The organism is Agromyces binzhouensis (assembly GCF_042672355.1).
Lineage (GTDB): Bacteria > Actinomycetota > Actinomycetes > Actinomycetales > Microbacteriaceae > Agromyces > Agromyces binzhouensis.
In genome coordinates, this window is record NZ_JBHXVJ010000005.1 from 282,991 (window position 1) to 337,116 (window position 54,126).

General features: G+C 71.5%; 64 protein-coding genes and 1 tRNA gene (2 of these 65 cut by a window edge). 19 read left to right on the plus strand and 46 right to left on the minus strand.

Annotation, left to right across the window (positions count from 1 at the left end; translation table 11 throughout):
- The 6 genes in view from crtI to ACFVHK_RS10895 are tightly spaced (at most 40 nt apart) and all read left to right on the plus strand, a layout consistent with a single transcriptional unit that may run on beyond the window.
- Positions 1-263 carry the 3' portion of a phytoene desaturase family protein gene (gene crtI / locus ACFVHK_RS10870; RefSeq protein ID WP_376928818.1) on the plus strand. 1,354 nt of this gene lie to the left of the window's left edge, so only the last 263 of its 1,617 coding nucleotides appear in the window; its start codon lies off the left edge, out of view; the stop codon is at positions 261-263.
- Complete coding sequence (locus ACFVHK_RS10875) at positions 260-616, plus strand: lycopene cyclase domain-containing protein (RefSeq protein WP_376928819.1); 357 nt, start codon at positions 260-262, stop codon at positions 614-616. Before crtI ends, ACFVHK_RS10875 begins: the two co-directional genes overlap by 4 nt.
- Positions 613-945, plus strand: coding sequence for a lycopene cyclase domain-containing protein (locus ACFVHK_RS10880; RefSeq protein ID WP_376928820.1), 333 nt, complete (start codon positions 613-615; stop codon positions 943-945). Before ACFVHK_RS10875 ends, ACFVHK_RS10880 begins: the two co-directional genes overlap by 4 nt.
- Positions 942-1,844: a prenyltransferase gene (locus ACFVHK_RS10885; RefSeq protein WP_376928821.1), complete on the plus strand. Its 903-nt coding sequence runs from the start codon at positions 942-944 to the stop codon at positions 1,842-1,844. The genes ACFVHK_RS10880 and ACFVHK_RS10885 overlap by 4 nt, the downstream gene beginning before the upstream one ends.
- A gap of 40 nt (positions 1,845-1,884) precedes the next feature.
- Positions 1,885-2,256, plus strand: a complete 372-nt coding sequence (locus tag ACFVHK_RS10890; RefSeq protein WP_376928822.1) for an RNA-binding S4 domain-containing protein — start codon at positions 1,885-1,887, stop codon at positions 2,254-2,256.
- A gap of 36 nt (positions 2,257-2,292) precedes the next feature.
- Positions 2,293-2,583 (plus strand): GNAT family N-acetyltransferase, encoded by a 291-nt coding sequence (locus ACFVHK_RS10895; protein ID WP_129235051.1) that lies wholly within the window; start codon positions 2,293-2,295, stop codon positions 2,581-2,583.
- A 45-nt stretch (positions 2,584-2,628) separates the two neighbouring features.
- Here ACFVHK_RS10895 and ACFVHK_RS10900 read toward each other — a convergent pair whose 3' ends face one another.
- Entirely contained in the window at positions 2,629-3,468 is an 840-nt protein-coding gene (locus tag ACFVHK_RS10900) for an aggregation-promoting factor C-terminal-like domain-containing protein (RefSeq protein ID WP_376928823.1), read from the minus strand.
- 170 nt (positions 3,469-3,638) lie between these two features.
- Here ACFVHK_RS10900 and ACFVHK_RS10905 point away from each other — a divergent pair, with 170 nt between their 5' ends.
- Both ACFVHK_RS10905 and ACFVHK_RS10910 read left to right on the plus strand, forming a co-directional pair.
- Positions 3,639-4,043 (plus strand): YchJ family protein, encoded by a 405-nt coding sequence (locus tag ACFVHK_RS10905; RefSeq protein ID WP_376928824.1) that lies wholly within the window; start codon positions 3,639-3,641, stop codon positions 4,041-4,043.
- Positions 4,044-4,168: 125 nt separating this feature from the next.
- Complete coding sequence (locus tag ACFVHK_RS10910) at positions 4,169-4,873, plus strand: GTP pyrophosphokinase (protein ID WP_376928885.1); 705 nt, start codon at positions 4,169-4,171, stop codon at positions 4,871-4,873.
- 3 nt (positions 4,874-4,876) lie between these two features.
- On the opposite strand, the gene ligD is transcribed toward ACFVHK_RS10910, so the two are convergent.
- Genes ligD through ACFVHK_RS10925 form a run of 3 tightly spaced genes read right to left on the minus strand, consistent with a single transcriptional unit; the run spans position 4,877 to position 6,788 of the window.
- A complete protein-coding gene (gene ligD / locus ACFVHK_RS10915) occupies positions 4,877-5,905 on the minus strand; it encodes a non-homologous end-joining DNA ligase (RefSeq protein WP_376928825.1) in 1,029 nt (342 codons plus the stop codon).
- A 36-nt stretch (positions 5,906-5,941) separates the two neighbouring features.
- A complete protein-coding gene (locus ACFVHK_RS10920) occupies positions 5,942-6,220 on the minus strand; it encodes a DUF2277 domain-containing protein (RefSeq protein WP_376928826.1) in 279 nt (92 codons plus the stop codon).
- Between the two features lie 10 nt (positions 6,221-6,230).
- Complete coding sequence (locus ACFVHK_RS10925) at positions 6,231-6,788, minus strand: nitroreductase family deazaflavin-dependent oxidoreductase (RefSeq protein ID WP_376928827.1); 558 nt, start codon at positions 6,786-6,788, stop codon at positions 6,231-6,233.
- Positions 6,789-6,944: 156 nt separating this feature from the next.
- On the opposite strand from ACFVHK_RS10925, the gene ACFVHK_RS10930 reads away from it, so the two are divergent.
- Complete coding sequence (locus tag ACFVHK_RS10930; RefSeq protein WP_165307683.1) at positions 6,945-7,106, plus strand: hypothetical protein; 162 nt, start codon at positions 6,945-6,947, stop codon at positions 7,104-7,106.
- Positions 7,107-7,135: 29 nt separating this feature from the next.
- On the opposite strand, the gene ACFVHK_RS10935 is transcribed toward ACFVHK_RS10930, so the two are convergent.
- From ACFVHK_RS10935 to ACFVHK_RS10945, 3 genes are read right to left on the minus strand one after another with little or no spacing between them, the layout of a single operon-like run.
- Entirely contained in the window at positions 7,136-8,191 is a 1,056-nt protein-coding gene (locus ACFVHK_RS10935) for a YihY/virulence factor BrkB family protein (protein ID WP_376928828.1), read from the minus strand.
- 31 nt (positions 8,192-8,222) lie between these two features.
- Positions 8,223-9,449, minus strand: coding sequence for an AI-2E family transporter (locus ACFVHK_RS10940; RefSeq protein WP_376928829.1), 1,227 nt, complete (start codon positions 9,447-9,449; stop codon positions 8,223-8,225).
- 54 nt (positions 9,450-9,503) lie between these two features.
- Positions 9,504-10,469 carry a DMT family transporter gene (locus ACFVHK_RS10945; RefSeq protein WP_376928830.1) on the minus strand — a complete coding sequence of 322 codons (966 nt, stop codon included), beginning with the start codon at positions 10,467-10,469 and terminating at the stop codon, positions 9,504-9,506.
- A gap of 40 nt (positions 10,470-10,509) precedes the next feature.
- On the opposite strand from ACFVHK_RS10945, the gene ACFVHK_RS10950 reads away from it, so the two are divergent.
- Complete coding sequence (locus ACFVHK_RS10950) at positions 10,510-11,028, plus strand: MarR family winged helix-turn-helix transcriptional regulator (protein ID WP_376928831.1); 519 nt, start codon at positions 10,510-10,512, stop codon at positions 11,026-11,028.
- Between the two features lie 30 nt (positions 11,029-11,058).
- Here ACFVHK_RS10950 and ACFVHK_RS10955 read toward each other — a convergent pair whose 3' ends face one another.
- The 6 genes from ACFVHK_RS10955 to lepB form a co-directional block, all read right to left on the minus strand.
- Positions 11,059-11,982, minus strand: coding sequence for an aggregation-promoting factor C-terminal-like domain-containing protein (locus ACFVHK_RS10955; protein ID WP_376928832.1), 924 nt, complete (start codon positions 11,980-11,982; stop codon positions 11,059-11,061).
- Between the two features lie 185 nt (positions 11,983-12,167).
- Positions 12,168-12,335 carry a hypothetical protein gene (locus ACFVHK_RS10960; protein WP_376928833.1) on the minus strand — a complete coding sequence of 56 codons (168 nt, stop codon included), beginning with the start codon at positions 12,333-12,335 and terminating at the stop codon, positions 12,168-12,170.
- A 163-nt stretch (positions 12,336-12,498) separates the two neighbouring features.
- Positions 12,499-14,157 carry a SulP family inorganic anion transporter gene (locus ACFVHK_RS10965; protein ID WP_376928834.1) on the minus strand — a complete coding sequence of 553 codons (1,659 nt, stop codon included), beginning with the start codon at positions 14,155-14,157 and terminating at the stop codon, positions 12,499-12,501.
- Positions 14,154-14,558: an ArsR/SmtB family transcription factor gene (locus ACFVHK_RS10970; protein WP_376928835.1), complete on the minus strand. Its 405-nt coding sequence runs from the start codon at positions 14,556-14,558 to the stop codon at positions 14,154-14,156. The genes ACFVHK_RS10965 and ACFVHK_RS10970 overlap by 4 nt, the downstream gene beginning before the upstream one ends.
- A gap of 106 nt (positions 14,559-14,664) precedes the next feature.
- Positions 14,665-15,246, minus strand: coding sequence for a mismatch-specific DNA-glycosylase (locus ACFVHK_RS10975; RefSeq protein ID WP_376928836.1), 582 nt, complete (start codon positions 15,244-15,246; stop codon positions 14,665-14,667).
- A 47-nt stretch (positions 15,247-15,293) separates the two neighbouring features.
- The gene (lepB, locus tag ACFVHK_RS10980) at positions 15,294-15,809 is read right to left on the minus strand and encodes a signal peptidase I (protein WP_376928837.1); all 516 of its coding nucleotides are present in this window, start codon (positions 15,807-15,809) and stop codon (positions 15,294-15,296) included.
- Positions 15,810-16,137: 328 nt separating this feature from the next.
- On the opposite strand from lepB, the gene ACFVHK_RS10985 reads away from it, so the two are divergent.
- The 3 genes from ACFVHK_RS10985 (at position 16,138) to ACFVHK_RS10995 (ending at position 19,597) form a co-directional block, all read left to right on the plus strand.
- Positions 16,138-17,691: a carboxylesterase/lipase family protein gene (locus ACFVHK_RS10985; protein WP_376928838.1), complete on the plus strand. Its 1,554-nt coding sequence runs from the start codon at positions 16,138-16,140 to the stop codon at positions 17,689-17,691.
- 41 nt (positions 17,692-17,732) lie between these two features.
- Positions 17,733-18,467: a 2-oxo acid dehydrogenase subunit E2 gene (locus tag ACFVHK_RS10990; protein ID WP_376928839.1), complete on the plus strand. Its 735-nt coding sequence runs from the start codon at positions 17,733-17,735 to the stop codon at positions 18,465-18,467.
- A gap of 71 nt (positions 18,468-18,538) precedes the next feature.
- Positions 18,539-19,597, plus strand: a complete 1,059-nt coding sequence (locus ACFVHK_RS10995) for a saccharopine dehydrogenase family protein (RefSeq protein WP_376928840.1) — start codon at positions 18,539-18,541, stop codon at positions 19,595-19,597.
- Between the two features lie 27 nt (positions 19,598-19,624).
- On the opposite strand, the gene ACFVHK_RS11000 is transcribed toward ACFVHK_RS10995, so the two are convergent.
- Entirely contained in the window at positions 19,625-20,464 is an 840-nt protein-coding gene (locus ACFVHK_RS11000; RefSeq protein WP_376928841.1) for an NUDIX hydrolase, read from the minus strand.
- 304 nt (positions 20,465-20,768) lie between these two features.
- Here ACFVHK_RS11000 and ACFVHK_RS11005 point away from each other — a divergent pair, with 304 nt between their 5' ends.
- From ACFVHK_RS11005 to ACFVHK_RS11015, 3 genes are all read left to right on the plus strand, one after another.
- Positions 20,769-21,638, plus strand: a complete 870-nt coding sequence (locus ACFVHK_RS11005; RefSeq protein ID WP_376928842.1) for an alpha/beta hydrolase — start codon at positions 20,769-20,771, stop codon at positions 21,636-21,638.
- Positions 21,639-21,792: 154 nt separating this feature from the next.
- Complete coding sequence (locus ACFVHK_RS11010) at positions 21,793-23,115, plus strand: polysaccharide biosynthesis tyrosine autokinase (protein ID WP_376928843.1); 1,323 nt, start codon at positions 21,793-21,795, stop codon at positions 23,113-23,115.
- A 46-nt stretch (positions 23,116-23,161) separates the two neighbouring features.
- Positions 23,162-24,607 (plus strand): hypothetical protein, encoded by a 1,446-nt coding sequence (locus ACFVHK_RS11015; protein WP_376928844.1) that lies wholly within the window; start codon positions 23,162-23,164, stop codon positions 24,605-24,607.
- Here the strand turns inward: ACFVHK_RS11015 and ACFVHK_RS11020 are convergent.
- From ACFVHK_RS11020 to ACFVHK_RS11115, 20 genes are all read right to left on the minus strand, one after another.
- On the minus strand, positions 24,591-25,133 hold the full coding sequence (locus ACFVHK_RS11020) for an ElyC/SanA/YdcF family protein (RefSeq protein ID WP_376928845.1): 543 nt from the start codon (positions 25,131-25,133) through the stop codon (positions 24,591-24,593). The genes ACFVHK_RS11015 and ACFVHK_RS11020 overlap by 17 nt on opposite strands.
- Before the next feature lie 26 nt (positions 25,134-25,159).
- A complete protein-coding gene (locus tag ACFVHK_RS11025; RefSeq protein WP_376928846.1) occupies positions 25,160-26,125 on the minus strand; it encodes a glycosyltransferase family 4 protein in 966 nt (321 codons plus the stop codon).
- 83 nt (positions 26,126-26,208) lie between these two features.
- Positions 26,209-27,294, minus strand: a complete 1,086-nt coding sequence (locus ACFVHK_RS11030) for a polysaccharide pyruvyl transferase family protein (protein ID WP_376928847.1) — start codon at positions 27,292-27,294, stop codon at positions 26,209-26,211.
- Between the two features lie 38 nt (positions 27,295-27,332).
- On the minus strand, positions 27,333-28,310 hold the full coding sequence (locus ACFVHK_RS11035; RefSeq protein WP_376928848.1) for a glycosyltransferase: 978 nt from the start codon (positions 28,308-28,310) through the stop codon (positions 27,333-27,335).
- Positions 28,311-28,314: 4 nt separating this feature from the next.
- The gene (locus tag ACFVHK_RS11040) at positions 28,315-29,373 is read right to left on the minus strand and encodes an acyltransferase family protein (RefSeq protein ID WP_376928849.1); all 1,059 of its coding nucleotides are present in this window, start codon (positions 29,371-29,373) and stop codon (positions 28,315-28,317) included.
- 278 nt (positions 29,374-29,651) lie between these two features.
- The gene (locus ACFVHK_RS11045) at positions 29,652-30,671 is read right to left on the minus strand and encodes a glycosyltransferase family 2 protein (protein WP_376928850.1); all 1,020 of its coding nucleotides are present in this window, start codon (positions 30,669-30,671) and stop codon (positions 29,652-29,654) included.
- A gap of 11 nt (positions 30,672-30,682) precedes the next feature.
- Entirely contained in the window at positions 30,683-31,177 is a 495-nt protein-coding gene (locus tag ACFVHK_RS11050; protein ID WP_376928851.1) for an acyltransferase, read from the minus strand.
- Between the two features lies 1 nt (position 31,178).
- The gene (locus ACFVHK_RS11055) at positions 31,179-32,432 is read right to left on the minus strand and encodes a polysaccharide pyruvyl transferase family protein (protein WP_376928852.1); all 1,254 of its coding nucleotides are present in this window, start codon (positions 32,430-32,432) and stop codon (positions 31,179-31,181) included.
- Complete coding sequence (locus tag ACFVHK_RS11060; RefSeq protein ID WP_376928853.1) at positions 32,425-33,942, minus strand: lipopolysaccharide biosynthesis protein; 1,518 nt, start codon at positions 33,940-33,942, stop codon at positions 32,425-32,427. Before ACFVHK_RS11060 ends, ACFVHK_RS11055 begins: the two co-directional genes overlap by 8 nt.
- A complete protein-coding gene (locus tag ACFVHK_RS11065) occupies positions 33,939-35,003 on the minus strand; it encodes a glycosyltransferase (protein ID WP_376928854.1) in 1,065 nt (354 codons plus the stop codon). Before ACFVHK_RS11065 ends, ACFVHK_RS11060 begins: the two co-directional genes overlap by 4 nt.
- A 151-nt stretch (positions 35,004-35,154) precedes the next feature.
- Positions 35,155-35,697, minus strand: a complete 543-nt coding sequence (locus ACFVHK_RS11070; RefSeq protein WP_376928855.1) for a hypothetical protein — start codon at positions 35,695-35,697, stop codon at positions 35,155-35,157.
- A 58-nt stretch (positions 35,698-35,755) separates the two neighbouring features.
- Positions 35,756-35,947: an NUDIX hydrolase gene (locus tag ACFVHK_RS11075; protein ID WP_376928856.1), complete on the minus strand. Its 192-nt coding sequence runs from the start codon at positions 35,945-35,947 to the stop codon at positions 35,756-35,758.
- Positions 35,948-35,971: 24 nt separating this feature from the next.
- Entirely contained in the window at positions 35,972-36,490 is a 519-nt protein-coding gene (locus ACFVHK_RS11080; protein WP_376928886.1) for a RidA family protein, read from the minus strand.
- A 29-nt stretch (positions 36,491-36,519) separates the two neighbouring features.
- Entirely contained in the window at positions 36,520-37,362 is an 843-nt protein-coding gene (locus tag ACFVHK_RS11085; protein ID WP_376928857.1) for an alpha/beta fold hydrolase, read from the minus strand.
- Between the two features lie 108 nt (positions 37,363-37,470).
- Entirely contained in the window at positions 37,471-38,676 is a 1,206-nt protein-coding gene (locus ACFVHK_RS11090; RefSeq protein ID WP_376928858.1) for an MFS transporter, read from the minus strand.
- A 32-nt stretch (positions 38,677-38,708) separates the two neighbouring features.
- Positions 38,709-39,065, minus strand: a complete 357-nt coding sequence (locus ACFVHK_RS11095) for a DUF1330 domain-containing protein (protein WP_376928859.1) — start codon at positions 39,063-39,065, stop codon at positions 38,709-38,711.
- Positions 39,066-39,363: 298 nt separating this feature from the next.
- Positions 39,364-39,930 carry a TetR/AcrR family transcriptional regulator gene (locus ACFVHK_RS11100; RefSeq protein WP_376928860.1) on the minus strand — a complete coding sequence of 189 codons (567 nt, stop codon included), beginning with the start codon at positions 39,928-39,930 and terminating at the stop codon, positions 39,364-39,366.
- 225 nt (positions 39,931-40,155) lie between these two features.
- A tRNA-Pro gene (locus ACFVHK_RS11105) sits at positions 40,156-40,229 on the minus strand.
- A gap of 133 nt (positions 40,230-40,362) precedes the next feature.
- The gene (locus ACFVHK_RS11110) at positions 40,363-41,019 is read right to left on the minus strand and encodes a hypothetical protein (protein ID WP_376928861.1); all 657 of its coding nucleotides are present in this window, start codon (positions 41,017-41,019) and stop codon (positions 40,363-40,365) included.
- Positions 41,016-41,492, minus strand: coding sequence for a MarR family winged helix-turn-helix transcriptional regulator (locus ACFVHK_RS11115; RefSeq protein WP_376928862.1), 477 nt, complete (start codon positions 41,490-41,492; stop codon positions 41,016-41,018). Before ACFVHK_RS11115 ends, ACFVHK_RS11110 begins: the two co-directional genes overlap by 4 nt.
- Before the next feature lie 101 nt (positions 41,493-41,593).
- Between ACFVHK_RS11115 and ACFVHK_RS11120 the strand changes: the two genes are divergently transcribed.
- Together ACFVHK_RS11120 and ACFVHK_RS11125 are read left to right on the plus strand one after the other, a co-directional pair.
- Positions 41,594-42,106, plus strand: coding sequence for a nitroreductase family deazaflavin-dependent oxidoreductase (locus tag ACFVHK_RS11120; protein ID WP_129235927.1), 513 nt, complete (start codon positions 41,594-41,596; stop codon positions 42,104-42,106).
- Positions 42,107-42,116: 10 nt separating this feature from the next.
- Entirely contained in the window at positions 42,117-42,764 is a 648-nt protein-coding gene (locus tag ACFVHK_RS11125) for a GNAT family N-acetyltransferase (RefSeq protein WP_376928863.1), read from the plus strand.
- A gap of 60 nt (positions 42,765-42,824) precedes the next feature.
- On the opposite strand, the gene ACFVHK_RS11130 is transcribed toward ACFVHK_RS11125, so the two are convergent.
- Complete coding sequence (locus ACFVHK_RS11130; protein WP_376928864.1) at positions 42,825-43,805, minus strand: CHAD domain-containing protein; 981 nt, start codon at positions 43,803-43,805, stop codon at positions 42,825-42,827.
- An 85-nt stretch (positions 43,806-43,890) separates the two neighbouring features.
- On the opposite strand from ACFVHK_RS11130, the gene ACFVHK_RS11135 reads away from it, so the two are divergent.
- On the plus strand, positions 43,891-44,688 hold the full coding sequence (locus ACFVHK_RS11135; protein WP_376928865.1) for a YqjF family protein: 798 nt from the start codon (positions 43,891-43,893) through the stop codon (positions 44,686-44,688).
- Here ACFVHK_RS11135 and ACFVHK_RS11140 read toward each other — a convergent pair.
- The 11 genes in view from ACFVHK_RS11140 to ACFVHK_RS11190 are tightly spaced (at most 50 nt apart) and all read right to left on the minus strand, a layout consistent with a single transcriptional unit that may run on beyond the window.
- Positions 44,660-44,896: a DUF167 domain-containing protein gene (locus tag ACFVHK_RS11140; RefSeq protein WP_376928866.1), complete on the minus strand. Its 237-nt coding sequence runs from the start codon at positions 44,894-44,896 to the stop codon at positions 44,660-44,662. The two genes, ACFVHK_RS11135 and ACFVHK_RS11140, sit on opposite strands and share 29 nt — an antisense overlap.
- A gap of 46 nt (positions 44,897-44,942) precedes the next feature.
- On the minus strand, positions 44,943-46,454 hold the full coding sequence (gene der / locus ACFVHK_RS11145; protein WP_376928867.1) for a ribosome biogenesis GTPase Der: 1,512 nt from the start codon (positions 46,452-46,454) through the stop codon (positions 44,943-44,945).
- A gap of 50 nt (positions 46,455-46,504) precedes the next feature.
- Positions 46,505-47,200, minus strand: coding sequence for a (d)CMP kinase (gene cmk, locus ACFVHK_RS11150; RefSeq protein ID WP_376928868.1), 696 nt, complete (start codon positions 47,198-47,200; stop codon positions 46,505-46,507).
- Positions 47,197-48,279, minus strand: coding sequence for a prephenate dehydrogenase (locus ACFVHK_RS11155; RefSeq protein ID WP_376928869.1), 1,083 nt, complete (start codon positions 48,277-48,279; stop codon positions 47,197-47,199). The genes cmk and ACFVHK_RS11155 overlap by 4 nt, the downstream gene beginning before the upstream one ends.
- Entirely contained in the window at positions 48,280-49,077 is a 798-nt protein-coding gene (locus ACFVHK_RS11160) for a pseudouridine synthase (RefSeq protein WP_376928870.1), read from the minus strand.
- A complete protein-coding gene (scpB, locus tag ACFVHK_RS11165; protein ID WP_376928871.1) occupies positions 49,064-49,774 on the minus strand; it encodes an SMC-Scp complex subunit ScpB in 711 nt (236 codons plus the stop codon). Before scpB ends, ACFVHK_RS11160 begins: the two co-directional genes overlap by 14 nt.
- Positions 49,764-50,660: a segregation and condensation protein A gene (locus ACFVHK_RS11170; protein WP_376928872.1), complete on the minus strand. Its 897-nt coding sequence runs from the start codon at positions 50,658-50,660 to the stop codon at positions 49,764-49,766. Before ACFVHK_RS11170 ends, scpB begins: the two co-directional genes overlap by 11 nt.
- A complete protein-coding gene (locus ACFVHK_RS11175; RefSeq protein ID WP_376928873.1) occupies positions 50,644-51,531 on the minus strand; it encodes a ParA family protein in 888 nt (295 codons plus the stop codon). The genes ACFVHK_RS11170 and ACFVHK_RS11175 overlap by 17 nt, the downstream gene beginning before the upstream one ends.
- 45 nt (positions 51,532-51,576) lie before the next feature.
- Positions 51,577-52,482: a site-specific tyrosine recombinase XerD gene (xerD, locus tag ACFVHK_RS11180; RefSeq protein WP_376928874.1), complete on the minus strand. Its 906-nt coding sequence runs from the start codon at positions 52,480-52,482 to the stop codon at positions 51,577-51,579.
- Positions 52,479-53,153: an NUDIX domain-containing protein gene (locus ACFVHK_RS11185; RefSeq protein WP_376928875.1), complete on the minus strand. Its 675-nt coding sequence runs from the start codon at positions 53,151-53,153 to the stop codon at positions 52,479-52,481. Before ACFVHK_RS11185 ends, xerD begins: the two co-directional genes overlap by 4 nt.
- A 1-nt stretch (position 53,154) precedes the next feature.
- Positions 53,155-54,126 carry the 3' portion of a CTP synthase gene (locus ACFVHK_RS11190; protein WP_376928887.1) on the minus strand. The gene runs 723 nt beyond the window's last position, so only the last 972 of its 1,695 coding nucleotides appear in the window; the start codon falls outside the window, past its right edge — the gene reads right to left on this strand; it ends in the stop codon at positions 53,155-53,157.

The following is a 54,126-nucleotide window of genomic DNA, read 5'->3' on the forward strand; positions in this document are numbered from 1 at the left end:
ACTCGTGGCAGGGCGGCGCCCTCGGACCCGCGCACACGCTCCGGCAGTCGGCCTTCTTCCGGGGGACGAACCGGTCCCGGCGCGTGGACGGGCTGTACTACGCCGGCGGGTCGACCGTGCCGGGAATCGGCCTGCCGATGTGCCTGATCAGCGCAGAGAACGTGCTCAAGCGCGTGCGGGGCGATCGCTCCTCCGGGCCGATCGAGGAGCCCGCGGGGGCGAGCGCGCACGAGCCCGCCGACCCGAGCACGACCGTCGCATGACGGCGTTCGCCTACCTCGCCGGCCTGCTCGTCGTGATCGGATGCATGGCGCTCATCGACGCCCGCTGGCGCCTCGTGTTCTGGCGCGCGCCGATCGTCGCAGCGGTGACCGTCGTGGTCGGCGTCGTGTTCTTCCTGGTGTGGGACGCGGCGGGGATCGTCACCGGGGTCTTCTTCCGCGGCACGTCCGATATCGTGACCGGCATCGAGCTCGCTCCGGAGCTCCCCCTGGAGGAGCCGGTCTTCCTCGTCTTCCTCTGCTACCTCACGCTGGTGCTCGTGCTCGGCGGCGAGCGCGTGCTCGCGGCGCGCGAAGGACGGGTCCCCGCGTCCGAACGGGAGGGCCTCCGATGACGTACCTGCTGATCAGCATCCCGTTCCTCGCCGTCGCGGCGATCACCGCGTGGGTGGCGCGGCCACGGGAGCGCACCGCGTTCCGACGTCGCACGATCGCCACCGCGATCGGCGCTGCCGTGCTCCTCGTGCTCACGGCCGTCTTCGACTCCCTCATCGTCGGGACCGGGATCGTGGCATACGACGACGCGCACCGATCGGGCCTGGCCGTCGGACTCGCCCCGGTCGAGGACTTCCTGTACCCGATCGCCGGCGTGCTGCTGCTGCCCGCGGTATGGAGCATCCTCGCGGGTGCCCGCCGGAACCGCGCGGCGAGGGTCGACGGATGAGCGCGGCGCAGACGCGGGGCGGCCTCGGGCACCGGGCCGGCCAGGTCCTGCTCTCGTCGCGGCCGATCAGCTGGATCAACACCGCATTCCCGTTCGCGGCGGCGTACGTCCTGACGACCGGCCGCGTCGACGCCCTGCTCGTCGTCGGCACCCTGTTCTTCCTCGTGCCGTACAACCTCCTGATGTACGGCGTGAACGACGTGTTCGACTACGAATCCGACCTGCGGAACCCGCGGAAGGGCGGAGCCGAGGGGGCGCTGCTCGACCCGAGCCTCCACCGCACCGTGGTGTGGGCGGGCATCGTGACCGCGGCGCCGCTCGTGGCGGTCATGCTCTGGCTCGGCGGCACGGACGAGCCGTGGTCGTGGCTCGTGCTGGCGATCAGCCTGTTCGCGGTGTTCGCCTACTCGGTGCCGGGGCTCCGCTTCAAGGAACGCCCGGTGCTGGACTCGGTCACCTCGAGCACGCACTTCGCGAGCCCGGCGGTCTACGGCCTCGCGGTCGCCGGGGCGGACTTCACCTGGCCGCTCATCGCGCTGCTCGTGGCGTTCTTCTTCTGGGGGATGGCGAGCCACGCGTTCGGCGCCGTGCAGGACGTCGTCCCGGACCGCGAGGCCGGCATCGCGTCGATCGCGACGGCGTTCGGCGCCGCGACGACCGTGCGGATCGCACTCGGCCTGTGGGCGGCGGCGGGCCTGCTGATGCTCGCCACCGAGTGGCCGGGGCCGCTGGCGTCGGTGCTGGTGCTCCCCTACCTGTGGGCGGCATGGCCCTACCGCTCGGTGACGGATGCCGCGTCCGGGGCCTCGAACCGCGGTTGGCGTCACTTCATCCTCATCAACTACGCGGTGGGCTTCCTCGTCACGATGCTGATGATCTGGTGGGCGCTGGTCCGCTGACCCCGCGGTCCCGTACGCGCTCCCGTCCTAGGCTTGGAGCATGGCGGAGCTCGACTCGGCGCGCGTGGACGCGTGGCTGTGGGCGGTCCGGGTGTGCAAGACGCGCTCGGCCGCGACCGCGGCGTGCCGCGCCGGCCACGTGCGCGTGAACGGCGAGCGGGCGAAGGCGGCGCAGCCGGTCCGGCCGGGCGACGAGGTCCGCGTCCGGTTGCACGGGTTCGACCGGATCCTCATCGTGCGCCGGCCGATCGTGAAGCGCGTCTCGGCCGAGCTCGCGGCCGCCGCGGCGGACGACCGGACGCCTGCGCCGCCGCCTCGCGAGGCCGTGGCATCCGTGCCACTGCGGGACCGCGGCACCGGGCGGCCGACCAAGCGCGAACGACGCGACCTCGACCGTCTCCGAGGTCGTTGACCGGCGACGGGCTCCCCCGGGCGTAGCCTTGGGCGGGTGAAGGAACTCGTCCACGAACCCGATTCCCGCCGGTACGTGCTCCGCATCGACGGACAGGTCGCGAGCGCGCTGGACTATCGCGAACTCGGCGACACCGTCGCGTTCGTGCGGACCTTCACGAATCCGCCGTACCGCGGCTGCGGCCTCGCGGCCGAGCTCGTGCAGTTCGCGGTCGACGACGTCGAGGCCCGTTCGGGCCTCCGGATCGTCCCGAGCTGCTGGTACGTGGAGCAGTGGTTCGACCGGCATCCGAATCGGCGCGCCCTGCTGGACCCGCGGACGGCGTGAGCCGCCGACCCTCGCGGATCGGCGGCTCACGGGAGGCGGGATCGCTCAGTACCAGTTGAGGGACTGCGAGTGGCCCCACGCGGCGCACGGGCTTCCGTAGCCGCGGGCGATGTAGTCGAGGCCCCACGAGATCTGGGTCGCCGCGTTGGTGCGCCAGTCGGCGCCGGCCGTCGCGAGCTTCTCGGCGGGCCAGGCCTGGACGATGCCGTAGGCACCGCTCGAGGCGTTCACGGCCTGGTAGTTCCAGCCGGACTCCTTGGTCCAGAGCTGCACGAGGCACTGGAACTCGGCCTCGCCCCAGCCGTACTCGGAGGCGGCCATGGCGCGTGCGGTCTGCTTGGCGCCCTCCGGCGTGTTCGCCCGTGCGAGCGCCTCGGCCGCCTCGCGCTCGGCGACCTCGCGGTCGTGCACCTTCGCGGCCTCGTCCGCCTTGCGGATCTCCGCGCGGGTCGAGATGGTGAGATCGCGGACCTCGTCCAGCGGGAGCGCCTCGTAGTCGCCGAGGGTGGCGACCGAGGACGCGAGCGGCTCGACGTCGATCTTGCCCTCGACGTCCGAGAGCGTGTCCTGCGCGAGGGTCAGAGTGTCCTGCGCCTCGGCGTGCACCTTCGCCTGGGCGACGCCGGCGTAGGCGCCGAGCTGCTCGGCTGCGAGGCCCGTGGACTCGGTGAGTGCGGTGGTCTCGGCGACGCGCTGCGCGGCGAGCGACGAGTTGACGGTGAGCCCGGTGCCCGCGACCGCTCCGACGGCGACGAGCGCGCCGGCGAGGATCAGTCGGCGCCGACGGCCGACGCGGTCGCGTCGTGCGGCGCGACGGGTCGCGGCGTCGGTGCGGAACGGGGTGCTCTGGGTGGGGGCGGGCGTGATCGAGTTGGAAGTCTGCATAGGCGTGGGGTGACTCGGATCCTGGGGGTCGGTGGCCCTCCGAGCTGGGGCATGGACGGGCCCGAGCCGACGGCCCGGGCGCACGAATCCCCTACTCTGCAGGGGTTTTCTGAACGAAACCTCGACTTCTGCTGGGCAGACCATGACCGCGCCTGCGCGAGACTGGGTGCATGGAGCCCGACCGGACGTTCGCGACGCCGACCGACGACGCCCGCTGCCCGTGCGGGAGCGGGGGCGCCTACGGCGAGTGCTGCGGCCCGCTCCTCGCCGGACGCGCCGCGCCGACGGCGGTGCAGCTCATGCGCTCGCGGTACACCGCCTTCGTGGTCGGCGATGCCGCGTACCTGCTCGACACGTGGCATCCGTCGACCCGGCCCGAGCGCGTGGACCTCGACCCGGAGCTCCGCTGGCGGTCGCTCGAGGTCGTGCGCACCGAGCGCGGCGGTCCGCTCGACCGGGAGGGAGTCGTCGAGTTCGCCGCGCGGTACGCCCACGGCGCCGAGCGAGGGGTCCAGCGCGAGTCGAGCCGATTCGTCCGCGACGACCGCTGGCGGTACCTCGACGCCGTCGACTGAGCACCTCGGCCGCGCGCATGGTCGATGCATCGCTCCCGCGGAGGGAATGCCGAGGTTGGCCCCGTAGCGTTGCCTGCGTGACGCCGCTCGACGGAACCCCGCCAGCCCGCTCCGCCCCGCAGCCGATGCTGACCGACCGGGCGCAGCGCACCCTCGACACCCTCGACGGGCAGACGCTCGAGGAGATGCGCGCGCTCCGCGACGAGACCGAGCGGTTCATGCAGCGCTACAAGTTCGGCATGGACGAGGTGATCACCAAGCTCTCGATCCTGCGCGAGGAGTTCAGCCAGGCGCACGCGTACAACCCGATCGAGCACATCTCGAGCCGCCTGAAGAGCCTCGACAGCGTGATCGACAAGATGCGCCGGAAGGGCGTCGAGCCCTCGTTCGACGCGATCCGGTCGACGATCACCGACATCGCGGGCGTCCGCGTCACGTGCAGCTTCGTCTCAGACGCGTACCGGATCGCCGAGCTCCTCACCGCGCAGGAGGACGTGCGCGTGCTCGAGGTGAAGGACTACATCGCCGAGCCGAAGGCCAACGGGTACCAGAGCCTCCACCTGATCGTCGAGGTGCCGGTGTTCCTCTCGACGGGGGCGCATCCGGTCGCCGTCGAGGTGCAGATCCGCACGATCGCGATGGACTTCTGGGCGAGCCTCGAACACAAGATCTACTACAAGTACGACCGCCGGGTTCCGGACGGGCTGCTCGACCAGCTGACGGTCGCGGCACGCACCGCGGCAGAGCTCGACGCCCGCATGGAACGGCTGCATCGCGAGGTGCACGGTCCGCCACCGCCCGCGCGCGGTCCGCTCACTGCCCAGGTCTGACGCTCAGTCGGCGTCGGGCCTGCGTGCTCGACTGGGCTGCACGCGCGTCGGCTCGCCGGGCATCTTGGGGAAGTCGGGCGGGAACGGCAGCTCGCCGAGCCCGTCGTCGAGGTCGCGGCGCCACCAGTCGAGCAGGGTGTCGATCCGGCCCGGTGCGGCATGCATCGTCGCCCACGGGTCCCCGCGCTCGGCGAGCCGATCGGGGACCGAGCGCACCGTGAACGACGCCGGATCGGCCGCCTCGAGCTCCTCCCACTCGAGCGGGCACGAGACCGCCGCACCGGGCAGCGCCCGCGGGCTGTACGCGCCGGCCATCGTGCGGTCGCGGTTGGCCTGGTTGAAGTCGACGAAGATGCGCTCGCCGCGCTCCTCCTTCCACCACGCCGTCGTGATGCGGTCGGGCATGCGTCGTTCGAGTTCGCGCCCGAGCGCGATGACCGCGTGCCGCACGTCGAGGAACTCGTGCAGGGGCTCGATCGGCGCGAAGACGTGGATGCCGCGGTTGCCGGAGGTCTTCACGAACCCCGTCAGCCCGGCCTCTCGGAGCAGGTCGCGCAGTGCGAACGCGGCCGGGACCGCGTCGGCGAAGCCCGTTCCCGGTTGGGGGTCGAGATCGACGCGCAACTGGTCGGGAAGGTCGGGCGCCCCCGCGCGGGACGCCCACGGGTGGAAGACGATGGTGTTCATCTGCGCGGCCCAGACGGCGCCGGCGGGCTCGTCGATGACCAGCTGCGGATGGCTGCGGCCGCTCGGGTAGGTCACCATCACGTCGCGCATCCACTCCGGTGCGCCCTTCGGCGGGTTCTTCGAGAAGAACGACTCGCCGCCGATCCCGTCGCGGAAGCGCTCGAGCGAGACCGGTCGATCGCCGTTCGCCGCGACGAACGCGTCGCCGACGGCGATGAAGTACCGTGCGAGCTCGAGCTTGGTGATCCCCGCCTCGGGCCAGACCACGCGCTCGGGGCTGGAGACCCGCACGACGCGCACGCCGTCGGGTCCGTCGATCTCGAGGGTCGTCGCGTCGCGGGCCATGACGGTGACGCTACCGCGCTCCCCCGACGTCCTCGCTCAGGCGCCCGCCGTGGCGTAGCGCTGCGCGGCTCGGGCGCGGGCCTTCGCGGCCTCGACCTCGCGGTCCTTCGGCGGCGCCGAGGTGACCAGGTGGTCGAGCAGGTGCTGCGTGACGTGCGCGATCTCCTCGACCGCCTCGTCGAACGCCGCCTGGTTGGCCTTCGACGGATGCGTCGAGCCGCTGACCTTCCGGACGTACTGGAGCGCGGCGGCCCGGACCTCGTCGCTCGTCGCGACGGGTTCGAAGTTGTGGAGGGTTCGGATGTTCCTGCACATGCGGGGCAGCCTAATCCGACGCGGACGGCGCGTCGAGGAGTCGGCCTGCAGACCGAGCGGGGTCGGGCGGCGGGACCGCGGCCTCGGCGACCGGTCGCAGCACGAACAGTCGCACGACGCGGCCGGAGTCGCGCTCGTATCCCCGGTAGCCGGGCCACTGCGCCTCGATCCGGGCCCACGCGGCGTCGCGTTCGGCCGCCGGGACGCGAGTCGCGCGGACCCGGAACGTCCGGTCGCGCACGGTGATCGAGGCATCGGGGTTCGCCATCAGGTTGTACGTCCAGCCGGGATGGCGGTCGCGGGCGAAGCTCGTGCCCGCCACGATCGCGCGCCCGTGCCCGTCCGGCGTGTACATCAGGTGGACGTCACGCGGGGCGCCACTCCGCGCACCGACGGTGTGCAGGACCAGCGACGGCACGAGCAGCGATGCGAGCTGGAGCCGCCCGCCGCTGAGCGCACCGAGCACCGCCTCGATCGGCGGCAGGACCACCGGAGCGACCATCCGGAACAGCCGCGTCCGCGTGATCGGCGCGACGACGGAACGGGTGAGCTGGAGCACGGTCGGCACGCGACCAGTGTGGCGTGCGACCCTCGTCGACGCCAGAGGCGGTACGCCCCCGACGGGCGGACGTCAATCCCCTGCCGCCCGACGAGTGCGCTGCCTAGCGTGGGGGCGTCCAGCCGACCGGTTGGACGACGTTCCATCTGGACAGGGAGGGCGATCATGGCCGAACGCGTGCCGCACGATCCCGCCGAAGGCGAGTACACCGACTCGGAACTGCCGCTCGACGCCGAGCTGCCGAAGGACGAGGAGGCCGACGACGTGGTCGTCGTCGAGGAGGTCGAAGTCATCGAGGTGGACCGCGATCCGGGCACGAGGCCCTAGCCGGAGCGGGTCGGCCGAGGTGCCCGCCGTCAGCGCCGTTCTCGCGCGACCGGGTCGGTCACCCCGGGCAGCGCGTCACGGGCGGCGGCGACCTCGGCCGCGGCATCCGCCGCCCGGCGCTCGGCGCGCTTCAGGCGGCGCAGCGCCATCGACGTCGCACCGTACCTGGCAGCGACCCGGTCGCTCTCCTCGTCGACGCCGGTGACGATGTAGGCGCTCGCGATGAGCACGACCTGGCTCGACAGGTTGAGCCAGATCAGCAGCGCGATGAGGGAACCGAACGAGGCGACCAGCGGGTTGTTCGTCGCTCCGCCGACGAACAGGCTCGACAGCAACTGGAGCACCGTCAGCCCCGCGCCGCCCAGCAGCGACCCCGACCACAGCGCTCGAGCGCTCGGTCGGAGTCCGGCGAGCAATCGGAACAGCCCGGCGATCACCGCGGTGTCGATCGCGAAGGCCACGAGGACCGAGAGCGTGCGCGAGCCGGTGTCGAGCAGCGCACCGCCGAAGGGTCGGCCGAGCCATCCGCCGATCGCGTCGAGTGCCCCGGTGCCGACCACCGTGACGACCGCGCCCGCCACGAGGAGCCCCCCGAAGCCGATCGCGATCAGGAGGTCGCGGAGCAGCTGCCAGAGGAAGAAGCGGTCGTCGTCGGGGCGCCCCGCAAGCTGTCGCAGCGCGATCCGGAGCGAGCGGATCGCACCGATCGCGGCGCCGACGAGGCCGATGAGGGCGAGCGATCCCGCGATGCTCAGGGTGATGGGCTGGATCAGGGTCTCCGGGTCGATCACCGCGCCCTCGCCGATGAGGCCGGGGATCACCCCGCTCACGGTGGTCACGATCGCGTCGATCGCGTCGGGGTTGCCCGCGAGCCAGATGCCCGCGGCCGCGAACCCGAGGAAGGTGCCGGCGAAGACCGAGAAGAGCGTCCGATAGGTGACGCTGTCGGCGAGCACCGCCCCGTGCTGCTCCTGGTAGAGCAGGAACGCGCGCGCGGGCTTGGTGCTCAGCACCCACTGCACGATGCGCGTGACCCGCGCGCGGAATCCGCCGCCGGCGGTGGTCTCCCCCGTCTGCTCGCTCATCCCGTCAGGCTAGCGAGCGCGACGCCGCCGATCAGGGCCTTGACGCGCGCGCCGCCCGGCCTCGCGGCGGACGTGCCGCGCGGTCGGCCTTGGCCTGCGCGCGCGCCTGGGCCGACAGCTCCGCGGCGATCCCCTTCGTCTCCTCGACATCGCCCGTCGCGGGCCGCCACCAGGCGAGCGCCGGATCCGCGTCGAGCAGGACCGAGCGGACCAGGAGCGTCAGCGGCACCGCGAGCACCGCGCCGATCGGCCCGATCACGAGCGCCCAGAACAGCACGGAGACGAAGGTGATGGTCTCGCTCAGCCGGACCGCGCCGCCGACCACCTTGGGCTGCACGATCGACTGCACGACCGCGTTCACGACGCCGTAGACGAGGAGGACGGCGATGAACACCGGCCACCCGCCCGAGAGGAACCCGAACACGAGCGGCGGCACGATCGCGATGAAGTACCCGATGTTCGGGATGAAGCTGCAGATGAACGACAGGACGCCCCAGAGCAGCGCTCCCGGCACCTGGAGCACGAGCAGGGCGATCCAGTTCAGCACGCCCTGCGCCGCGCCCAGGGCGGTCGTGACGACCATGTACCGCCGCACGTTCCGCGTGTACAGCACGAGCGCGTCGACGAGCGTCGCGCGGCGCGAGCGCAGCTGCGAGAGGATGGCCGGCGCGTAGGTGCCGTCCATGGCCATCAGGATCAGCAGCGTGAGGATGACGACCAGCGAGAACGTGATGCCCGCCACGCCGCCGAGCACCGCGGTCACGACGTCGATGATGCGCGAAGGCTCGAGCCCGTCGACGATGGTCTGCGCCTGCTGCGCGCCGATGCCGAGCCCTTCGAGCGCATCGCCGATGTTGGCCGCCGCCGCCTGGATCTGCGGCGTGTACTCGGGCAGCAGCGTCGTGAACTGCGCCAGCGCGAACACGAGCGTGACCACGAAGCCGGCGAGCAGCGCGAAGACCGCGACGATCGCGCCCCCGGTGGCGAGCCCGACGGAGACGCCCCGCCGGACGAGTCCGACCCGCACCGGATGGACGCAGATGGTGAGCACGAGCGCGAGGAACGCAGGGGCCACCACCGATCGGGCGGCCGCGAGTCCGAACATCACGACGACCGCCCCCGCGAAGCCGAGCAGGATGATGCTGGCGCGGGGCAGCGCGACCGAGGGGGGAGCCGTCGACGCCGCGTCGACCGGGTCCGGCGCCGGGGCCGCCTCGGAGGGGGATCCGGTATTCCGACGCCACCAGCCGCGAGCCATGATCCCCCCGATCCGCCGCCGCCGGGGCATCTGGCGCGGCACCTGCGGCGCAGGCTAGCAGTCGGCGGCGAGGGGCGACGGGACTTCGGTCCGGTGTGCGCGCGCGAGTCGCGGGCCTGCGGCCGGCCGGAGCGACCGGCGCCGGAGCCGCCGCCGCACCCGGGCGAGCGAACGGTGCGCGGCGGGCTGACCCGACACGATGCCGACGAGCACGATCGCGAGACCGGCGATCTGCCAGCTTCCGAGTCGCTCGCCTGCGACGAGCACGCCGAGCAGCACGCCGGCGACCGGGTTGAGCAGCCCCACCAGGCCGACCGTCCCGGCAGGCAGGCGCGCGAGTCCGGCGAACCAGGCCACGAAGGCGACCGCCGTCGCGATCACGCTCACGTACGCGAACGCGAGCACGCCGTGGACGTCCATCGCGGGCGGCGCTCCCTCCGCGACGAGTGCGGCGGGCACGAGGAGCAGCCCGCCGGCGAGCAGTTGCCACGACGTGACCGAGAGGACGTCCGTGCCCTCGCGCCAGCGCTTGGCGAGGATGTACCCGAGCGATGAGAGGGCCATCGCGAGGACGGACGCGGCGATGCCGACGGGCGCGGAGGCGACGCCCTCGCCGGCGAGCATGAGCGCGACGCCGACGATGCCGAGGCCGGCGCCGACGAGCGGGACGAGCCGGAGCCGCTCACCGGCGAACAGCCAGGCGAGGAGCATCATCGCGGCAGGCGAGGTCGCCATGATCGTCGAGGCCAGGCTCGTGGGCAGCAGTTGTGCGACGAGGTAGATGAGCGCGAAGAACACGCCGACGTTGAGGGTGCCGAGGACGGCGACCCGCCACCACCACGCGCCCCTGGGCAGGCTCGGCCTGACGGCGAGCAGCAGCAGGCCGGCCGGAAGCGCCCGGAACACGGCGCCCCACAGCGGCGCGTCGGGCGGGAGGAATTCCCGCGTGACCCAGTACGTGCTCCCCCACGCGATCGGCGCGATCGCTGTGACGAGCACCCAGCGCCAAGTAGTTTCCATGGAAGACAGTATAGCTTCCGTGGAAGATACACTGGCACGCATGACGACGGATGCCACGGACGACCGCGTCGCCCGCATCATGCGCGAATGGCGCCGCGAGCGACCCGACCTCGATGTCTCCCCTCAGGGTGTGATCGGCCGCCTGCACCGACTCGCGAACGCGCTCACCGACGAGCTGGTCGCCGTCTACGACCGGTTCGAGCTCTCCGAGGGCGAGTTCGACGTGCTCGCCACGCTGCGCCGCGCAGGCGACCCGTTCGAACGGACGCCGGGCGATCTCGCGGCCTCCACGATGGTGACGAGCGGTGCGGTCACCAAGCGGGTCGACCGGCTCGTCGGTCGCGGACTCGTCACGCGGCGCGCGAGCGACGTCGACGGTCGCGGTCGCGTCATCGCGCTGACGCCGGCCGGTCGCGAACTCATCGACGAGGTCATGACCGCCCACATGGCGAACGAGCACCGCCTGCTCGCGGCGATCGACGCCGGCGAGCAGGCGGTGCTCGAGCGGGTGCTCACCCGGTGGCTGTCGACGTTCGAGTCGCCGGCCGCCGACGGATGAACCCGGACCCGTTCGGTCCGGAGCGCTGGATCAGTACCAGCCGACGGACACCGAGTGCGACCAGGCGCCGCACGGCGTACCGTAGCGACCCGCGATGTAGCCGAGGCCCCAGGTGATCTGCGTCGAGGCGCTCGTCGCCCAGTCGGCGCCGGCGGTCGACATCTTCGAACCGGGCAGCGCCTGCGGGATGCCGTACGCGCCGCTCGAGGGGTTCTGGGCGTAGACGTTCCAGCCCGACTCCTTGTTCCAGAGGTCGACGAGGCAGCCGAACTGGTCGGAGCCCCAGCCGTACATCGAGGCCATGAGGTCGCGGGCGATCGCCTGCGCACCACTGGGGTTCGCCGGACCGGTCGGGTACGACGGCGTGGCGGGAGCGGCGGCCTGCTCGGCGGCCTCGGCGGCGGCCTTCTCGGCCGCGGCCTTCTCGGCGGCCGCCTTCTCGGCGGCGGCCTTCTCGGCGGCCTTCTTCTCGAACTCCGTGACCTTCGCCTTCACCTCGTCGACCTTCTCGGACGTGAGGTCGACGAGTTCGAAGACGCGCTCGGGGGCCAGGTAGGTGTAGTCGTCGAGGGTCGCGACGGTCGAAGCGAGCTCGGAGGCATCCGCCTTGCCCTCAGCCTGGGCGATCGTGGCGTCGGCGGCCTTCAGCGTGTCCTCGGCCGTCTTCACGGCGTGGGCCGCGAGCAGTCCGCCGGCCGCGTCGAGCTGGTCGATCCCGCGGTCGGCGCCTTCGGCGATGGCGGCCGTCTCGGCGACGCGACGCTCCTGGTCGGCGACCGCCGACTGGACGGCGAAGCCGGAGCCGACGAGCGCGCCGACGGTGACGATCGCGCCGGACGCGATCCACGCGGCGCGGCGGTTGCGACGGGTGCGACGGACGCGAGCGCGCGTGGCGTCGATGGTCTCGTCGGAAGTGGTCAGGGTGGTGCTGGGGGAACTGGTCTGGTTTCGCATGAAGTCTCTGGCGGCGCCCGAGGTGCTGTCCTCGCGCGCCGCGGTTCTCGTCTCGGTGCTGGAAAATGGGGGCTCGCCGCGGCGAAGTCGCCAGTCTGCACACCCTTCCTCCACGAGTCGTGCCCGTTCCCTGTGAAAGTCATCCGAACTGTCGACAGAACCTCATGTCCGTGGCAGCGGGATCCTCACGCCTCGGTGTGCGTGAAGTCGGGGTATCCCTGCCACTCGCCGGGCCCGTGGGAGCGCACGAAGGCCTGGTGCACGCGCTCGCACGCGCCGCGCAGCGTGGTGCCCCAACCGAGCACTCGGCCGTCGAACTCGGCCCGGTAGCGCACCGCTCCGTCGAGGCGCACGATGTCGACCCGGCCGTACTCGCGCCCGAACGAGTCGACGAGACGCCACCGCCCCGGTTCGGGCTCGTCGGCGGCGAGGATCGGATGCCAGCTGGCCAGTGGTGCTCCCTCCCGAGCGCCCCGGCCGGCGTGCCTCGATCGTACGTCGGGCCGCCCCCAGCCGTCACATCGCGGCGGACGCCCGGCGCACGTGGCTGCGCGCATGTGCGACCGCGCTCGGCAGCTCGTCGAACAGGTGGTTCCGATGCCGCAGCGAGTCGATGACGCCGACCCGACGAGCGAGCTCCAGGTGCCGGGCCTGGATGCCCTTGACCAGGACGGTCACGCCGCGCCGCTCGAGGGCCTGGACCAGTTCGGTGATGACCTGCGCACCCGTCGCGTCGAGGATCTGGAGCTGCGACATCCGGATGATGACGACATCGACGTCGCGCATCGCGCCGACGCGCTCGAGCATGCGCTCGGCCGCCCCGAAGAAGAGCGCGCCCTCGAGGCGGAACAGTGCGACCCGCTCGTCGCCGGCCTCGGACGGCCCGGGAAGCTCCTCGCGGTGCACCCCACTCGATCGGGCGAGCGCCCGGAGCGCGAGGAAGGCCGTGACCGCGATGCCGACGAGCACCGCCGTGATGAGGTCCACGCTCACGGTGATGACGGCCGTCGCGACGAATACGACCGCATCCGCTCGCGTCGACCCCACGACGGAGCGCACCGTCGCGAGCGAGATCATGCGCGTCGCCGTGACCATGAGCACCCCGGCGAGCGCCGCGAGCGGGATGGACGCGACGACGGACGCTCCGACCGCGACGATCGAGGCGAGCAGGACCGCGTGGACGATCGCCGCGAGCCTCGTCCGACCGCCCGTGCGCACGTTCACGGCGGTCCGTGCGATCGCTCCCGTGGCCGGCATGCCGCCGAACAGCGCGGACGCGATCGAGGCGAGCCCCTGGCCGACGAGTTCGCGATCGGCGTCGTAGGGCCCGGTGTCGGAGATGGATGCCGCGACCCGCGCCGAGAGCAGGGACTCGATCGCGGCGAGCGCGGCGACCGTCGCCGCCGGGAGCGCGAGCGCGGCGAGGGTCGCGGGGTCGAACGCGGGCACGGTCGGCGACGGGAGCCCGCTGGGCAGGGCCCCGATCGTGCTCACGGGGACCCCCGTGAGCACCACGGCCAGCGCCACGACGACGATCGCCACGATCGACCCGGGCACCAGCGGGTGGATGCGCGGAGCGAGGAGCATGATGGCGGCGACCGTCGCGACGACGGCGAGCGACCACGCCGCGTCGGGCCAGGTCGCCCCCGCGATCGCATCGACGGCACCGACGATCGCGTTCGCGCCCTCGGTGGCGGGCACGCCGAGGGCGGCCGGCACCTGCTGGAGGAAGATGATCACCGCGATCCCGAGTGTGAACCCCTCGATGACGGGCCAGGGGATGAAGGTCACCGCGCGGCCCAGCCGGAGGACGCCGGCCACGAGCACCATGGCGCCCGCCAGCAGCCCGACGATCGCGAGCGCGCCGACGCCGTGCGTCGCGATGATCGGCGCCAGCACCACGACCATCGCACCCGTCGGCCCGGAGACCTGCACGTTCGACCCGCCGAACACCGCCGCGACGATGCCCGCGACGATCGCGGTGACGAGCCCGCTCGCGGCACCGGCGCCCGAGCTCACGCCGAACGCCAGTGCGAGGGGCAGCGCGACGATACCCACGGTGATGCCGGCGACGAGGTCGCCCCTCCAGCTCCGGCGCACGTCGCGGTAGTCCGCGACGGCGGGCAGCAGCGAGCGGACGCCGCGAGCGACGCGCTGCGCGGTCGACGCCGTCACGATCGGGCCGCCGAGCCGGTCGACGCGGGGGCGGCCGATGCGGGCGGGATGTCGGGCAGCGCGGCCTGCTCGACGAGCTGGCGCTCGGTGGTCAGCAGGATCTCGGCGAGCAGCGCGCGCGCGACGCGGAGGAGGTCGGCGACCTGCGGGTACGCGAGACGGTAGGACACCTGGTTCCCTCGGCGCTCGGCGGTCACGAGCCGGTGGTTCCGGAGCACGGCGAGGTGCTGCGAGAGGTGGGACGCCTCGAGCCCGGTGGCGTCGAGCAGTGCGGACACCGGCGTCTCGACGTCGGGCGCCGCCGCGAGCACCTCGAGCACGCGCACGCGCAGCGGGTGCGCGAGGCCCTTGAACAGGTTGGCCTTGACCTCGTAGAGCGGGCGGCTGGCGTCGGTGAACACGCGGACTCCTCCATGGATTGATGGATCCATCAATCCATTATGCGCCTGTCGGCCACGCCGAGGGTGCGAGCGTGCGAGCGGACCTCGGATCAGGACATCGGTCGGGTCATCCCGACTTCGACGTGAGCGTGATGCCGGCCGCCCTCGCCGGTTCGGCGTACGCACGCGCGAGGTCGTCGACGGTCGCGTGCGCGTTCAGGCCGCTGGGGTTGGGCACGACCCACAGCTCGGCGCCGCCGAGTGCTTCGTCCTGCTTCCCCACCCGAGCCTTCGGCCGATCGAAGCCCTGGCGGTACGCGGTGACCCCGACGATCGCGACGACCGCCGCGCCCCAGCGTTCGACGTCCCGCTCGAGCCGCAGCGCTCCCGCACGCAGTTCGGCGCGGCCGAGCTCGTCCGCGCGCGCGGTGGCCCGATGCACCAGGTTCGAGATCCCGATGCCGGCCTCGAGGAGCATCCGCCGGTCGGCGTCGTCGAGGCCCGCCGCGAAGTCCGGCAGGCGCGGGATGATGCCGGCTGCGGCGAGCGCCGGGTAGAAGCGGTTGCCGGGGTGCGCGAAGTGGCTGCCGGTCGCGGCCGTCCACAGTCCCGGGTTGATGCCGACGAACACCAGCTTCGGATGCTCGGGCATCAGGTCGTCGACGGCGGCGTCGCGGAAGGACTCGAGTTCGGATCGGGTGAATCCCATGGACCGATCATGCCCTCGCCGGGAGGCCGGCGTGCGAGCCCTCCGGATCAGCCGCGCACGTGGGTGTCGACGATCGGCCACGGGAAGACCCGGAGCCGGGCCACGCCGAGGATGGTGCCCTCCGCGACGAAGGACTGCTGCCAGGCCTGCGGGTCGTGCGTGCCCGCCCGCTGGTCGCCGAGCACGAACACGCGATCGCGCGGCACGGCGAACGAGCCGCGGAAGCTGCCGGAGCGGCGGGCGTACGGCTCGTAGAGCGGTTGGCCGTCGACCGTGATCCGACCGTCGGGGTCGACGACGATGCGTTCGCCGGGCAGGCCGATCACGCGCCGCAGGTCCGGCTCGGCTCGGTCGGGGACCCGGTACACGAGGATCTCGCCGCGCCGGAGCCGGTGCGGACGACGATGTCGGCTCGTGAGCACGACGTCACCGGGTTCGAGCATCGGTCGCATCGCGTCCGACCGGACGACGGTCGGGAATGCGGCGAACCGATGGACGAGGACGACGAGGGCGATGAGCACGAGGACGGCGATGAGGAAGGCCGGGGCCGCCGAGTCGGTCACGAGACCGCCCCGGAGGTCCGCGGGGCGCCGTCCGACCGATCAGGCGGCCCGACACCGGTCGCGGGTGCCCTCACCTCCCGCGGCCGCCTGCTGCCCGGACCGGATTCCCGACGTGCGTTCACCACGCTCCCTCCGGCGTCGCGCCCACGGCGGCGCCGTGCGTAGGCTACGACCGGTCCGGAGCCCCGCGCCGGACCTGTCCACAGCCCGTGGGCTCGCGCGGATCGCAGCCTGCCAGGGGTGCCGGTCGACACCCGGAGGTCGGGCACGTGCCCGATGCGGGACCTTCGCCCCGCACGGCCGGGGACGGCGGGTGCAGCGTGGGGGCATGGACACGGTGGTCAGGACCGACCACGGCGCCCTGCGGGGCAGGATCGTCGACGGCGTGCACGTCTTCCTGGGGGTGCCGTACGCGGCCCCGCCGTTCGGCGCGAACCGACTGCTCCCACCGCGCCCGGTCGAGCCGTGGGACGGGATCCGTGACGCGGGCGCGCTCGGACCGGAGCCTCCCCAGGTCGCGCCGCCCGCGACGGGCGGCGCCGAGGCCGGTGCGGCGGAGGACTGGCGCGGGGTCGATGCCGCCTTCGCCGGGCTCGAGCACGCCGCTCCGGCGGAGGACGTGCTGAACCTCAACATCTGGACGCCCGATCCGGGCGCGGTGCGACGTCCCGTGATGGTGTGGATCCAGGGCGGGATGTTCGAGCTCAGTTCGACGGCCGCGTACGACGGCAGCCGGTTCGCGCGGGACGGCATCGTGTGCGTCGTCATCAACTGGCGGCCGGGGGCCGAGGGGTTCCTGATGCTCGACGACGGGAACGTGAACCGGGGTCTCCTCGACCAGGTCGCGGCGCTGGAGTGGGTCCGGGACCGGATCGACGCGTTCGGCGGGGATCCCGACGACGTGACCGTCTTCGGCGAGTCCGCGGGCGCCATGAGCATCGGGATGCTGCTCGCGATGCCGGCCGCAGCCGGCCTGTTCCGACGGGCGATCCTCCAGAGCGGCGCCGCGCACCACGTGCTGCCGCCGTCCGACGCCGAGCGCCTGGCGGGGCTCCTCGCGGAACGTCTCGGCACGTCGCCGACCCGTGAGGCGATCGCGGCGGTCGGCGTGCCCCGCCTGCTCGCGGCGCAGGCCGCACTCAAGGCGGACCTGATCGCCCATCCGGACCCGGATCGATGGGGCATGCCGCTCGTGGCCACCACGATGCCGTGGCAGCCCGTCGTCGACGGCGCGGTGATCCCCGCAGCGCCGATCGATCGGATCGCGGCGGGCGCCGCCCGCGACGTGGACCTGGTCGTCGGCACGAACGCCGACGACTGGCGCCTCTGGCTCACGGTGAGCGGCGCGTTCGCGCGGATCACGGACGAGATCCTCACGGGTCCGGTGGCCCGCTTCGGCTCGCAGTCGCTCGCGGCGTACGACCTTGCGCCGGCGACGTCCCTGCCCGCGTACCGGGCGCGGTACCCGGACGCGGTTCCGGGCGACCTGCTCGCAGCAGTCCAGACCGACTGGTGGATGCGGATCCCGGCGATCAGGCTGGCGGACGCGCACGCGGCGGCCGGCGGCCGGACCTACATGTACGAGTTCGCGTGGCCGGCGCCGGGCCTCGGAGCCGTCCACGCGCTGGAGATCCCGTTCGTGTTCGACACGCTCTCCCCCGACGCCCCGCTGTTCGGCCCGATGCTGGGCCCGAACCCGCCGCAGTCGCTCGCCGACTCGATGCACGGTGCGTGGGTCGCATTCGCGTCGTCCGGCGACCCGGGCGAGCAGTGGCCGAGGTACCACGCCGAGCTGCGCGCGACGATGCGCTTCGACGTGCAGTCGCGGGTCGCGGTGGATCCCCGCGCGTGGGAGCGCGGCCTGTGGGCGGGCGTCAGGTGAGCTCGGGGCGCGGCCGGCCGCCGGCGTACACGCTGCGCCCGATGCCGCGGGAGCGGCGCGCGGTGCTCGACCGGCTCGCCGGGGCCCGGCGCCGTTTCCAGGTGCACGCACTGGTCGAGCTCGACGTCGGCGAGGCCGCCTCACGGCTCGCGGTCGTCGATCCGCACGTGTCGTGGACGGGGTTCGTCATCGCCTCCCTCGCGCGGGCGGTCGCGCAGCATCCCGACGTCAACGTCCGCCGCGCGGGCGGGCGGATCCTGGCCTTCGACCACGTCGACATCGGGGCCACGGTCGAGCGGCAGTGGGCGGGTCGCGCGATGCTCGACATCGTCACCGTCCGCGACGCCGACCGGAAGGCGCCGGCCGAGATCACGGAACTCCTGCACGCGGTCAAGACGGGACCGGGCGTGGACCACCGCCCGAGGGGCGCGATGCGTGCCGTCCTCGCACTGCCCGGGCCGCTCCGGCGCACCGCGATCCGCATCGCCGGGACCGTTCCCGGCGTCGCCGCCGCGTTCGGCCCGGCGGTCGGCGTGACGTCGATCGGCATGTTCTCGCGCAGCTGGGGCTGGGCCGTGCCGCTCGCCCCGCTGACCGTGATCGCGACGGTCGGCGGCGTCGCCGATCGCGCCGTCGTCCGCGACGGTCGCGTCGTGGCGCGACCCATGCTCCCGGTCACGCTGAGCTTCGATCACGCCCTCATCGACGGGGCCCCGGCCTCCCGGTTCACCGAGACGCTGCGCCGGACGATCGAGGAGGCGTCGGTACTCGGCTGATAGCCTCGCCCCAGCGGCCGTGATGACCAGCATCCGTGACGCCGGTGAGGGTGCGCGGAAGGGTCGAGCCCATGAGCAGCAGACTCCTGATCTACGGGGCCTACGGGTACACCGGCGATCTCATCGCCCGGTCCGCCGTCGCACGCGGGTGGTCCCCGATCGTGGCCGGCCGGAATGCCGCCCGGGTGGAATCGCTCGCCCGAGAACTGGGCGTCGAGGGACGTTCCTTCGACCTGAGTGCCGCGCAGGAGCACCTCGAGGGCGTCGACGTGGTGCTGCACTGTGCCGGCCCCTTCTCGGCGACCGCGGCGCCGATGATGGCGGCCTGCCTTTCGACCGGCACCCACTACCTCGACATCACCGGTGAGATGGACGTCTTCGAGCACGCCGACTCGTTGACCCAGGAGGCCTCGGAGGCCGGGGTCGTGCTGTGCCCGGGAGTGGGCTTCGACGTCGTCCCGACCGACTGCCTGGCGGCACGCCTGGCCGAGGAGCTCCCGGACGCCACGCGGTTGTCGCTGGCGATCCTCGGACCGCCCTCCCTGTCGCCGGGAACGGTGAAGACCCTGATCGAGGGCATGGCGGTCAGCGCCAGACGTCGCGTGGGCGGCGTGATCGAAGCAGTGGAGTTCGGCTCCGACATCCGCATGATCGACTTCGGGGACGGGCCGACGCAATCGGCCAACGCGACCGTCGCCGACCTGTCGTCGGCGTTCCGCTCGACCGGGATCGGGAACATCACCACCTACGCCGCCGTGTCCGACGCGCAGGTGAGGCAGTTCCGGATGCTGCACGGCATCCGCAGGCTGATCCGGTTCGCGCCCGTGTCGCGACTGCTCAAGAAGCTCGCGGCGCCTGCCCACGGCCCTGACGCAGCCGAACGTGCAGCCCAGCCCGGTGCGGTGTGGGGTGAAGTCGAGAACGCTGCCGGCGAGACGCGGGTCGGGCGGATCAGGCTGGCGAACTCCTACACCCTGACCGTCGACTCCAGCCTCGGCCTGGCACAGCACCTGCTCGAGCAGGCGCCTGCTGAAGGCGGCACCTGCACTCCGTCCCAGCTGGTGGGCTGGCAGTTCGTCGAAGGCCTCCCCGGGAGCGAACCGATCGCGGTGAGCGTGCTGCAGCGCTGAGCACGGCACCGGCTTCGGGTCGACGGCTCACGAGGGCGTGCGAGCGGATGCCTCGGCACGGCGGCGCACGGCACGGAGCATCCGTCGCGTCGCCGCCCGATGCAGGCCGAGCCCCATGAGCATCGTCCGGTACGCGGCGCCCCGCATGCCGGGGAACACGGCCCTCGTCTCGGCGCGGAGCCGGCTCCGCTCGGGCGCGAGCTCGTCGATGCGGAACACGAGCTCGTAGTCGGACAACCGGTGCCGCCCCGCGAGCGCGAGGCGCGCGGGCGGTTCGGCGGCGACCACGTGGAAGCCCGGGACGACCGCACCGGGTGCGGGCATCGCGGGCCCGCTCAGCGAGGTGTCCTCGGCTCCGAGCATGCGCGCGAACCCGGCGGATGCCGCGTGCGCGAGCATCTCGCCGAGGGCGCCCCACACCGCATCGCGACCGGCCGCGACGTCGACCGCGTGCTCGTCCACGTGCGGGAGCGGGTCGACGACGCCGGCCCGGCGGAGGTAGGTGACGAGGTGGGTCGTGACCCGGAGGCGGTGCAGTTCACCCGGGGCGAACCAACGCGCGTCGGCGGCGTCGTCCCCGGCCTCGAGGGCGCCGCCCACGACCGTCGCGGCGAAGTCGTGGATGTCGAACTCCCGCCCATCCGCGGTCGGCAGCCGGAGGCTCCACAGCTCCCGGCCCACGACGACGCGCAGCCCGGTCTCCTCGAGCACCTCGCGCGCCGCCGCATCCGCGAACGACTCCCCCGGCTCGAGGCGCCCGCCGGGAACCGACCACCGGCCGCGCTGCGGCGCCGCCCCGCGCCTGACGAGCAGCACCCGCCCGTCGTCGTCGGTGATCACCGCCCCCGCGGCCGGCACGACGTCCATGGCCTCACGATACGGCCGGGGGCCCGAACGGAACGCACAGGTCCCGCCCCACTCGCATTACCGGCTACGGGAGCCGGACCCATCGAGCGGCGATCGCGCGAACTGGGCCGGCGCGGGGAGTTCGCATACACTTCGTAGCACGCGTCGGCGGCATCGACGGAATGACCGGACTCCGGTCGCCTCGTGAGCACTCCGCGCCGGACCACCACCGAGTTCGACGGGAGCAGGAGTTCGGATGTCTCCATTCGCAAGAACGCGCAGGCGTCTCGGGCGGGCGGCCGCGCGGCACTCGGCACGTACCGCGATGATCCGGGCCGGGGCCGTCGTGGTCCTCGGGGCATCGACGCTCACGGCATGCGCATCGCCTGCCCCGGCCGCAGAGGGTGGCGCGAGCGTCGTCGGGGGAATCGAGTACTGGAGCGATGCGAATGAGACGCTGCTCCTCGACGCCTGCCTGCCCCCGGAGCGGGAGACGCCGTCGCCCGCGATCGTCCTGCTCCACGGCGGCGGGTTCGTCGACGGCGATCGTGTCGGAGGCGGCATGCGGGCTCTCTGCAGGCAGATGTCCGACCGAGGTGTCGCCACGTTCTCGATCGACTACCGACTCGCACCCGACCACCGATATCCCAGCCAGGTCGAAGACGCGAGCCACGCGATCGAGTGGCTGCGAGCGCCGGAGCAGGTGGAGCGTTTCGGGATCGACCCCGCTCGGATCGGGGTCTTCGGCAGTTCCGCCGGCGCGATCATCGCGCAGTCGATCGGGATGGCGGGGTCCGGGCCGACCGACGTCGGGGCCCGCGTCAGCGCGGTCGTGTCCCTCTCCGGTGTCTCGCTGATGACCGAGGAGGCGCTCGGCCTCGGCGAGCCGAGCCCCGAAGCGATCAACCTGATCCTCAACTACCTGGGCTGCACGACTGCGTCCGCGGTGAACTGCGCGCAGGCGGAAGCCGCCTCGCCCCTCGGCCAGGTCGACTCATCGGATCCGCCGACGATGCTCGTGACGGGCGCGCAGGAGTTCGTGCCGGTCGAACAGGCCCAACGCATGCAGGAGGCACTGCTCGCTGCCGGGGTTCCGGCCGAGCTCGTGGTCGTCGACGGTTCCCGACACGGGGTCCAGCTGCTTCGCAACGACGTCCGAGCGGCCGTTGTCGAGTTCTTCGCGACCCACCTCTGACTCCGAAGGGCCCTCGCGGGACCTGAGTCGCCGCCCTGGTTACCGTTACGTTACACAACCGTCACATGCTGGACGCGCAGGTGGCGCTCGACCGTCGCGCGGAGGGATAGCGTGAGAGCCCTGTGCCGACGATCGGCACGAGGGGAGGCCGTGGGTGGAGCTCCGCGAGTGCTTGCGCGTGGTCCGGCGGAGCTGGATCGTGATCGTCGCGACGATCGTTGCCGCGGTCGCCACCGGCGTCCTCGTGGTGATGGTGGCGCCTCCGACGTACACCGCCGAGGCGAAGATCGTCGTGGAGGCCAACGGCACCGCTGGGACGGCCCAGGAGGTCGCCCAGGCCAGCACGGTCATACTGCAGCAGCTCGGCACCTACGTCCAACTCGCCACGACCCCGCTGGTGCTGCAGTCCGCGATCGACACGCTCGCACTCGACACCACGCCGGAGGAACTCGCGGAGGACGTGACGACCTCGATCCTCGAGGAGACCGCCGTGCTCTCCGTCACCGCGGAGGCGCCCACGGCGCTCGGTTCCTCCGACCTGGCGAACGCGATCGCCGAGAGCCTCATCGGCGTCATCGGATTCCCCGTCAACGGAGTCTCGGCCCCGACCCCGGTGACGGGAACGATCGTCCAGGTCGCCGCCCCGCCGACCACGCCGACCACGCCCGACGCACTCCTGGTCATGCTCGTGGCATTCGGCGCCGGGGCCGCGCTCGCGTTCGTCATCGTCGTGTTCCGCGAGGTGCTCAACACGAGGATCCGCAACACGCGCGACCTCGAGCGCGCCACCGAACTGCCGATACTCGGCACCGTCTCGAGGAATCGGGGCACGAGTCGGGATCCACTCACGTTCCGGTCGGTGCCGAAGTCCCGGTTCGCCGAATCGGTGCGGCTCATCAGGACACGGATTGCGCAGTCGCTCGCCGGAGGGGGTGCGGTGATCGCCGTGACGTCGGCGGGCGACCGCGAGGGGCGCACGACCATCTCGGCAAACCTCGCGCTCGCGATCGCGGAGGACGGAAGACGCGTCGTGCTCGTCGACGCCGACCTGCGTGCACCCGGATTGGCCCGCATCTTCGACATCACCGCCGAGCACGGACTGCTCGACGTGCTGGAGGGTCGCACCTCCGTCGACGGCCTGACCGTCGTCGAGCCGCTGCCGAACGTGGAGGTGGTCCCGACCGCCCAGGTCGCGACGGGCGGCGCGTTGCCGCTCGACAGCCGACGGCTCGGTGCGGTGATCGAGCGCCTGCGCACGATGACCGACGTGATCGTGATCGACGCCGGCGCCGCAGGTTCCGTCGCCGACGCCGGCGCGCTCACCGATGTCGTCGACGAGTTCATCGTCGTCGTCCGAGCACGGCAGACGACGCGCACCGCCCTGCGAGCGGCAGTGCTGAACGTCGCGGCGCCCGAGGGCAAGGTGCTCGGCGTCGTGCTCAACGACGTCCCGCTCTCCGGTCCCGACGCGGACTGACCGGCCACGAGTGATCGGCACCTCGATGCGGACGATACGGGATCGCATGTCCGATCCGACCGTCCGCCAGGTGCTGTGGGCTGTGGGCGGCGCTGGGACGGCGGCGCTCGTCGTCTCCGGCGCCCTCATCGATCCGCTCGTTCCCGTTGCCGCGGTCGGTGGCCTCGTCGTCCTCTCCATCGCCGCCTTCCAGCCGAAGGTGTTCGCCCTGATCGCCGTCATCGCGATCATCGTGAGCACGCCGCTGCAATCGACACTCGGGACCGTCGGCAGCTACGCCGACGAACTGGTCGTCGTGATCGCTCTTGCCTCGTTCGCCACACGGCGCTTCCTCACCGACCGTCGGCTGGTGCTGCTGCCCGGGTCGGCGTGGTTCGCAGCCTTCATCGCGGTCGGCCTCGTCAGTTCCGTCGCGCTTCGAGTGCCGATCGGGAACACCGTCGAAGCACTGTTCCTGATCACGAAGGGGCTGCTCTTCGCGCTCGCACTCGCCCAGCTTCGCTGGACCGTCGCCGACATCGCGCGGATGGTGCGAGCGGGGATCGTGGTCATCGTCGTGATCGGCGTCATCGGGACGATCAACTTCGCAGTTCCGATCCCGTGGTCGTACCTCGTCGCCGACCGGCCGCCATTGAACTACGTCGCCGGCCTCCCCTCACTCAGCGGTCCGTTCCAGCACCCCGCTGCATTCGGGAGGCTCTGCGCGGTGCTCGCGATCGCTGTCGTGACGTACGGCCTCGTGGTCCGCCGATCCGTCGGCAACATCGTGCTCATCGCCGTGACGGCCGGCCTGTCGGTCCTCAGCTTCCAGGTGAAGTCGCTCGTCGGCCTGCTCACCACGATCGGCGTGATCGGACTTCGCTTCTCGCGCCCGATCGTCCTCTTCATGGTGCTGGCCTTCGGCCCGATCGTCGGAGCCCTCGTGCTCCCGACGGTCGTCGAGCTCATCGCGGGCGATGTCGAGCTCTACATCCTCCAAGACTCCGCGCGGTCGACGCTGACCACGGGGTCGATCGTCGTCGCGAACCAGTACTTCCCGCTGGGCGCCGGCTTCAGCCGCTACGGCAGCTATACCGCCGGCCAGCAGTACAGCCCTGAGTACGTCGCGCTCGGCTTCCCCAATGTCTACGGGCTCGGGCCCGGCGACGACGGGATGTTCCTCAACGACACGCAGTGGCCGGCGATCATCGGCGAGAGCGGCTGGCTCGGCGCAGCCTGTTTCGCGCTCGGCGTCGTCAGCATGTTCATCGTGCTGTGCCGTCGGATCTCCGACACGGAGGCCTCGCTCGAACGCTGGGTCCGGGTGACGGGCATCGGCTGGCTCGTGCTGCTGCTCGTGGAGTCGGTGGCGGCACCGGTGTTCGTCTCGGCGCCGTCGTACCCGTTCGCATTCGCCGCGGTGGGAGTGGTGGCATCCCTTCGGGATCGGAGTCGTTTCGAACCGGAGCCGGTTCGGCGAGGCTCGCCCCCGCTCGTCAGCAGTCCGGTGTGACGAACGCCTTGGCGAATGCCGCCGTCTGGTAGACGTACTGGTAGGCCCACCCTCCGAAGCCGAGCGGCTCATGGGCGTCGATCACCGCCAGCTCGCCGCCGAAGCACCGCTCGACGAGCAACCGTGCTCTGGCGACATGCGACGTGCGGGTGATCACGATCGCGCTCGTCCACCTGCGCTCCTCCGCGAGTTCGGCGAGCGCCCTCGCCTCTCCCCCGGTGGTGAACGGGACGGGCGAGATGCAGACGACATCGCCGCCGGGGTGATTGCATGCCCGGAACTTCTCATGGTCGCGCGTCCCGGGTCGGAGCGCTCCTCCGGGAACGGAGAGCAGCATGGTGTCGCCCACGCCGGCATCGAGGAGCGCCCGCGCCAGCTCCACCCGCGCCGCGGTGGGGGGTCCGAGCACGTAGACCACGTCTGCGTGGGCGGGCGTCGGATCCACCTCGGGCGCGACGTAGACCGGCGCCCCGATCACTCCCCCGAGCAGGACCAGAGCGGCCGCCGCACCGACAGCCGCGATCACCCGCCGCATCCGGGCGTGTCTGCGTCTCAGGTCCTCGATTCGAGCGTCTCCAGCCACAGTCGTTCGAGCTCCGGGTAGAGGGTGGCGGCGGAATGCCGATCGTGGAAACGTCGGGCGCCCGCCGCAGCGAGCTCGTGTCGGCGCGCATCCGAACCGAGCACCTGGTCGAAGGCGTGCGCGAGCGAGGCGCTGCACCCCGGTTCCACGAGCATCCCCGCGCCGCCGCCGAGGACGCGCGGGACGCCGCCCACGCTCGTGCCGATCACGCACACGTCGCGGGCCATCGCCTCCAGGATGAACATGGGCATCGCCTCATCCCGCGACGGGAGGACGGCGACCTCCGCCTCATCGAGCATCCGCATGAGCCGACCGTGCGGCAGGGCGCCGTGGAACGTGGCATCCGGCAGGGATCCGGGAACGAGGTCGGGCTCCGTGATCGGTCCCGCGACGTCCAGGTGCCATCCGCGCCCGGCTCCGGAGGTCCTCCACGCGTCGATGAGCACGTCGACGCCCTTGCGACGCGACACGCTCCCGCCGAACACCACCCGGCGTTCCTTCGGGCCGGGGTGCCCGGCCGGAACGGCGTTCGGCACGATGGCGATGCGGTCGGATGCCACGACCGACGCGACGGCCTCATGCATCGCGTCGCTCAGCACGAACACGCGCGATGCGCTGGTGAGCACCTTCGCGACGAGTGCGGGGCGTCGACGTGCGAACTCCACGAAGCTGCTGCCGTGCAGGTGCGCGACGGTCGCGTAGCCACGACGTCGTGCGAGCCGCAGCAATGCTCCCTCGCGAACGAACGAGCCGCCCTGCGAGAGGTGGACCACCACAAGGTTCTGAGACGGGTCGCCGATCCGACGGATGGATCGAGCTGCGCGGAGGAACCGGCCCACGCCACGAAGTCCTCTCGAGCCGTCGCGCGACGAGATCAGCCGGACGTCGACCTGGGCGAATCGCCATGCCCGGTACGCGTTCACGACCTGGGTCATCCCGCCCGCGACCTCCCCGCCGCGGCCTACGTGCCAGACCGTTCGCATCGTCGCGCGGGTGCGGTGCACGCCGACCTCCGGTGTCATGCGCCGCTCGCGACCGACAGGGCGGTCGGCTCTGCTTCGAACAGTCGCTCGAGGTCGGCGCGAACGAGCCGCAACGCCGTGCGCGCGTCCACGAGGGCGGACTGCAGATCATCGCGCCGCCCGACGGCGCGCTCGAGCAGCGCGTCCAGTCGTTCCCGGCTGAGGCCCTCGGAAGGCACGCCGATGCCCTCGATCCCCGCCGCCCGGAAATGGCGTTCGATCTTGTCGGAGCGGTCGACGAGCAGGGCGATGGGGACGGCTCCTTCGGTGAAGGCGGTGACGAGCACATGGAGACGATCGCTGACCGCGAGTACCGTCTCCCGGTACGCCCCACGCAGCCGCTGCTCCTGCGCGGAATGATCGGTGCCGTCCCAGTCGAGGACGGAGCCTCCGAGCAGCCGCCCGAGCTGCCTCGACCGCTCGCGATCGCGGAGTACCTGCGTGACGACCGTGATCCTCAACCCACGGCGTGCTGCGAATGTCCGCACCGCGTCGATCCACTCCTCACCGGGGAGGGCCCGATCGCTCCGCATCGAGACGACGAGACGATCACGCGTAGGTGAGGCATCCGTGTCGTCGACACCCCCCTCGCCGAACGCGAGGTCCGGCATCACCCGGCCGCGCAGGTACCCGGCCGTGCGACCGTCGCGCCAGACGGTGAGATCGGAGAGCGCGATGGAGGGCCGCATGAGACTCGCCGGCAATCGCGAGAAGTTGCGTGATCCGGCTCCGACACGTGCCACGGTGCCGCCACCGGCGCGCACCAGGGCGAGCATCGGGAGCATGCCGAGGTGCTCCTTCATGCCGACGAGCGTCAGTTGTATCTCCCCCGGCTTGAAGACGTACGAGGTGTTGCCGCGAAGCGCGGATCGAACTCCAGCCACGTACCACTGCGGGAACGAGCGGTACAGCGCATCGTCGCTCCGGAGGCCCAGTCCCGGCCCGTAGCCGGGGGGCGCGTTCCCGATGTAGACGTGCAGACGGCCGAGCGGCTTCAGCCACTCGATGAGCTGACGTCTCAGGATGATGTCGCCGAGGTTGTCGTACTGCCCGACGCCTGGCACGAAGATGCGGGGCTCCACTCGTTCTCCTCGACGCCCGGAGGCGTCGGCCCGGCCGCTCACCTCGCGACGAGGTCGACGTTGATCCGGCGGCGCGCGGTCGCGGCGACGAGCGCACCATCGAGATCCTCGACCTCCGAGGTGGACGCGATGCCGAGCTCGTCGACGAGCTTGGCGATCTGGGCCTGATGGTCGTCGACGTGCTCGCCGCGTGCTTTCCGTCGCACCACCGCGAGGGGATAGACGCCCATCTCGAAGAGGCTGATCAGGGTTCCCACACCCGCGTGGGTGATGACCACGTCGGCGTTCCGGGCGCGCGCCTCGAACTCCGACGCGGAGACCTGCGAGCGGACCGTGCCTGGCAGCGCCGTGTTCGCACGCGTGGAGCCCAGCTGCCAGACGGTCTCGTCGTTCGCCAGCCCGAGCTCGAGCACGCGGTCGACGAGCGAGCGGAACTCGTAGCCCTGGATCGTTCCGAGGGTGACGAAGATCCTCAGCGGGCGCGATCCGTCGACCGGTCTCGGCTCGCTCCGGTAGGTGTCGAGCACGCTTCCGTGCAGGCTCCACCGCCCATTCGCCCACCCGGGGTGCTGCGTGCGCATCTCGGTGAATCGGGCACCCGCGAGGATGCGGCCGCTCAATGACGGCGCCTCCACCCGCGAGAAGCTCTCGATGTACACCGTCTTCATGCCCGCGAGATGCGCGGCCGGGAGTGCGGCGAGCGCGATGCCCGACCCCGTGCTCACCGCCGCATCGAATCGATCGCCCCTGATCCGCACGCGGATCTCGGCGAATGCCCGCGCGATCGAACGAGCGTCGCGCGGTCCGATGTAGGGCACGAACAGCACCCGCCGGCCCCCGAGCAATGATTCGCTCTGCGGGGACCGGAACGTCACCCAGACCGACTCGTCGTTCGCGCCGAGTCCGGGCGCGAGCCGGACGAGCTGTGCCAGGTGGCCGCCGGTCGATGCCGCGAGCAGGAGGCGGTTGTCGCTTCCGGGGGCGAGGACGACGGGATTCCCGAATGACGCGGACATCCGCTCACGACTTCCCTTCTTCGTGCAACCTGATCGGCCCGGTGGGCACGCCAGGCAAGATGGCCGGAAGCGCGGAGGTGGCGCGGGATCGTCCCCGGGTGAGCCACGGCGGCGGAAGGTAGAGCCACCTGACGGCTGCGGTGGCTCGTGCGATCCAGAGCGAGGCGAAGATTGCGAGCAGCACAACGGAGACGAGCACCAGGAAGTCGAGCCAACGCGGCCAGTCCGGGTTCAGCGTGCCGACGATCGCGGCGGCCGACACGATCACGAAGAGGTGGATGAGGTAGATCTTGAGACTTCGGGACCCGAGGTACGACAGGAACCCGAACGGCCGCACCCGAGCGAGGAGCTTCGACAGCATCACGCCGAACGCGACGGCGGCGATCTGGCCGACGAGCACGAGGAACGGAAGCCATCGCATCCCGGCGAACAGCACGAGGGCGGACACCGCGACGAAGATCGCCGCCGCCGCGATGAGGTGGATCGGCCGCGATCGTTGCACGGCCACGAAGACGGGCTCCGCATAGAGCGCGCCCGCCACGAAGAAGACCGCGAGCGCGCCGACGCGGTTCCATCCGATGTTGCCGGCATTCACGAGACCCGACGTGAAGAGCGTCGAGACGATGCCCGCGACGATGACGACCACGAGTGCGGGGAGCCTGCGCACGGCCCACAGGGCGAACGTGAAGAGGAACAACGCGTAGACGAACCAGTAGCTGCTGCTCGGCCAGACGAAGATCAGCGCGAGGCTCAGGATGTTGGTGGCGGGGAGTTCGCCGAGTTCACCGTTGAGACCTGGCACCACGAGGTAGAACGCGGCTCGCAGCACCGACCAGACCACGTAGAGATAGATCAAGGGCAGCAGCTTGCGTCGCCACAGGTCGGCGAACGTCCAGCTGACGATTCGCGCGCTGAACAGTCCGGCGATGAGGAGGAATGCCGGCATCGGGAACAGCTCGAACGCCGCCTTCGCTCGCCCGAGCACGCCCTCGACACCCTGATGCTGGAGGTAGAGGGTGGCGTGGTAGTAGACGACCATGATGATGGCCGCACCCTTTGTCACATCGACCCACGCCTTGGATCGCATCTCGCCCGGCGGGAGCAGCAGGTTCCGAAGTCCTTGAGGCATGAACCCGTCCATTCATCGGCGGGATCGTCCGCCCCGTTCGAAGGATCGCCCTCCGTCGGGTGAGCCCAGTACCGCGTGCCATCTGCGTCCGAGCGTTCGCGGGGACGCAGTATCGCCGGTAGGGGGCACCCCTGAGCGTAGGGCGCGAGATCGTCGGATATGTGTCCGGCATGTTAATTCGAGCTACGTCGACGCTCGGCGGCACGCCCCGGTCAGTCGCGCGTTCCGGGCCGTCGCATGAGGCGTCGATAGAGCCCGGCGTTCGTCTTCGCCGCAGCGAGCATCACGAAGCGCCTGAGGTCGCGTCGCTGCAGGGTCGCCGCGAGCAGGCCGGGTGTGATCTCCTTCCGCACCTGCTGCACGATGGCGTCCTCCTCGGTCGAGCTGTATGCGCCCGATGTCGCGTCCTTCAGCCGCGAGAGCAGGTTGAACCGAGCCGTGTAGTACCCGAACGCCGAGCTCGACGGCAGGTCCGGGTCCAGACGCGCGGCGCATTCGGTGACCACCACCCGCACGGTCTTCAGGGACTCCGCGCGTCGACTCCCCGATCGGATGATCGACCCGCTCCGGAGGTGGTACCGGTAGACCACGTCGTCGATCACCGCGACGGTGCGCGCATCAGCGAGGAGTTGGGCCACCATCGCCTGGTCGGAGTGCTGACGTGCGCGCGTGAAGCTGATCCGCTCGAGCGGGGATCGGCGGAACAACTTGTTCCACAGGTGCCCGGTGATGGCCCCGTTCAGCAGGAGACCGAACGCCTCGCCTCCCGACATCGTCCGTGGCGGGCCGGCCGAGCCGACCGCCCTGCGGCTGCCGTCCTCCGAGACGTACTCGGCTGCGGCGCACACGAGGTCGGCTCCGGTCGCCCGCGCGGTTCCGACCATCCGGCGGAGGGCGCCGGCATCCCAGTCGTCATCGGCGTCGACGAACCAGACGAACTCCCCCCTGGCCGCGGCGAGTCCACGTTCGCGCGCTGCCGCCACCCCGGCGTTCGCGTCCTGGCGGACGAGCACGATCCTATCGTCGGATGCGCTCGCGGCACGTGCGACCTCCGCGGTTCCGTCGGTGGATGCGTCGTCGACCACGACGATCTCGAACGCCGGGTACTCCTGCTCGCGCAACCGATCCAGTGCGACCTGGAGGAACGCGTCGACGTTGTACGCAGGCACGATGATGCTGACGTCGACGGACGCCGCGACCGTCGCGTCGCCCGGCTCCCCCGACTCCCGCATCGTGCGACCCCTCAATCGAGCGTCCGGATGCGGCGGGCGGGGACGCCCGCGTAGAGCCCGTCGGGTTCGCAATCCTCGGTGACGACGGCACCGGCTGCGACGACGCATCCGCCCCCCACCGTGACGCCGCCGAGCACGAGGACCCCCGCCCCGAGCCAGGCTCCCGCGCCGATCTCGATCGGTCGGCTGAGGTTGGCGCCGGCCCGCGCCTCGCTCGGCCCGATCTCGTGCGAGGTAGGCAGGAGTTGCACTCCCGGCCCGATGAAGGCACGCTCGCCGATGGTGACGGGCGCACCCGATCCGACGACGAGGCCCAGGTTGATGAACGCGCCGACGCCGACGCGGAGGCCGTCCACATCGCCGACGAACCGCAGGTAGGGGTAGACGCGCGCGCCGCGGCCGATGGCCACGCCGAACATCCGGAGGAGACGCGAGCGGAAGCGGGGCGTCCAGAACGGGCTCCCTGCGACGGTGTTCGCGAGCGCGCCGCGCACGGTGCCCGCCATCTCAGGCGGCCCCGATCGGCTGGTCGGCGTGCAGGCCGTCGACGTTCCTCGCGGCGAGTTCGCGCACCCTCGGGAGGGCGTCGGCGATCGCCAGCCTCGTCGGCGAATCCGGCGGGAGCACCTGGTCAACCGCCCCGATGACCGACGATGCGAACCCCTCGACGGGCGCGACGCAGAGTTCCGGCGTGCCGAACAGCTCCATCAATCCCTCGACCTTTCCCTGCGTCGCGAGCGTGATCGCGGGAGTGCCGTGCATCAGCGTCATCACCGCGAGGTGCATTCGTCCGGTGACGGTCACGGCGGCCCGGACCGTCAACCCCCGGATCTGCGCGGGCGACAGGAGCCCGCTCACGACGGTGAGGTCCTCCGGTCCGACCCGCTCGGCCACGGCCGCGCAGGCGACCACGTCATCGCCCTTCGGCCGCGAGACGTGCGGCACCAGGACCACGTGGCATCCGACACTGCGAAGATGGCGGATGACCCGCTCGTACTCGTCGACCTGGTCGAACGTCCGGGAGATGAGCCCGCTGACGTTCACGAGTGCGATCGGCTTGGCCGGACGCGGCAACAGCGCCTCCGCACTGGGGTCGACGCTGCTCGCGGCGAACACGAGGTCGGCGACGTCGCGCACCAGCGGCACGCCGTCGGCGACGGCCCTGCGTGCCGAGACACCGTCGCGGAGCATGGGAACCGCCCCCGCCCCGGCTGCCGTGATGAGCGCCCGACGCGCAGCGAAACGCGCCTCGCCGTTCCAGCTGAAGCCCAGGATGCGGGCGTCCACCCCGACATCGGCCGCCGCGGCGGCGACGGCGGATCGATTCACGGATGCGCGAAGGCTGTAGCGTCCGTCCATGATGTCCGCGCCCATGACCGAGAGGCTCGCGGCGTCGGCGAGCAGGCCGGCGTAGCGTCGCAGGTCGCCGCGACGCGCGGCACCGGAGCCGTACAGCAGATGCGGCAGCACCGCCACCTCGACCCGTTCGGCGTAGGCGGCCGGCACGTGGACGCTGTCCTCGGAGTCCACGACGACGGTCACCCGCGCACCGCCGGTGGCCTCGAGGAAGGCCTCGAAGAGCGCCTGGTCGCCGATGTTGCCGGCGCCCGGGGCGGCGACCACGAGGTGAGAGCGATCGCCGCCGGCGATTCCCGGCACGACGCGTCGCACCAGACGGCGATCCCGCATCACGGTCACGCCGCTCGAGAGCATCGCGGTCCGGGAGATGCGGCGGATCTTCCTGGCGATCCGGTCAATCATCGCTGTGCTCCTCGTCGGAATCGATCGGTGCGCTGCGCACGCGGCGGAAGTACCGGCGCGTCTCGGCCAGTCCTCGCAGGTCGCGCCGGAAGCGAGACCAGACGGCTGCGGTGAGCGCCACCGTGCCGAGGAGCGCGGCGAGGCCGACGGCGAGCCGGAGGAGGTCGGCGCCCTGCGGCAGCGACAGCGTCGCCGCGTAGGAGACGAAGGTCGCGACGCCGAATGCGACGAGCATCCGGGCTCCGTTGCGGAACATGTCGCGGGCGGGCGCGTCGGAGACCCTCGCGATCCAGATGAGGGCGACCGGCCACGTGAGCGCGACGCTCGCCGAATAGGCGACGGCGACGCCCTCCACTCCCCAGAGGGAGCCGACGAAGATGAGCGCGATCATCACCGGTCGCGTCGCGAGCGCGTAGTAGAAGTTCGAACGGGTCAGCCCCTTCGCGAGGAACACCCAGTACACGGCATAGTTGGCGGCCTGGAAGAACCCGGCGATGAGCAGGATCCGGAAGATGGGCACCGCGCCCGCCCACTGGGCGCCGAGTGCGACTGCGATGACCGACTCGGCCTGCGCGCCGAGGAACGCGAACGTGAGCCCGACGACGGTCAGCAATGCGACCTGACCGCGATTGATGAACGCGGCGAACCGTTCGCGTTCATCCTGGAGCCGCGACAGGATGGGGAGGGCCACCCGAGTCGACGGCGCCTGGATCTGCACGATCGGGAGCATCATCAGCTGGAACGCTCGGTTGTAGAGACCGACGTCGAACGGTCCGAACCTCGTGCCGATGATCACCGTGTCGGCGTTTCGCGCGGCGTACCCGAGCAGTTGGGAACCGAAGACGCTGGCGCCGTATCCGACGAACGCGCGAATGGGGGCGTCTCGATGGATCCAGCCGGGCAGCCACCTCGCAACGGCGACCAGGAGGACCAGCGTGAACAGCGCCTGCGCGATCTGCTGCACGGCGAGGGACCAGTAGCCGAGACCGAGGAGCGCGGCGGCGATCCCCGAGGCGAGCCCGACCACCTGGCCGAGGAGCTCCGAGCCGGACAGTCCGAAGAACGAGAGCGAGCGGGTCAGTCCCGCGCGGTACTGGGTCGAGATCCCGTTCACGAGGAACGTGAGGGACAGCACCGCGGCCAGCGGCTGCAGGCGAGCGTCGTCGTAGAGCTGCGCGATCAGCCCCGATCCTGCTGAGACGAGCAGCGTCAGGCCGAGTCCGATCGCCGTGTTGATCCAGAACAGGTTGTCGCGCTGATGTCGTGACAGCGTCTTGGCCTGGATGGCCGCCGACGAGAGACCGAAGTCACGTACGACCTCACCGAGGCCGATGACCGCCATCACCATCGCGACGAGACCGTAGTCGCTCGGAGTCAGCAGCCGCGCCAGCACGACGATTCCGGCAAGCTGGACCCCGATCCGGATGAGCTGGCTCCCGACCGTCACCGCCGCCCCCCGCGAGGCGGATTCGCCGAGGCCGCCGCCGACCGGGTCGCCGGCGCGGGTCATCTGCCCCGCCTGGCGCGCCGTGCGCGGAGGTAGGCGTCGTAGTGGAGTTCGCCGATGCGCTTCACGTCGCGGCCGGCGAGCCTCGGCGAAGTCCTCGGGTCTCGAGCACCGATCTCCTCGAGCGCAGACAGGATCGTGGCGCCGTCGAGCTCACCCTCGTACTGGAAGACCCACCCGTCGCCGACTTCCGCGCTGAGCGCTGCGTTCGTCGGCGACGCCGGCACCAACACCGGTCGGTCGAGCGAAAGGGCCAGGAGGACGACGCCGGAGTTGTGCATCTCTCCCCGATACGGCAGCACGACGAGGCTGGATCGGCAGATCTCGTCGACGACCTCGGCATCGTCGACGGCGCGGAGGGTGGCGGTGATCCGGGGATCCGCAGCCGCGGCCGCCTCGACGAGCTCGCCCTGCCCCGGATGCGGCTTGCCCACGATCCGCAGTCGCAGCCGGTCGGACTCGAGCGAGCCGAAGGCGCGGAGCAGCGTGTCGACGCCCTTGTAGGGGCGGATGATCCCGAAATGGAGCAGCCGGCCCGCCTCGGCTGCAGGTCGGGGGACGCCGGCGAACCGGTCGCGGTAATGGCCGTGCGGGATCGTCACCGCGTCCAACCCCGGGGGCACGTCGGTGGTGGGATTGAGTCGGATCACGAGCGTGACGGACCGGGTGAACCGCTCGAGCGAGCGCTCCTCCGAAGGCGGCCCCTGCTCGTGGGGGCGGAGGTTGTGAGCCGTCCACACGATCGGCACCCGCTGCAGTGCCAACCGAACGAGGAGGAGGTCGAGCAGTCGACGCTTGATGAAGCGCCGGCCCCGGCGCCGGTCTCGTATCAGCCGCTCGGGCCAGTGCACGTGGAATACGTCGTAGGCGCCGAGGAGCGCACCCTTCCAGGAGATGAAGCGGATGTCGACGTACTCGGACGCGCCGTCGACCATGTGGTCGATGTACTTCGACGTGCCATCAGGCGGCAGTAGGGAGTGGAGCACGACGAGCCGCGGTCCGCGCACGACCGGCTCGCCATCGGTACCCTCGCCGACCACCTCGGTCAGTCCGGTCTGAGTCATGACGAACGCTCCAGGCTTCGCGAGGGTCTGGAACCGCGTTGATCCTCAGACCGTCAGGATAGCCGCTGATCCGGATTCGACCATCGGCGGGAAACCACATGTGCACGCGGTCGTAACGAGCCGGAAACAGGGCGTCTGGGATCCCGGGCGCTCAGAGCCATGCTGCGAACGTGTTGATCATGTCCGCCTGCGTCCACGACGGCACCACGTGCCCACCGTCGTGGTAGTCCACGGTCACCTGTGTGGCCACGGGCCGCGCAGTGTCGGCGAGGGCGAGACCGTGGCTCGCCGGCGGAAGGATCGTATCGGCCGCCGAGACGACGATCTTCATTCGCGTTCCGGTCCATGACGACTGCGGGAGTCGAGCCGGGTTGGCCGCCTGCACCGTGGCGAGGTCGTTGCCGTACGGCGGCCCGATCCGCACGGGGTCGCGCTGGTAGAGGTCCTCCATGTCGTACGCCGCGTTCGCGAGGTACATGCCGCGGGCCGTCGGGACCGGGCGATTGCCGTAGACGTAGGTCATGAGCGCCCCGCCGCCGGAGTCGGCGCGCAGGAAGCTGGCTCCGACCCGCCAGATGGCGCTCATGTAGCTGCTGGCGTTCTTCTGGCGGGTGATCGCCGTCTGCGACGTCCACTGGTCGCCTCCGTAGTTCGGGCAGATGCAGACCGCGCCACGGTCGACGGCCTCCGCCACCGTGCTCGCGGCGGTTCGGGCAGCCGTGGACGACGCCGGTCGCGTACGCGTACCCCGCCTACGCCGCGTGACCCACGACCGGCCGCGACCGCACCTCGCGAGCCGCCGCATCCGCGAACGACTCCCCCGGCTCGAGGCGCCCGCCGGGAACCGACCACCGGCCGCGCTGCGGCGCCGCCCCGCGCCTGACGAGCAGCACCCGCCCGTCGTCGTCGGTGATCACCGCCCCCGCGGCCGGCACGACGTCCATGGCCTCACGATAGGCGCCCGCGCATCAGCCCAGACCGTCCTCGGGCTGCTGGGGGCGGAGTTCGATCACGAGCTCGACCTCGACGGGTGCGCCGAGTGGCAAGGCGGCGACTCCGATCGCGGAACGAGCGTGGACCCCCTCGAGGCCGAAGACGTCCCCGAGGAGTTGCGACGCACCGTCGATGACCGTGGACTGGCCTGTGAAGTCGGGTCTCGAAGCGACGTAACCGACCACCTTGATGATCCTTCGGAGGTCGCGGCCCCCCGCGGCGGCGACGGCGGCCGCCAGTGCGTTCATCGCGCACTGCGCCGCCATCTCCTGCGCGTCTTCGACGCTGACGTTGTCGCCGACGTGGCCGGTGGACGGGATCGCCCCGCCGACGAAGGGGAGTTGTCCGGATGTGTGGACGACGTCCCCCGACCTGACCGCGGGCCGGTATGCGGCGACGTCCTCGGGGGCAACGGGCAGGGTGCGCCCGAGTTGTTCGAGGCGGGTGCGCCAGTGCGTGTCGACAGCGAACTGGGTTTCGGATGGATCGACCATGTCTTCGTCTCGCTTCGATTCCGTGCCGACTACGCCATGGCGAAGTCGAGCAACGCCGCCGTGGCCTCGGTGGAGTGCGTCCACAGCAGGCCGTGCGGCGCTCCGTCGACCTCGATGTAGCGGGCCTCGGGCAACGACTCGTGGAAGCGGCGCCCTGTCGAATCGATCGGCAGGATGCGGTCGTGGGTTCCGTGCACGATGAGTACGGGCTTGCCGGAAGATCGCACGACGGCGACGTCCTCGCGGAAGTCCTCGAGCCAGCTCGGAACGACGGCATATGCGGCGATCGGCGCGGACGCGATCGCGACCTGCCAGCCGGCGTCGGCGACCTCCTGGGTGATGCGCGAGCCGAGGTTCTCGTCCAGGTTGTAGAAGTCGTTGTAGAACTGTCGGTACCACGCATAGCGGTTGGTGCTGGCGGCTTCCGCGATTCCGGTGAAGACCGCCTGTGGAACTCCGGCCGGGTTGTCCTCGGTCTGCAGGAGGAACGGCTCGAGCGAAGAGATGAAGGCGAACTTCGCGACTCGATCGTGGCCGTGATTCTTCGCGTATCGCGCGAGTTCCCCGGTTCCCATTGAGAATCCCACCAGGATGGTCTCGCTGAGATCCAGGTGCTCCAGGAGCGCGTCGAGGTCAGCCGCGAACGTGTCGTAGTCGTAGCCCGATGCGACCTTGCTGGATTGTCCGAATCCACGGCGATCGTAGGTGATGACGCGATAGCCGGCGTCGAGCAGCGCCTTGGTCTGGAGCTCCCACGAGTGCCCGTCGAGCGGATACCCGTGGATGAGCACGACGGGCTGTCCGGAGCCCTGGTCTTCGTAGTAGATCTCGATGTCGGTCGTGTTCTGGCGACCGACGGTCACGTACGTCATGTCGATGTCCTTTCGATTCGTGATGGTGAGACCAGCGGTCTCGGTGGATCCGGGTGACGGGTGCCATCCGTGAGTTCTCCGGAAACGGACGCGAGCGAACGCCCTGGGTCATGCAGACGTTCGTGCTCGGAGCGCAGACGCCAGCGCAGCGATCAGGACGACCGTTCCGCCGTACAGGAGCGTGGTCGTATCGAGTGTGAGGATCGGCACCAGGAGACCTGCGATCACGGCGGGAAGGCCGAACGAGAGATACGAGACGACGTACAGCGATGCGAATGTCCCGGCCCGATCGCGAGCGTCGACGACAGCAGCGATCGAGCGCAGCACGCCGGTGAACGATGCGCCGAAGCCCGCCCCGGCGACGAAGATGGCGGACAGGTAGATCGGAAGCGATTGGATGACGAGCGCCGCCAGCGTGACGGCGGTGCCGGCGGCGAGGAGACTCGTGCCGAGGATGGTCGCCGTACGGGGGGCGCTGCGCCGGGTGAGGAGCGCTGAGACGGCGGCCGCCGCCGCGAGCAGACCGACGACCAACCCCTGCCCGACGTGGCCGGTCACCCCGAAATGCCCCTGGACGATACTCGCCCCCAGTGAAAGGATGAGTCCTCCGTTCGCCCATCCGGCGACCAGTGCCGGAACTCCTGCGAGCAGCAGCGTCCGTATCGGCGGCGGAACCGAGAGCCGAGGACGGAGCGATCGCGTCCACCCGATGGCACGGGGAGAGGTCTCGGGCGCGACCCAAGCCAGACCGGCGAGCGCGACATACCCGATCCCGAGGGCGCCGAAGACGACGGCGAGCGCGTCCGGGGTGATGTCGAGCGCTGCGCCGCCGACGAACGCGCCCAACGCCAGGCCGACCAGCGGGGAGACCGCGATCCACGTCGCTCCGACACCCGGCCGTTCCTGCGGTCCGAGCTCGGCGACGGCCGCGGACAGCGAGGACAGCAGGAGGCCGCTGGCCATCCCCTGCAGTGCGCGCGCCAGGAGCAGTGTGCCCGCGGACTCTGCATTCCAGAACACCAGAACGCTGATCGCCAGGAGCACGAAGCCGGCACTGACGATCGGACGGCGGCCGAAGTGGTCGGAGAGCGATCCCACCGTCAGCAGCGCCGCCAGTAGGACGAGCGCGTATATCGCGAACACTGCTGTGATGGCGACAGGGGTCAGCCCCAGTGCGGCTTGCAGTGAGGGATAGAAGGGCGAGGGCGCGCTTGCTCCCACCATCATCGCGACCATGCCGGCGATCGCGATGCCGAACCCCGAGTGTCGCCGGATCTCGAGCCCTCGGGCCGGGGGTGCACCTTGCTTCTTCACTTCGACGCCACCCAGTTGCACAATCCGTCGTCTCAGCCCTGTGAGGAGGCGATGAGGGTCCGAACCTCGCCGGCGAAGCCGGCGACCGTGAACCCCTGAGGCAGCGAGTCGATGAGCACCAGGTCGGAGATCGCGTTGTTGATCCGCAGCGGGAGGATCTCCTGATACTCGGGAGACTCGTACCACGCGCGGGCAGCGTCGCGATCCGGGAATTCCATCAGGACGACCGACCCCGGCCACGCACCTTCGACGGCGTCGGGGTCGCCCTGCGCGAGCCACTTCCCTCCATAGGGGGCGACGGTCGCTTCGACCTGCTCGAGGTAGCGCAGTCCATACTCGTTCGGCACGCCGCCAGGGATGCGGAGATGGTTGATCAGGTAGGTGGACATCATCGATTCCCTTCGTTAGATGATGTCCCTAATATAACGACCACGGCTGGCCGCGGCAACTTAAATTATGGCCATACTCTAAAAGTCTCGCTCGCAGGCATCGTGAGGAGCGCCGCCGCACGTCCCGGAATCGAACCGTGTGGGCGGTGCCCGCCGCGACTGGTGGGTCCCCTCGTCCGCGTCAGATCTGCGGTTCAGCCATCCGCTCGCCCGATCCGTCTTCTCTCCGCCGCGTCGACTGGGGCGCGGCGCCAGGTGCATCGAGTTGCGTGCCGCGTCCGCAGCGTTCGGGTCGGGCTCAGGATGCGAGCGCGTCCCGGGCCACGGAGAGGAACTCCTCCGAGATCGAGTCTCCTCGGGTCGCACGCGCGAGAGTGAGCCCGCCGACCAGCATGATCAGCTGCTCGAGAGCACGCTGCCTGGCGTTCGGGGCATCATCACCGTTCTCGAGGTGCGCGATGGTGTTCTTGAGGCCGTCAAGGTATGCCGCGCCCAATGGCGAGTCCGCCGCGCGTGCCGCGTCGGTGGCGAGCGCGGTGTTGGCGCATCCGGCTCCGGGCGAGTCGCGATGCTCGAGGGAGAGGTAGCTGTCGAACAGGCGACCGCGGGCGGCCTTCGGGTCTTCGTCGTTCTCGAGACCGTCGAGGAGCCCCAGGATCTCGCCGAATGCATCGGTGGTCGCAGCGCCCAGGAGATCATCCTTCGAGCGGAAGTGCTTGTAGAAGCCGCCATGAGTGAGACCGGCGGCGGCCATGGCGTCCTGCACGCTGACACCCGTTGCGCCACGCTCGCGGAGGAGACGCGATGCAGCGGAGATGACTTCAGTACGATGTCGAGCCGCGTCTGCCTGAGATGACTTGCTCACCGAAGTTCCTCTATCCCTGCGGTCGCTCTCGGACCGCCGTCTTTTAGATTACGCGTGAACTCCAAAGACATCAAGGCCCTCGGGCTCGCCGTCGAGAAGCCCCCGGAGCGCGAGAACTCCGACGCCACCTGTTCGGCGAACCGCGCGCGCAACGTCAGTCGTCCGCATCGGAAACGCGAGAGGCCCGGAACTCGCGCTTTTCGCGTCGTTCCGGGCCTCGTACGGTCGGGCTGACAGGATTTGAACCTGCGACCCCTTGACCCCCAGTCAAGTGCGCTACCAAGCTGCGCCACAGCCCGATGCCCTCAGCGTCTCCGTCGAAGGCAACTCGACCATCATAGCGGCATCCGAAGGGGTGCTCGTGCACACGGCGAGGCGCTGCGGACCGCGGCGGCCGCGCGAGCGAGGCCCGCCCGCGAACCCGACGGAGCCTCAGATGTGACGCCGCACCGCGGCCATGAATCCGTCCACGTCGTCGACCCAGATCCGCACCTCGTCGACGACCTGCTCGCCGCCCTTCGGCGCCGTTCCGGGCAGCCGCACGAGCGTCGGCCGCTCGAGCTCGATCGCCACGGCGGTCTCGTGCTGCATCCGGAGCGACAGCGTGCGCGCGCCATCCGTCTCGGTGACCTTCGGCGTCTTGGGCTCGTCGACGTGCTTGACGCGCGCGACGGACGCGATGTCGTCCCAGGTGAGCAGCACGTCGGTCTCGAGTCCCTCGCGCACGCGGATGCCCTCGGGCCCGACGGTGTGCGGTCGCATGAGGTAGGCGGCGAGGAGCCCGATCATCCACGTGAGGCCCCAGATGCCGGCGATGAGCACGATGATGCGGACGACCGGCCAGCGGTGCACGATGAGGTCGAGGATGGGGATCTCGACGGCCGACAGCACGATGAAGATCCAGAGGATCGTGATCACGGGCGCGTGGTAGCCGAAGCCGGTCGCGCCGGGCGCGATCGCCGGCCGCCGGGCGATGAGCCGGCCGATGCTCGCGTAGATGCGCAGCTCGAGCCTCAGCGCCCGTCGGGCGACGCCTCCGATGCGGTGGGCGACGGATGCCGCGGGTGCGCGATCGACGTCGACGCTCATCGCTCGACTCCCGCGCGGGCGGCGGCACGGCCGGCCTCCGCGGTCTCGACGAGGTCGCGAAGCCGGTCGGCGACCGCTCCGACCCCGCGGAGGAACGCATCGCGGTCGGCGGGGGCGACGACGCCGAGCAGCGCGTCGGAGAGCTCGGCGTGGTCGCGCTGCATCTCGTGCATGAGCTCGGCGGCGGATGGCGTGAGCGTGACGAGCACGGCGCGCCGGTCGTCGGGGTGCGGCTCGCGTCGGACGTATCCGGATGCCTCGAGCGCGTCGACCAGGCCGGTGACGTTGCGAGGGCTCACCTCGAGCCGGGTCGCGAGCGCATGCTGCGTCGAGGGGCCCGTGTGCACGAGGTCCCAGAGCACGCGCGTCCGCGCGGGAGTGAGCGACGTGCCCGCGAATTCGCGGGCGAGATCGCGCTGGAAGAGGTCGCTGATCTCGAGGAGTCGGTCGAGGACGGTGACGGGAGCATCCATACCGTGATGGTACTTCACTATCACCTCGCTGCACGATCGGTTCGCGGCCCGCCGCTGCGGGACATCCGGATCGCCCGGCCGACCGCGCCTAGTGTGGCCGTATGGCGATGAAGAAGCCCGGACCCCTGCTCGCCTGGTTCTACCACGCACCCTCCGCGCTCTACCGCGCTCGCCTCGGCTGGCTCATGGGCGGCCGGTTCCTGATGCTCACCGCGGTCGGCCGCACGAGCGGGATCGCACGTCGCACGGTGCTCGAGGTGGTCGAGCGCGGCGCCGGCTCCACGCCGAGCGCTCCCCCGACGCTCTGGGTCGTCGCCAGTCGCGGACCGAAGACGGACTGGTACCGCAACGCGCTCGCGCACCCCGACGTGCGGGTCGACTGGCGGTCCCAGCGGTTCGCGGCGCGCGCGGTCGACCTCGACGAGGAGGCGCGCACGGACCTCCTCGCCGACTACCAGCGGCACCACCCGCGGGCCGCCGCGATGCTCGGGAAGGCGGCGCTCGGCGAGGCGTTCACGGCGGATCCGGACGACCTCCGCGCCCTCGCGCAGGATCTCCGCGCGCTGCGCCTCGAGCCGAGCCGGGCGTCGACGGATGTCGCCGGCACGCGTTAGCGTCGCGTGCATGATCGACGCCGATCCACCTGCCGAAGCCGCCGACGCCACTCCCGACGACGAGGGCGGAGCGACGCTTCGCGTGGTCAGCGCGACGTCGGTGCCGTTCGCCGACGTCGAGGCCGTGTTCGGCACGCGCGGCGACCCGGCGACCTGTTGGTGCCAGTGGTACAAGCTCCGGGGCGCCGAGTGGGAGTCGGCGAGCCGTGAGGAGCTCCGGGAGCGGTTGCACGAACAGCTCGCAGCGCCCGGCACCGGCCCGGGCATCATCGCCTACGACGGCGAGACCCCGGTCGGCTGGTGCGCGGTCGAGCCCCGCAGCGGCCTCGAGCGACTCCGGCACAGCCCGGTCGCGTCGGCCTCCCCCGACGCCGACTTCGATGACGCCTCCATCTGGGCGGTCACCTGCTTCGTGGTGCCTCGGGCGTTCCGGCGTCGGGGCGTCGGGCGCGCGCTCGCGGCCGCAGCCGTGGCGACCGCGCGCGAGCACGACGCGACCGTCCTCGAGGCGTACGCGGTCGACCCGGCCGCGCGCACGAAGCCGCCCGCGGCCGACCTCTTCCCCGGCACCGTCTCGATGTTCGAGGCCGCCGGGTTCAGCGAGGTGGCGCGACCCAAGCCGCACCGGGTGGTCATGCAGCACCCGCTCCGCGACTGATCACCGCGGCTGGGCGCCACAGCTGGGCACCACGGCTGACCGCGCCGGTCTCCGCCGACTTCAGCGAGGTCGGTGCGCGTGCCACGCCGTCGCCGCCTTCCGCAGCGTCGCGGCCACGGCCGGCAGCTCGGCCAGGTGCGCGGCGGCGCGGGCGTCGGCGTCGTCCCCGAGGCGATGCAGCACCTCGGCGGGCTCCCCCGTGTGCGCCGCATGCGCGGCCGCGCGCCGCACGTGCTCGGCGAAGAGCAGTTCGTCGCGGTGGTCGCCGAGCACGTCGTGGATGTCGTCGCCCGCATCCGCGAGATCCGCAGCGCGGTCGCCGAACAGCTCCACGGGCGGCCTGCAGACCGCCTCGGCCGCGTAGCGCAGGCGACGGCTCGCCTTGCGGAGGTCGTGCAACTCGTCGAGCGTCGGATCCTCCGGGAGCCGCCGGGCGCGCTTCGCGGCCCGGCCGGCCTCACGGTCGAGCAGCCTCGCGAGCTCGGCGGCCGCCTCGCGGCCCGCCCTCTCGCTGAACGGCGGCTCCGCGAGGACGCGGTCGAGTTCCTCGATGCGGTGGGCCGCCCGAGGCAGCGCCTGCCGCTCGACGAACCTCGCGTGCGCGCGATCGTGCGCGGTCCGCTCGTCGTCGACCAGGACGGCGCGCACGCGCTCCCGCTCGGCGTCTGACGCGAACCGACCCGCCTCGTCGGCGTCGGCGATGGCCGCCTCGGCGACCTGCACGCGCACCTCGAGGTCGCGCACCGTGCCGAGCTCCCGGCCGAGTTCGCGGAGCCGCCGTCGCAGCTCCGTCGCGACCGCCTCGTCGAACACGGCACCGTACGCCCCGAGCACGCTCCGCAGCCTGCGCACGTTCGTGCGGAGCTGGTGCAGCGCGTCGGGCTCGTCGCCCAGCGCACGCGGCAGGAACTCGTGGAACCGGTCGCGCACGGCGATGAGCGCCGCGACCACCGCCATGCCGGCATCGGCGTCGGCGTCGGCGTCGGCGCCGGCATCGGCGCGGCGCTCCGCCCGCCCCGGATCGCCGTGTGCTGGCTCCACTCGACCATCGTCCGGCGGGCCGCAGTGCCGCGTCAACCGCGCGAGGCCCTTCCGGCGGCACCGCTCCGCGCGCGAGGATGGCATCGTGCAGGGACTGCCGATCGAGAGCCCGCCGCTGCCCGGCCGCATCGTCGTCGAGCAACGCTGGCGCGACCTCGTCTTCCTGCACTGGCGCACCGATCCCGCGCGTGTCGCGCCGTATCTGCCCGCGGGGACCCGACCGGACGTCCTCGACGGCGTGACCTGGGTCGGCCTCATCCCGTTCGTGCTCGCCGACACGCGTTTCCCGCCACTGCCGACGATGCACCGCCTCGGGACCTTCGTCGAGGTGAACGTGCGCCTCTACTCGGTGGACCGCGACGGCCGGCGCGGCGTGGTCTTCCGGACGCTGGAGGCGGGCCGGCTGCTCCCGGTCATCGCCGCGCGACTCGCGTTCGGCCTCCCCTACCACTGGGCGAGTTCACGCGTCGTGCACCGGATCGACGCCTCGGGCCACGAGCTCGACTTCCGGAGCCGGCGCCGAGGGCCCGGCGGTCCGTCGACCCGCATCCGCGCGCGGCTCGGCGAACCCGTGGCCGCTGACGCGCCCGATGCGGCGCTCGCGCGGTTCCTCACCGCGCGGTGGGGCTTCCACGAGCAGCACCTCGGACGCACCGTCTGGGCGCGGAACGCGCACGATCCGTGGCCCCTCTCGCGAGCCGAGCTCCTCGAACTCGACGACGAGCTCCTCGCGGCCACCGGCTTCGGCGACCTCGCGGAACGCCCACCCGACTCGGTGCTGGCCTCGACAGGCGTGGCGACGGCGTTCAGCCGACCTCAGGCGATCGAGGCGCAGGCGTGGCGCCTCCAGCCGGTCACACGCCGTCGACCCGCACCCGCTTGATCCGCGCGGCGTGCCCGCGAACGATCTCGACGTCGCCCCTGCGCACCCCGTAGTGCGCGGCGAGCGCCGCGACGACGCCCGCGTTGGCGGCTCCGTCGACGGCGCGCTCGCGCACGTGCACGGTGACGGATGCCGCGGGGTCGTCCGGCGTCGGCACGACGAGCGGCCCCCGACGGCTGCCCGGCTTCACGCGCACGGTCAGCTCCATCGCGCTCGCGTTCGTCGGGACATCCGCTCGGCAGGTCGTCAGGCGGCTACGCCCGCTGGCGCTTCTCGCGCACGCGCATGTTCGTCACGATGGGCGTGCCCACGAAGCCGTAGATCTCGCGCAGGCGCCGCTGGATGAACCGGCGGTAGCCGGGGTCGAGGAACCCGGTCGTGAACAGCACGAACGTCGGCGGACGCGTCGAGGCCTGGGTGCCGAACAGGATGCGCGGCTGCTTGCCGCCCCGCAGCGGGTGCGGGTGGGCCTGGACGAGCTCGGTGAGGAACGCGTTGAACTTGCCGGTGGGGATGCGGGTGTCCCACGACTCGAGCGCGGTCTCCAGGGCGGGAACGAGCTTCTCGAGGTGACGACCGGTCTTCGCGGAGATGTTCACGCGCGGCGCCCACTGCACGTGGTGCAGGTCCTGCTCGATCTCGCGCTCGAGGTAGCGACGACGGTCGTCGTCCAGGAGGTCCCACTTGTTGTACGCGAGGACGAGTGCGCGACCCGACTCGAGCACGAGGTCGATGATGCGGACGTCCTGCTCGGAGATCGGCTGGGAGACGTCGAGCAGCACGACCGCGACCTCGGCCTTCTCGAGCGCGGCCTGCGTGCGCAGCGACGCGTAGAAGTCGGCGCCCTGCTGCAGGTGCACGCGGCGCCGGATGCCGGCCGTGTCGACGAACCGCCAGACCTTGCCGCCGAGTTCGATCTGCTCGTCGACGGGGTCCCGCGTGGTGCCGGCGAGGTCGTTGACGACGACGCGCTCCTCGCGGGCGGCCTTGTTCAGCAGGCTCGACTTGCCGACGTTCGGTCGGCCGAGGATCGCGACCCGGCGAGGACCGCCGAACTCGTCCTTCGCGACGGCCGAGACCTGCGGGAGGACCTTGAACACCTCTTCGAGCATGTCGGCGACCCCGCGCCCGTGCAGCGCGGAGACCGGGTACGGCTCGCCGAGGCCGAGGTTCCAGAGCGCGGCGGCCTCGGGCTCCTGGCGGGCGTCGTCGACCTTGTTCGCGACGAGGAAGACGGGCTTCTTCGTCTTGCGGAGGAGCCGGACGACGTGCTCGTCGGTAGCGGTCGCGCCCACGGTCGCGTCCACCACGAACAGCACCACGTCGGAGAGGTCGATCGCGACCTCGGCCTGTGCGGCGACGGACGCGTCGATGCCCCTCGCATCGGGCTCCCAGCCGCCCGTGTCGACGAGCGTGAAGCGGCGGTCGAGCCACTCGCCCTTGTACGACACGCGGTCGCGGGTCACGCCCGGCGTGTCCTCGACGACGGCCTCGCGGCGGCCGAGGATGCGGTTGACGAGCGCCGACTTGCCCACGTTGGGGCGGCCGACGATGGCGATGACCGGCAGCGCCGGGAGGTAGCGGATGCCCTCCTCGCCCTCCTCGGAGAGCTCGAGCAGGTCGAGGTCCTCGTCCTCCAGGTCGTAGTCGTCGAGGCCCGACCGGAGGGCGGCGGCGCGCTGCTCGGCGAGCTCCTCGTCGACGCCGGCGAGGCGCTCGGCGAGGTCGTCCTCGGGGGCGTCGAACTCGTCGTCGCGATCGGTCATTCCAACTCCTGGGTGTCTCGGGGTCGCGCGCGAGCGCACAACCTGTCTATTCAACCAGTTCGAACCTGAGCGTCCCGGATGACGGCGAGCACCGCCTCCACGGTCTCGTCGAAGTCGAGGTCCGTCGAGTCGACGGTGACGACGCCGTCCGCGGCGTTCATGAAGTCGACGACCTTCGAGTCCGCCTCGTCGCGCGCGCGCAACTGCTGGCCGGTCGTCGCAGCCGAGTGGCCGACGAGCTCCGCCGAGCGACGCGCCATCCGCACCTCCTCCGAGGCGGTGAGCAGGATGCGCGCCGGGGCGTCCGGCGCGACGACGGTGGTGATGTCCCGTCCCTCGACGACGATCCCGCCGCGCCGCTCGCCGGCCATGATCACGCGGAACAGCTCGATGAGGTGGGCGCGCACCTCGGCGACCCGGGCGACCTGGCTCACGACACCCGAGATCCCGGGCTCGCGGATCGCCTGCGTGACGTCGGTCGAGCCGACGTGCACGGTGTAGCCGGTCGGGTCGGTGCCGATGCGGTAGTCGAACGAGTCGAGGCACGAGACGACGGATGCCGCGTCGGCCGTGTCGACGCCGCAGGCGACCGCGTGCCACGCGAGCGCCCGGTAGGCGGCGCCCGTGTCGAGGAAGCCCCAGCCGAGGCGTCGGGCGGCCTCCTTGGAGACGCTCGACTTGCCGCTGCCGGCGGGACCGTCGACGGCGACGACGACGGGGTGGACGGGATCGTGCTGCATGGTCATCCTGCGATCCGCCAGCCGCGTTCGGCCAGCTCTGTGGTCAGTCGATCGGCCGCCTCGGGGACGACCTGCACCTCGGCGAGGCCGACCTGGCGGCCCGGCGAGTGCTCGAGGCGGAGGTCTTCGAGGTTCACGCCGATCTCGCCGATCTCGGCGAGGAGCCGGGCGAGCTGGCCCGGCCGGTCGTCGATCATCACGACGATCGTCGTGAAGCGCTTGTCGGTGCCGTGCTTGCCGGGCAGGCGCGCGACGCCCGTGTTGCCGCCCGTGAGCTCCTCGGCGACGCGGCGACGCGCACCGGGCGCGGCGGGGTCGGCGAGCGCCTCGATGAAGCGGTCGAGGTCGTCACGGTACGCGAGGAGGATGTCGCGCACCGGCGAGGCGTTCGCTCCGAGGATCTGCACCCACAGGTCGGGGTCGCTCGCCGCGACCCGGGTCACGTCGCGAACGCCCTGGCCGGCGAGCCCCAGCGCCGCGTTCGGGGCGTCGAGGAACCTCCGCGCCATGATGCTCGAGACGACCTGCGGCACGTGCGAGATGAGCGCGACGCCCGCGTCGTGCTCCTCGGGCGTCATCTCGACGAGCGTCGCCCCGAGGTCGAGGATGAGGTCGTCGATCGCGCTGGCACGGCGGTAGCTGATCTCGTCGTGCGCGGCGACCACCCACGGGCGACCCGCGAACAGGTCGGCCCGGGCGGCGAGGGGTCCCCCGCGCTCGCGGCCGGCGAGCGGGTGCGAGCCGATGTAGCGCGACACGTCGGCGCCGACGGCCTCGAGCTCCGCGAGGATGCCGGCCTTGACGCTCGCGACATCCGTCACGATCGCCTCGGGGAATGCGGCGAGCTCCGCCGCGACGACGGATGCCGTGACATCCGGCGGCACCGCCACCACGATGAGCTGCGGCGCGTCGTCGGCCTTCGCGGGTCGTCCGGCGCCCAGGTCGACGGCGATCGCGACGTGCGTCGGCGAGGCGTCGGCGAGGATCACGTCGATGCCGCGCGTCCGGAGCCCGAGCGCCACGCTCGTGCCGAGCAGGCCGGCGCCGACGACGCGCACCGGTCCGATGAGCCGTGACTCGACCACCTACCCGTTCCCCTTCCGCTCGGCGTCCGCCGCGCGCACGATGGTGAGCAGCTGGCCGAGTTCGACTCTAGTCAACTCGCGCACCGCGCCCGACTTCAGCGTGCCGAGGTGCAGGGGGCCGAACTGCCGGCGCACGAGCTCGACGACGGGGTGGCCGACGGCGTCGAGCATGCGACGCACGATCCGGTTCCGCCCGGAGTGCAGGGTGACCTCGACCATGGTGTGACGCTGGTCGCCCTGCGCCTGGAGGATCTTGGCACGGTCGGCGCGGATCGGACCGTCGTCGAGGTCGACGCCGCGCTTCAGCCGCTGCAGCGTCTGCGGGGTCATCCGGCCGGCCACCTTCGCGATGTACGTCTTCTCGACGCCGAACGACGGGTGTGCGAGCACGTGCGCGAGATCGCCGTCGTTGGTGAGCAGCAGCAGCCCGCTGGTGTCGCCGTCGAGGCGCCCGACGTTGAACACGCGAACGTCGAGCGAGTCCGTGAAGCGTCGCAGGTCGGGCCGCCCCTGCTCGTCGCGCATCGTCGAGACGACCCCGCGCGGCTTGTTGAGCATGAAGTACCGCTTCTCCTGGTCGAGCTGCACCGCGACGCCGTCCACGGACACCTTGTCGGCGAGCGGATCGATGCGGGTGCCGAGCTCGGTCACGACCCGCCCGTTCACCTCGATGCGACCCTCGACGATCAGGTTCTCCACGACGCGTCGGCTCGCGACGCCGGCCGCGGCGAGCGCCTTCTGCAGCCGGACCCCCTCGGGTGCGGCACCCGGGTCTCCCGGCCGGTCAGACGAGGTCACGGTCGAATCCCTCCTGGCCGCCGTCGAGCAGCGGCGAGATCGGCGGCAGGTCGTCGAGCGACGCGATGCCGAGGTTCGTGAGCAGCAGCTCGGTCGTGCCGTACAGGATCGCGCCCGTCTCCTCGTCGGTGTCGACCTCGGCGATGAGTCCGCGACCGTACAGCGTGCGGACGACGGAGTCGACGTTGACGGCGCGGATCGACGCGATCGAGGATCGCGAGATCGGCTGCTTGTAGGCGATGACCGCGAGTGTCTCGAGCGCGGCCTGCGACAGCTTCGTCGAGGTCTGCGCGAGCACCGCGTCGGTGATGAGCGCGTCGTACTCGGAGCGCGCGTAGAAGCGCCAGCCGCCGCCGACCTCGCGGAGTTCGAAAGCGCGACGGATGCCTCCGGCCGCGGGCCGCTCCCCCGCGTCGGTCCGCGGCTCGCCCGACGGCGCCCCGCCGTCGTAGTCCGCGACGAGGCGCGCGATCGACGCCTTCACCTCGGCGATGGGACGTGCGACGGCCGCGGCGAGGTGCACGATGCCCTGCGGCTCGTCGGCGATGAACAGCAGCGCCTCGATCGCGCGGTCGAGGTCGAGGCGAGGCTGGCCGGGGACGTCGAGCGGGGTCGCGACCGAGACCTCCGGTCGGTCGTCCGTCACGCCATCGGTCGCGCCGTCCGTCGGCGTCGCGCCATCCGTCTCACTCGTCATAGTCGGCTCCCAGGCTGTCCAGTCGGTCGTCTGACCAGGTGTCGTTCGCGGCCCATCGCAGCGTGAGCTCGCCCAGCGGTTCGAGCTGCTCGAAGCCGATCGCATCGTTGCGGTAGAGCTCGAGCACCGCGAGGAACCGGGCGACGACGACGCCCGGCCGGTCGACGCCCGCGATCAGTCGGCGGAACGTGACCGCCCCGCCGCGCCGGAGCACGGCGACGACGTGCGCGGCCTGCTCGCGGATCGACACGAGCGGCGCATGGAGGTGGTCGAGGCCGACGGTCGGCAGTTCGCGCGGTGTGAGCGCCAGCGTGGCGAGGGCGGCGAAGTCGGCGGGACCGAGCGTCCAGCGCAGTTCGGGCGTCCGCTGGCGGAACCGTTCCTCCAGCTTGACCGTCCGCGCGTGCCGCCGCGACTCGACCTCGATCCGGCCGCCGAACCAGCGCGCCGCCTCCTTGAACGCCCGGTACTGCAGCAGGCGAGCGAAGAGCAGGTCGCGCGCCTCGAGCAGGGCGACGTCCTCCGCATCGACGAGCTCCCCCTGCGGCAGCAGCCCCGCGACCTTGAGATCGAGCAGCGTGGCCGCGACGACCAGGAACTCGCTCGCGCGGTCGAGGTCCTCATCGGTCTCGATGCGGCGGAGGTACGCGATGAACTCGTCGGTGACCGCGGAGAGCGACACCTCGGTGATGTCGAGCTCGTGCTTGGCGATGAGCGAGAGGAGCAGGTCGAAGGGACCCTCGAAGTTGGACAGCGCGACGCGGAACTCCGGCTCGGTGCCGGCGTCGGTGTCGGTCGCGCCGGCATCGCGTGCTGCGGGCGCCTCGTCCGTCCCGCCCGCCTGGCCGACCGCCTCCGCCGCGCTGGGTTCAGGCGACCGCGCCACGGTCGACCAGCTCCCTCGCGAGCTGACGGTATGCCCGCGCAGCGGGGTGCTCGGGCGCGAATTCCGTGATCGGCGTCGCGGCGACCGTGGCATCCGGGAACTTCACGGTGCGCGTGATCACGGTCTCGAGCACCTTCTCGTCGAACGCGTCGACGACGCGCTCGAGCACCTCGCGCGAGTGCAGCGTTCGTGCGTCGTACATGGTCGCGAGGATGCCGTCGAGCGTGATGGCGGGGTTGAGCCGGTCGCGCACCTTGTCGATCGTCTCGATGAGCAGCGCGACCCCGCGCAGCGCGAAGTACTCGCACTCGAGCGGGATGACCACGCCGTGGCTCGCCGTGAGGGCGTTCACGGTGAGCAGGCCGAGCGAGGGCTGGCAGTCGATCAGGATCACGTCGTAGTCGGCCGACACCTTGCGGAGCACGCCCGCGAGGATCTGCTCGCGCGCGACCTCGGTCACGAGGTGCACCTCGGCCGCGGAGAGGTCGATGTTGGCCGGCATCACGTCGAGCCCCTCGACGCCGGTGCGCTGGATCGCGTCGGCCGGCGCCACACTGCGGCTGAGCAACAGGTCGTAGACCGTCGGGACGTCGTGCGTCTGCACGCCGAGGCCCGCCGAGAGCGCACCCTGCGGGTCGAAGTCGACCGCGAGCACGCGGCGGCCGTACTCGGCGAGCGCCGCGCCGAGGTTGATCGTCGTCGTGGTCTTGCCGACGCCGCCCTTCTGGTTGCAGAGCGCGATGATCCGGGCCGGCCCGTGCGATCGGATCGGCGCGGGTTCCGGGAACTCGCGAGCGGGGCGGCCGGTGGGACCCAGGTCCGACGACTCCAGCGTGGCGGTGCCGTCCGCCGGGTCGTGTTCGTAGGTCACGGTGCGGCTCTCTCTCCCCGTCGATTCCGGAATGCTTGGTCGATTCTAACGAGCGCGAGGGTGGGCGACCGTGTACATCTCCCGGAGTGTATCGGCCGTGACCAGCGTGTAGATCTGGGTCGTGGACACGGAGGCGTGCCCGAGGAGCTCCTGGACGACGCGCACGTCCGCACCTCCCGCGAGCAGGTGGGTCGCGAACGAGTGGCGCAGCGTGTGCGGCGAGACGGATGCCTCGACCCCGGCACGCTCCGCCGCATCCCGCAGCACCTGCCAGACGGCCTGTCGCGACAACCGCCTGCCGCGGGCGCCGAGGAAGAGGGCGGGGGTCGCACTCCCCCGCTTCGAGAGCACGGGGCGGGAGCGCACGAGGTAGGCGTCGAGCGCGGCCCTCGCGTAGCTGCCGACGGGGACGATGCGCTCGGTGCCCCCCTTGCCGAAGAGTCGCACGACCTCCTCGTCGACGAGGTCGTCGACGTTGAGGGCGGTGGCCTCGGAGACGCGCGCGCCCGTCGCGTAGAGCAGCTCGAGCAGCGCGACGTCCCGCAGCGCGGTGACCTCGTCGCCGACGCGCGCGGCCTCGATGATCGCGGCGACCTGTTCGACCGGGATCGCCTTCGGCAGCCGCATCGGCAGCTTCGGCGGGCGGAGGTCCTTGGCGGGGTCGGTCGGCGTGCGCGCCTCCTCGGCGAGGAAGCGGTGCAGGCCGCGCACCGCGGAGAGCACCCGCGCGATCGACGAGACCGCGAGGGTCGGTCGCCGCTCGGAGCCGAGGTAGCGGACGAAGGCCGACAGGTCGGCCTCGACGGCGGCCTCCGGTCCGGCGATGCCCGCGGCCTCCAGCCAGTCGGTGTAGATCGCGAGGTCGCGACGGTACGAGGCGAGGCTGTTGCGCGCGAGTCCTCGCTCCACCGTGAGGTGGCGCAGGTAGTCGTCGACCGCGCGCGAGCTCACCCGGCGGCCGGCCTGTGGTTCGGGTGCGCGGACCACGGTGCGTCGGCGGGTCCGAGCGTCGCCCAGCCCCGGGCACGCGCGGCCGCGGCCGCGAGCACGCCGACGGTGAACGAGGGGTTGCCGACCCGACGTGCGAGCACGGCGTCGACGCAGTCGTCGAGCCCGACCCACCGCACCTCCATGTCGGCCTCCTCGTCCTCGCGAGCGTGCGCCTCGGGTGCCGCCGCGAGGCCTCGTGCCAGGAAGATGCGGATGGCCTCGTCGCTGCCCCCGGGCGTCGTGAAGTAGTCGGCGAGCACGGCCCAGTCGGATGCCACGAGGTCCGCCTCCTCGGCCAGTTCGCGCCTGGCCGCCTCGAGCGGCGGTTCCTGCGCTCTGTCGAGCAGGCCCGCCGGGATCTCCCATTCGCGCGCACGGACCGGCTGGCGGTACTGCTTGATGAGCAGGACGCGGTCCTCGTCATCGAGCGCGAGGATCGCGACGGCACCGGGGTGCGCCACGTACTCGCGGACGATCCTGGCCGTGTCCGGGCCGTACTCGAGCGTGTCGCGTCGCACGTCCCAGATCCGGCCCTCGAACACGGTCTCGCGGTGCAGGACCGGCAGGTCGACCCACTCGTCGACGGGCAGGTCGGCGGTCGGTTCCACCGTCCCGCCGACCTCGCGCGTCATGTCAGGCGTCCTCGACGTCGTCGAACAGCAGGCTCGCCTGCCGGCGCTCGAGCGCCGCACCCACGAGGCCGCGGAAGAGCGGGTGCGCATCGTTCGGACGGCTGCGGAGCTCGGGATGCGCCTGCGTGGCCACGTAGAACGGGTGCACGTCGCGCGGCAGCTCGACGAACTCGACGAGGTGCCGGCTCGGCGACATGCCGGAGAAGACCATGCCGGCCTCGGCGATGCGGTCGCGGTACGCGTTGTTCACCTCGTAGCGGTGACGGTGCCGCTCGGACACCTCGGTCGCACCGTAGAGCTCGGCGACGATCGAGCCCGCGTCGAGCGCCGCCGGGTACAGGCCCAGTCGCATGGTGCCGCCGAGGTCGCCGCCTGCGATGATCTCGACCTGCTCCTCCATGGTCGCGATGACCGGGAACTCGGTGTCGGGGTCGAACTCGCTCGAGGATGCGCCGGGGAGCCCCGCGACGTTGCGCGAGTACTCGATGACCATGCACTGCAGGCCGAGGCAGAGGCCGAGCGTCGGGATGCCGTTCTCGCGCGCGAAGTGCAGCGCGCCGAGCTTGCCCTCGATGCCGCGCACGCCGAAGCCGCCGGGCACGCAGATCCCGTCGAGGTGCGACAGCTTCTCCTTCGCCCCCTCGGGCGTGCGGCACTCGTCGGACGGGATCCATTCGACGTTGACCTTGGTGTCGTTCGCGAACCCGCCTGCACGGAGCGCCTCGGTGACCGACAGGTAGGCATCGGGCAGGTCGATGTACTTTCCGACGAGCCCGATGGTGACCTCGTGCGCCGGGTCGTGGACCACGCGGAGCAGGTCGGCCCACGCCGACCAGTCGACGTCGGCGGCCTTGTCGTCGAGACCGAGCGCTTCGATGAGGTAGGCGTCGAGGCCCTGCTCGTGGAGCATCGTTGGGATGTCGTAGATGGATGGCACGTCGACCGCGTTGACCACGGCCGCCTCGTCGACGTC

Excerpts from the sequence above, each read along its gene's own strand:
- ACFVHK_RS11000 (WP_376928841.1), bottom strand. The coding sequence starts at position 20,464 with ATGGACGTCGTGCCGGCCGCGGGGGCGGTGATCACCGACGACGACGGG.
- ACFVHK_RS11025 (WP_376928846.1), bottom strand. The coding sequence starts at position 26,125 with ATGACCCAGGTCGTGAACGCGTACCGGGCATGGCGATTCGCCCAGGTC.
- ACFVHK_RS11060 (WP_376928853.1), bottom strand. The coding sequence starts at position 33,942 with ATGACCCGCGCCGGCGACCCGGTCGGCGGCGGCCTCGGCGAATCCGCC.
- scpB (WP_376928871.1), bottom strand. The coding sequence starts at position 49,774 with ATGACGAGTGAGACGGATGGCGCGACGCCGACGGACGGCGCGACCGAT.
- ACFVHK_RS11075 (WP_376928856.1), bottom strand. The coding sequence starts at position 35,947 with ATGGACGTCGTGCCGGCCGCGGGGGCGGTGATCACCGACGACGACGGG.
- ACFVHK_RS11045 (WP_376928850.1), bottom strand. The coding sequence starts at position 30,671 with ATGCGGGAGTCGGGGGAGCCGGGCGACGCGACGGTCGCGGCGTCCGTC.
- ACFVHK_RS11055 (WP_376928852.1), bottom strand. The coding sequence starts at position 32,432 with ATGATTGACCGGATCGCCAGGAAGATCCGCCGCATCTCCCGGACCGCG.
- ACFVHK_RS10880 (WP_376928820.1), top strand. The coding sequence starts at position 613 with ATGACGTACCTGCTGATCAGCATCCCGTTCCTCGCCGTCGCGGCGATC.
- cmk (WP_376928868.1), bottom strand. The coding sequence starts at position 47,200 with ATGACCATGCAGCACGATCCCGTCCACCCCGTCGTCGTCGCCGTCGAC.
- ACFVHK_RS10900 (WP_376928823.1), bottom strand. The coding sequence starts at position 3,468 with ATGCAGACTTCCAACTCGATCACGCCCGCCCCCACCCAGAGCACCCCG.
- ACFVHK_RS11005 (WP_376928842.1), top strand. The coding sequence starts at position 20,769 with ATGATCCGGGCCGGGGCCGTCGTGGTCCTCGGGGCATCGACGCTCACG.
- ACFVHK_RS11050 (WP_376928851.1), bottom strand. The coding sequence starts at position 31,177 with ATGGCGGGCACCGTGCGCGGCGCGCTCGCGAACACCGTCGCAGGGAGC.
- ACFVHK_RS11140 (WP_376928866.1), bottom strand. The coding sequence starts at position 44,896 with ATGGAGCTGACCGTGCGCGTGAAGCCGGGCAGCCGTCGGGGGCCGCTC.
- der (WP_376928867.1), bottom strand. The coding sequence starts at position 46,454 with ATGACCGATCGCGACGACGAGTTCGACGCCCCCGAGGACGACCTCGCC.
- ACFVHK_RS10920 (WP_376928826.1), bottom strand. The coding sequence starts at position 6,220 with ATGTGCAGGAACATCCGAACCCTCCACAACTTCGAACCCGTCGCGACG.
- ACFVHK_RS10885 (WP_376928821.1), top strand. The coding sequence starts at position 942 with ATGAGCGCGGCGCAGACGCGGGGCGGCCTCGGGCACCGGGCCGGCCAG.
- ACFVHK_RS10950 (WP_376928831.1), top strand. The coding sequence starts at position 10,510 with ATGACGACGGATGCCACGGACGACCGCGTCGCCCGCATCATGCGCGAA.
- ACFVHK_RS10990 (WP_376928839.1), top strand. The coding sequence starts at position 17,733 with ATGCCGCGGGAGCGGCGCGCGGTGCTCGACCGGCTCGCCGGGGCCCGG.
- ACFVHK_RS11035 (WP_376928848.1), bottom strand. The coding sequence starts at position 28,310 with ATGTCCGCGTCATTCGGGAATCCCGTCGTCCTCGCCCCCGGAAGCGAC.
- ACFVHK_RS10935 (WP_376928828.1), bottom strand. The coding sequence starts at position 8,191 with ATGAGCGAGCAGACGGGGGAGACCACCGCCGGCGGCGGATTCCGCGCG.
- ACFVHK_RS11115 (WP_376928862.1), bottom strand. The coding sequence starts at position 41,492 with ATGGATGCTCCCGTCACCGTCCTCGACCGACTCCTCGAGATCAGCGAC.
- ACFVHK_RS11110 (WP_376928861.1), bottom strand. The coding sequence starts at position 41,019 with ATGAGCGTCGACGTCGATCGCGCACCCGCGGCATCCGTCGCCCACCGC.
- ACFVHK_RS11080 (WP_376928886.1), bottom strand. The coding sequence starts at position 36,490 with ATGGTCGATCCATCCGAAACCCAGTTCGCTGTCGACACGCACTGGCGC.
- ACFVHK_RS10875 (WP_376928819.1), top strand. The coding sequence starts at position 260 with ATGACGGCGTTCGCCTACCTCGCCGGCCTGCTCGTCGTGATCGGATGC.
- ligD (WP_376928825.1), bottom strand. The coding sequence starts at position 5,905 with ATGGCCCGCGACGCGACGACCCTCGAGATCGACGGACCCGACGGCGTG.
- ACFVHK_RS10995 (WP_376928840.1), top strand. The coding sequence starts at position 18,539 with ATGAGCAGCAGACTCCTGATCTACGGGGCCTACGGGTACACCGGCGAT.
- ACFVHK_RS11120 (WP_129235927.1), top strand. The coding sequence starts at position 41,594 with ATGGCGATGAAGAAGCCCGGACCCCTGCTCGCCTGGTTCTACCACGCA.
- ACFVHK_RS11065 (WP_376928854.1), bottom strand. The coding sequence starts at position 35,003 with ATGACTCAGACCGGACTGACCGAGGTGGTCGGCGAGGGTACCGATGGC.
- ACFVHK_RS11015 (WP_376928844.1), top strand. The coding sequence starts at position 23,162 with ATGTCCGATCCGACCGTCCGCCAGGTGCTGTGGGCTGTGGGCGGCGCT.
- ACFVHK_RS10905 (WP_376928824.1), top strand. The coding sequence starts at position 3,639 with ATGGAGCCCGACCGGACGTTCGCGACGCCGACCGACGACGCCCGCTGC.
- ACFVHK_RS10985 (WP_376928838.1), top strand. The coding sequence starts at position 16,138 with ATGGACACGGTGGTCAGGACCGACCACGGCGCCCTGCGGGGCAGGATC.
- ACFVHK_RS10940 (WP_376928829.1), bottom strand. The coding sequence starts at position 9,449 with ATGGCTCGCGGCTGGTGGCGTCGGAATACCGGATCCCCCTCCGAGGCG.
- ACFVHK_RS11185 (WP_376928875.1), bottom strand. The coding sequence starts at position 53,153 with ATGACGCGCGAGGTCGGCGGGACGGTGGAACCGACCGCCGACCTGCCC.
- ACFVHK_RS11095 (WP_376928859.1), bottom strand. The coding sequence starts at position 39,065 with ATGTCCACCTACCTGATCAACCATCTCCGCATCCCTGGCGGCGTGCCG.
- ACFVHK_RS10930 (WP_165307683.1), top strand. The coding sequence starts at position 6,945 with ATGGCCGAACGCGTGCCGCACGATCCCGCCGAAGGCGAGTACACCGAC.
- ACFVHK_RS10975 (WP_376928836.1), bottom strand. The coding sequence starts at position 15,246 with ATGGGATTCACCCGATCCGAACTCGAGTCCTTCCGCGACGCCGCCGTC.
- ACFVHK_RS10955 (WP_376928832.1), bottom strand. The coding sequence starts at position 11,982 with ATGCGAAACCAGACCAGTTCCCCCAGCACCACCCTGACCACTTCCGAC.
- ACFVHK_RS11125 (WP_376928863.1), top strand. The coding sequence starts at position 42,117 with ATGATCGACGCCGATCCACCTGCCGAAGCCGCCGACGCCACTCCCGAC.
- ACFVHK_RS11085 (WP_376928857.1), bottom strand. The coding sequence starts at position 37,362 with ATGACGTACGTGACCGTCGGTCGCCAGAACACGACCGACATCGAGATC.
- ACFVHK_RS10890 (WP_376928822.1), top strand. The coding sequence starts at position 1,885 with ATGGCGGAGCTCGACTCGGCGCGCGTGGACGCGTGGCTGTGGGCGGTC.
- ACFVHK_RS10910 (WP_376928885.1), top strand. The coding sequence starts at position 4,169 with ATGCTGACCGACCGGGCGCAGCGCACCCTCGACACCCTCGACGGGCAG.
- ACFVHK_RS10945 (WP_376928830.1), bottom strand. The coding sequence starts at position 10,469 with ATGGAAACTACTTGGCGCTGGGTGCTCGTCACAGCGATCGCGCCGATC.